Origin of the sequence: Psychrobacter sp. Choline-02u-9, assembly GCF_002836505.1 — a bacterium.
Classification (GTDB): domain Bacteria; phylum Pseudomonadota; class Gammaproteobacteria; order Pseudomonadales; family Moraxellaceae; genus Psychrobacter.
Window position 1 is genome coordinate 1 of the sequence record NZ_PJBF01000046.1, and the last position, 57,671, is coordinate 57,671.

56 protein-coding genes and 2 tRNA genes (1 of these 58 running past the window's edge) are annotated in these 57,671 nt (G+C 42.5%); 28 read left to right on the plus strand and 30 right to left on the minus strand.

Going from position 1 to position 57,671, the window contains the following annotated elements; translation table 11 throughout:
- Nucleotides 1-154: 154 nt before the first annotated feature.
- From CXF69_RS14310 to tpiA, 12 genes are all read right to left on the minus strand, one after another.
- On the minus strand, nt 155-331 hold the full coding sequence (locus tag CXF69_RS14310) for a hypothetical protein (protein WP_180952659.1): 177 nt from the start codon (nt 329-331) through the stop codon (nt 155-157).
- A 114-nt stretch (nt 332-445) separates the two neighbouring features.
- On the minus strand, nt 446-607 hold the full coding sequence (locus tag CXF69_RS14315; protein WP_180952660.1) for a hypothetical protein: 162 nt from the start codon (nt 605-607) through the stop codon (nt 446-448).
- Between the two features lie 93 nt (nt 608-700).
- On the minus strand, nt 701-1,225 hold the full coding sequence (locus tag CXF69_RS05705; RefSeq protein ID WP_102078737.1) for a type 1 glutamine amidotransferase domain-containing protein: 525 nt from the start codon (nt 1,223-1,225) through the stop codon (nt 701-703).
- Nucleotides 1,226-1,611: 386 nt separating this feature from the next.
- Nucleotides 1,612-2,706, minus strand: a complete 1,095-nt coding sequence (gene truB, locus CXF69_RS05710; RefSeq protein WP_102078738.1) for a tRNA pseudouridine(55) synthase TruB — start codon at nt 2,704-2,706, stop codon at nt 1,612-1,614.
- A gap of 9 nt (nt 2,707-2,715) precedes the next feature.
- Nucleotides 2,716-3,105 (minus strand): ribosome-binding factor A, encoded by a 390-nt coding sequence (locus tag CXF69_RS05715; RefSeq protein WP_102078739.1) that lies wholly within the window; start codon nt 3,103-3,105, stop codon nt 2,716-2,718.
- A gap of 200 nt (nt 3,106-3,305) precedes the next feature.
- Entirely contained in the window at nt 3,306-6,041 is a 2,736-nt protein-coding gene (infB, locus tag CXF69_RS05720) for a translation initiation factor IF-2 (RefSeq protein WP_102078740.1), read from the minus strand.
- Between the two features lie 148 nt (nt 6,042-6,189).
- The gene (nusA, locus tag CXF69_RS05725) at nt 6,190-7,674 is read right to left on the minus strand and encodes a transcription termination factor NusA (protein WP_057757751.1); all 1,485 of its coding nucleotides are present in this window, start codon (nt 7,672-7,674) and stop codon (nt 6,190-6,192) included.
- A gap of 131 nt (nt 7,675-7,805) precedes the next feature.
- Nucleotides 7,806-8,306 (minus strand): ribosome maturation factor RimP, encoded by a 501-nt coding sequence (rimP, locus tag CXF69_RS05730; protein WP_057757748.1) that lies wholly within the window; start codon nt 8,304-8,306, stop codon nt 7,806-7,808.
- 452 nt (nt 8,307-8,758) lie between these two features.
- A tRNA-Met gene (locus CXF69_RS05735) sits at nt 8,759-8,835 on the minus strand.
- A 123-nt stretch (nt 8,836-8,958) separates the two neighbouring features.
- A tRNA-Leu gene (locus CXF69_RS05740) sits at nt 8,959-9,042 on the minus strand.
- A 141-nt stretch (nt 9,043-9,183) separates the two neighbouring features.
- Nucleotides 9,184-9,492, minus strand: coding sequence for a preprotein translocase subunit SecG (gene secG / locus CXF69_RS05745; protein ID WP_021814138.1), 309 nt, complete (start codon nt 9,490-9,492; stop codon nt 9,184-9,186).
- Nucleotides 9,493-9,706: 214 nt separating this feature from the next.
- The gene (gene tpiA / locus CXF69_RS05750) at nt 9,707-10,519 is read right to left on the minus strand and encodes a triose-phosphate isomerase (protein ID WP_102078741.1); all 813 of its coding nucleotides are present in this window, start codon (nt 10,517-10,519) and stop codon (nt 9,707-9,709) included.
- 384 nt (nt 10,520-10,903) lie between these two features.
- Between tpiA and pilB the strand changes: the two genes are divergently transcribed.
- The 4 genes from pilB to coaE all read left to right on the plus strand — a co-directional run bounded on the left by pilB (nt 10,904) and on the right by coaE (nt 15,790).
- Complete coding sequence (gene pilB, locus CXF69_RS05755; RefSeq protein ID WP_102078742.1) at nt 10,904-12,619, plus strand: type IV-A pilus assembly ATPase PilB; 1,716 nt, start codon at nt 10,904-10,906, stop codon at nt 12,617-12,619.
- A gap of 212 nt (nt 12,620-12,831) precedes the next feature.
- A complete protein-coding gene (locus tag CXF69_RS05760; protein ID WP_102078743.1) occupies nt 12,832-14,055 on the plus strand; it encodes a type II secretion system F family protein in 1,224 nt (407 codons plus the stop codon).
- A 7-nt stretch (nt 14,056-14,062) separates the two neighbouring features.
- On the plus strand, nt 14,063-14,962 hold the full coding sequence (locus tag CXF69_RS05765) for a prepilin peptidase (RefSeq protein ID WP_102078744.1): 900 nt from the start codon (nt 14,063-14,065) through the stop codon (nt 14,960-14,962).
- Between the two features lie 141 nt (nt 14,963-15,103).
- Nucleotides 15,104-15,790 (plus strand): dephospho-CoA kinase, encoded by a 687-nt coding sequence (coaE, locus tag CXF69_RS05770; protein WP_102078745.1) that lies wholly within the window; start codon nt 15,104-15,106, stop codon nt 15,788-15,790.
- Here the strand turns inward: coaE and rlmB are convergent.
- The gene (rlmB, locus tag CXF69_RS05775) at nt 15,753-16,523 is read right to left on the minus strand and encodes a 23S rRNA (guanosine(2251)-2'-O)-methyltransferase RlmB (protein ID WP_102078746.1); all 771 of its coding nucleotides are present in this window, start codon (nt 16,521-16,523) and stop codon (nt 15,753-15,755) included. The genes coaE and rlmB overlap by 38 nt on opposite strands.
- 225 nt (nt 16,524-16,748) lie before the next feature.
- The gene (locus CXF69_RS05780) at nt 16,749-17,084 is read right to left on the minus strand and encodes a pyrimidine/purine nucleoside phosphorylase (protein WP_057757729.1); all 336 of its coding nucleotides are present in this window, start codon (nt 17,082-17,084) and stop codon (nt 16,749-16,751) included.
- A gap of 765 nt (nt 17,085-17,849) precedes the next feature.
- Between CXF69_RS05780 and recN the strand changes: the two genes are divergently transcribed.
- From recN to CXF69_RS05815, 7 genes are all read left to right on the plus strand, one after another.
- On the plus strand, nt 17,850-19,529 hold the full coding sequence (gene recN, locus CXF69_RS05785; RefSeq protein WP_102078809.1) for a DNA repair protein RecN: 1,680 nt from the start codon (nt 17,850-17,852) through the stop codon (nt 19,527-19,529).
- A gap of 167 nt (nt 19,530-19,696) precedes the next feature.
- Complete coding sequence (locus tag CXF69_RS05790; protein WP_101204671.1) at nt 19,697-20,260, plus strand: YqgE/AlgH family protein; 564 nt, start codon at nt 19,697-19,699, stop codon at nt 20,258-20,260.
- 50 nt (nt 20,261-20,310) lie between these two features.
- Nucleotides 20,311-20,886, plus strand: a complete 576-nt coding sequence (gene ruvX / locus CXF69_RS05795) for a Holliday junction resolvase RuvX (protein WP_228706744.1) — start codon at nt 20,311-20,313, stop codon at nt 20,884-20,886.
- Between the two features lie 86 nt (nt 20,887-20,972).
- Nucleotides 20,973-21,467: a hypothetical protein gene (locus CXF69_RS05800; RefSeq protein WP_102078808.1), complete on the plus strand. Its 495-nt coding sequence runs from the start codon at nt 20,973-20,975 to the stop codon at nt 21,465-21,467.
- 83 nt (nt 21,468-21,550) lie between these two features.
- Complete coding sequence (tusA, locus tag CXF69_RS05805) at nt 21,551-21,877, plus strand: sulfurtransferase TusA (RefSeq protein WP_102078807.1); 327 nt, start codon at nt 21,551-21,553, stop codon at nt 21,875-21,877.
- A 66-nt stretch (nt 21,878-21,943) separates the two neighbouring features.
- Nucleotides 21,944-22,882, plus strand: coding sequence for a site-specific tyrosine recombinase XerD (gene xerD, locus CXF69_RS05810; RefSeq protein WP_102078806.1), 939 nt, complete (start codon nt 21,944-21,946; stop codon nt 22,880-22,882).
- Nucleotides 22,883-22,950: 68 nt separating this feature from the next.
- The gene (locus CXF69_RS05815) at nt 22,951-23,280 is read left to right on the plus strand and encodes a DUF3817 domain-containing protein (protein ID WP_102078805.1); all 330 of its coding nucleotides are present in this window, start codon (nt 22,951-22,953) and stop codon (nt 23,278-23,280) included.
- Between the two features lie 63 nt (nt 23,281-23,343).
- On the opposite strand, the gene CXF69_RS05820 is transcribed toward CXF69_RS05815, so the two are convergent.
- A complete protein-coding gene (locus CXF69_RS05820) occupies nt 23,344-23,787 on the minus strand; it encodes a PH domain-containing protein (RefSeq protein WP_102078804.1) in 444 nt (147 codons plus the stop codon).
- A 240-nt stretch (nt 23,788-24,027) separates the two neighbouring features.
- On the opposite strand from CXF69_RS05820, the gene CXF69_RS05825 reads away from it, so the two are divergent.
- The gene (locus CXF69_RS05825; RefSeq protein WP_101204678.1) at nt 24,028-24,636 is read left to right on the plus strand and encodes a class I SAM-dependent methyltransferase; all 609 of its coding nucleotides are present in this window, start codon (nt 24,028-24,030) and stop codon (nt 24,634-24,636) included.
- A 120-nt stretch (nt 24,637-24,756) separates the two neighbouring features.
- Here CXF69_RS05825 and lptG read toward each other — a convergent pair whose 3' ends face one another.
- Both lptG and CXF69_RS05835 read right to left on the minus strand, forming a co-directional pair.
- A complete protein-coding gene (gene lptG, locus CXF69_RS05830; protein ID WP_102078803.1) occupies nt 24,757-25,965 on the minus strand; it encodes an LPS export ABC transporter permease LptG in 1,209 nt (402 codons plus the stop codon).
- Nucleotides 25,965-27,281, minus strand: a complete 1,317-nt coding sequence (locus CXF69_RS05835; RefSeq protein ID WP_102078811.1) for an LPS export ABC transporter permease LptF — start codon at nt 27,279-27,281, stop codon at nt 25,965-25,967. The genes lptG and CXF69_RS05835 overlap by 1 nt, the downstream gene beginning before the upstream one ends.
- Before the next feature lie 492 nt (nt 27,282-27,773).
- Between CXF69_RS05835 and CXF69_RS05840 the strand changes: the two genes are divergently transcribed.
- From CXF69_RS05840 to sstT, 4 genes are all read left to right on the plus strand, one after another.
- Nucleotides 27,774-28,391, plus strand: a complete 618-nt coding sequence (locus CXF69_RS05840) for a cysteine hydrolase family protein (protein WP_228706745.1) — start codon at nt 27,774-27,776, stop codon at nt 28,389-28,391.
- Between the two features lie 225 nt (nt 28,392-28,616).
- Entirely contained in the window at nt 28,617-30,272 is a 1,656-nt protein-coding gene (locus tag CXF69_RS05845) for a leucyl aminopeptidase (protein ID WP_102078802.1), read from the plus strand.
- 7 nt (nt 30,273-30,279) lie between these two features.
- Nucleotides 30,280-30,777, plus strand: coding sequence for a DNA polymerase III subunit chi (locus tag CXF69_RS05850; protein WP_102078801.1), 498 nt, complete (start codon nt 30,280-30,282; stop codon nt 30,775-30,777).
- A gap of 293 nt (nt 30,778-31,070) precedes the next feature.
- Nucleotides 31,071-32,273 (plus strand): serine/threonine transporter SstT, encoded by a 1,203-nt coding sequence (gene sstT / locus CXF69_RS05855; protein ID WP_102078800.1) that lies wholly within the window; start codon nt 31,071-31,073, stop codon nt 32,271-32,273.
- 81 nt (nt 32,274-32,354) lie between these two features.
- On the opposite strand, the gene CXF69_RS05860 is transcribed toward sstT, so the two are convergent.
- The 4 genes from CXF69_RS05860 to CXF69_RS05875 form a co-directional block, all read right to left on the minus strand.
- A complete protein-coding gene (locus CXF69_RS05860; protein ID WP_102083164.1) occupies nt 32,355-32,678 on the minus strand; it encodes a chaperone modulator CbpM in 324 nt (107 codons plus the stop codon).
- A gap of 100 nt (nt 32,679-32,778) precedes the next feature.
- The gene (locus CXF69_RS05865) at nt 32,779-33,804 is read right to left on the minus strand and encodes a DnaJ C-terminal domain-containing protein (RefSeq protein ID WP_102078200.1); all 1,026 of its coding nucleotides are present in this window, start codon (nt 33,802-33,804) and stop codon (nt 32,779-32,781) included.
- Between the two features lie 152 nt (nt 33,805-33,956).
- Nucleotides 33,957-35,945, minus strand: coding sequence for an Lnb N-terminal periplasmic domain-containing protein (locus tag CXF69_RS05870; RefSeq protein ID WP_180952621.1), 1,989 nt, complete (start codon nt 35,943-35,945; stop codon nt 33,957-33,959).
- A gap of 209 nt (nt 35,946-36,154) precedes the next feature.
- Nucleotides 36,155-36,646, minus strand: coding sequence for a DUF3015 family protein (locus CXF69_RS05875; protein ID WP_102078202.1), 492 nt, complete (start codon nt 36,644-36,646; stop codon nt 36,155-36,157).
- Nucleotides 36,647-37,145: 499 nt separating this feature from the next.
- On the opposite strand from CXF69_RS05875, the gene CXF69_RS05880 reads away from it, so the two are divergent.
- Nucleotides 37,146-37,508 carry a septal ring lytic transglycosylase RlpA family protein gene (locus CXF69_RS05880; protein ID WP_102078203.1) on the plus strand — a complete coding sequence of 121 codons (363 nt, stop codon included), beginning with the start codon at nt 37,146-37,148 and terminating at the stop codon, nt 37,506-37,508.
- 72 nt (nt 37,509-37,580) lie between these two features.
- On the opposite strand, the gene CXF69_RS05885 is transcribed toward CXF69_RS05880, so the two are convergent.
- Nucleotides 37,581-39,602 carry an ATP-binding cassette domain-containing protein gene (locus CXF69_RS05885; RefSeq protein WP_102078204.1) on the minus strand — a complete coding sequence of 674 codons (2,022 nt, stop codon included), beginning with the start codon at nt 39,600-39,602 and terminating at the stop codon, nt 37,581-37,583.
- Nucleotides 39,603-40,263: 661 nt separating this feature from the next.
- Between CXF69_RS05885 and erpA the strand changes: the two genes are divergently transcribed.
- The 9 genes from erpA to CXF69_RS05930 all read left to right on the plus strand — a co-directional run bounded on the left by erpA (nt 40,264) and on the right by CXF69_RS05930 (nt 49,531).
- Nucleotides 40,264-40,644: an iron-sulfur cluster insertion protein ErpA gene (erpA, locus tag CXF69_RS05890; protein WP_057757666.1), complete on the plus strand. Its 381-nt coding sequence runs from the start codon at nt 40,264-40,266 to the stop codon at nt 40,642-40,644.
- Between the two features lie 352 nt (nt 40,645-40,996).
- The gene (gene gshA, locus CXF69_RS05895) at nt 40,997-42,571 is read left to right on the plus strand and encodes a glutamate--cysteine ligase (protein ID WP_102078205.1); all 1,575 of its coding nucleotides are present in this window, start codon (nt 40,997-40,999) and stop codon (nt 42,569-42,571) included.
- Between the two features lie 105 nt (nt 42,572-42,676).
- Nucleotides 42,677-43,189: a disulfide bond formation protein B gene (locus CXF69_RS05900; protein ID WP_102078206.1), complete on the plus strand. Its 513-nt coding sequence runs from the start codon at nt 42,677-42,679 to the stop codon at nt 43,187-43,189.
- A 442-nt stretch (nt 43,190-43,631) separates the two neighbouring features.
- Nucleotides 43,632-44,270, plus strand: a complete 639-nt coding sequence (locus tag CXF69_RS05905; RefSeq protein WP_102078207.1) for a copper resistance protein NlpE N-terminal domain-containing protein — start codon at nt 43,632-43,634, stop codon at nt 44,268-44,270.
- 261 nt (nt 44,271-44,531) lie between these two features.
- Nucleotides 44,532-46,013: a UDP-N-acetylmuramate:L-alanyl-gamma-D-glutamyl-meso-diaminopimelate ligase gene (gene mpl / locus CXF69_RS05910; protein ID WP_102078208.1), complete on the plus strand. Its 1,482-nt coding sequence runs from the start codon at nt 44,532-44,534 to the stop codon at nt 46,011-46,013.
- Between the two features lie 169 nt (nt 46,014-46,182).
- A complete protein-coding gene (locus CXF69_RS05915) occupies nt 46,183-46,884 on the plus strand; it encodes an IS1 family transposase (RefSeq protein ID WP_102078209.1) in 702 nt (233 codons plus the stop codon).
- 281 nt (nt 46,885-47,165) lie between these two features.
- Nucleotides 47,166-47,420, plus strand: coding sequence for a GlsB/YeaQ/YmgE family stress response membrane protein (locus CXF69_RS05920; protein WP_102078210.1), 255 nt, complete (start codon nt 47,166-47,168; stop codon nt 47,418-47,420).
- A gap of 234 nt (nt 47,421-47,654) precedes the next feature.
- The gene (def, locus tag CXF69_RS05925; protein ID WP_102078211.1) at nt 47,655-48,209 is read left to right on the plus strand and encodes a peptide deformylase; all 555 of its coding nucleotides are present in this window, start codon (nt 47,655-47,657) and stop codon (nt 48,207-48,209) included.
- A gap of 146 nt (nt 48,210-48,355) precedes the next feature.
- A complete protein-coding gene (locus CXF69_RS05930; protein ID WP_102078237.1) occupies nt 48,356-49,531 on the plus strand; it encodes a type III PLP-dependent enzyme in 1,176 nt (391 codons plus the stop codon).
- A gap of 77 nt (nt 49,532-49,608) precedes the next feature.
- Here the strand turns inward: CXF69_RS05930 and CXF69_RS05935 are convergent, their stop codons facing one another.
- From CXF69_RS05935 to CXF69_RS14560, 4 genes are all read right to left on the minus strand, one after another.
- Complete coding sequence (locus CXF69_RS05935) at nt 49,609-50,535, minus strand: hypothetical protein (RefSeq protein WP_228706746.1); 927 nt, start codon at nt 50,533-50,535, stop codon at nt 49,609-49,611.
- 77 nt (nt 50,536-50,612) lie between these two features.
- Complete coding sequence (gene dapB, locus CXF69_RS05940) at nt 50,613-51,443, minus strand: 4-hydroxy-tetrahydrodipicolinate reductase (RefSeq protein WP_102078212.1); 831 nt, start codon at nt 51,441-51,443, stop codon at nt 50,613-50,615.
- 173 nt (nt 51,444-51,616) lie between these two features.
- Complete coding sequence (dnaJ, locus tag CXF69_RS05945; protein ID WP_057757637.1) at nt 51,617-52,753, minus strand: molecular chaperone DnaJ; 1,137 nt, start codon at nt 52,751-52,753, stop codon at nt 51,617-51,619.
- A 251-nt stretch (nt 52,754-53,004) separates the two neighbouring features.
- Complete coding sequence (locus tag CXF69_RS14560) at nt 53,005-53,133, minus strand: hypothetical protein (RefSeq protein ID WP_265089150.1); 129 nt, start codon at nt 53,131-53,133, stop codon at nt 53,005-53,007.
- 43 nt (nt 53,134-53,176) lie between these two features.
- Between CXF69_RS14560 and CXF69_RS05950 the strand changes: the two genes are divergently transcribed.
- Nucleotides 53,177-53,827 (plus strand): DUF2939 domain-containing protein, encoded by a 651-nt coding sequence (locus tag CXF69_RS05950; protein ID WP_102078213.1) that lies wholly within the window; start codon nt 53,177-53,179, stop codon nt 53,825-53,827.
- Nucleotides 53,828-53,980: 153 nt separating this feature from the next.
- Here the strand turns inward: CXF69_RS05950 and CXF69_RS05955 are convergent, their stop codons facing one another.
- The 4 genes from CXF69_RS05955 to CXF69_RS05970 form a co-directional block, all read right to left on the minus strand.
- Nucleotides 53,981-55,045, minus strand: a complete 1,065-nt coding sequence (locus tag CXF69_RS05955) for a disulfide isomerase DsbC N-terminal domain-containing protein (RefSeq protein ID WP_102078214.1) — start codon at nt 55,043-55,045, stop codon at nt 53,981-53,983.
- Between the two features lie 219 nt (nt 55,046-55,264).
- A complete protein-coding gene (locus CXF69_RS05960) occupies nt 55,265-55,822 on the minus strand; it encodes an IS630 family transposase (protein ID WP_145990076.1) in 558 nt (185 codons plus the stop codon).
- Nucleotides 55,758-56,105 (minus strand): IS630 transposase-related protein, encoded by a 348-nt coding sequence (locus CXF69_RS05965; RefSeq protein WP_101204407.1) that lies wholly within the window; start codon nt 56,103-56,105, stop codon nt 55,758-55,760. The genes CXF69_RS05960 and CXF69_RS05965 overlap by 65 nt, the downstream gene beginning before the upstream one ends.
- Nucleotides 56,106-56,329: 224 nt before the next feature.
- Nucleotides 56,330-57,034 (minus strand): pseudouridine synthase, encoded by a 705-nt coding sequence (locus tag CXF69_RS05970; RefSeq protein WP_057757631.1) that lies wholly within the window; start codon nt 57,032-57,034, stop codon nt 56,330-56,332.
- A 197-nt stretch (nt 57,035-57,231) separates the two neighbouring features.
- On the opposite strand from CXF69_RS05970, the gene CXF69_RS05975 reads away from it, so the two are divergent.
- Nucleotides 57,232-57,671, plus strand: the 5' portion of a protein-coding gene (locus tag CXF69_RS05975; RefSeq protein WP_102078215.1) for a YigZ family protein. Its footprint extends 163 nt past the window's final position; only the first 440 of its 603 coding nucleotides appear in the window; it begins with the start codon at nt 57,232-57,234; its stop codon lies off the right edge, out of view.

Here is a 57,671-nt window from a genome sequence, read left to right on the forward strand (position 1 = left end):
GAGCGTATCTGTTAATGCTTTTCTTGCCATAACTTGTATTTCTCGCATCGACTCAATAGATGCGGTATTGTAACTATTATTTAGGGCTTATCCAATTGAAGACACGCCCTAGTATTCTATAGATAACTAGCTATTAACATCCTACCTAAGTAGTCTATTTATTAACATCAGCTTCTTTCGCATTGCCGCCTAGTTCATCATCTTCAAGAGGCGCGGCAGTGGTTACTTCCGCTAAGCTGTCTGGGGCAGTATGCTCACTTGGGTTGATTTCTTCTGCAAGCTTTTCAATCTCTTTTTCCTGCTCGTCCATCTTGTTCAATGAATTACTCATACTAGCTCCTGAATTATTATTTTGTGGACTAACTGTCGTTGCACTCATCGATCATAAGACGTGCAAACTATAAACGTATTAATGCCACCCTATTACAGGCGGCATATTAAAAACTTACTTGTCTTCTTTCGCGCTTTCTAAATTAGCTGCGATACGTTCTGCTGCTGCTTCGCTATTTTCATTGTGATTGTCTTCAGTTTGACCTTTAAGTGCTGCTTCTGCTGAATCAGAACGTTGTTGCTCAAGTTTAGTATCGTTTGGGTTAGAGTTTGACATAATATTTTCCTTAGTTATGGTTATAAATATTAATTGTACAGAGTTAAGATTTAGTAGTACTTAATTAAATTTTTTTAGTTAGAAGCCAAAATTCTAAGATAATGCTTTATCTATGGCATCAACAAAATTAGGAATATCGTCTGGGTTACGCGAGGTAATAAGATTGCCATCTACTTGTACTGTCTTATCTACGTAGTTTGCTCCAGCATTTTCTAAATCTAGTTGCAAAGTAGGATAAGCGGTAAGGGTTTTGCCTTTAGCAATACCTGTATTGATGAGAGCCCAAGGAGCATGACAAATAACAGCTAGTGGCTTTCCTGCTTCATTTATAGCATTGATAATTTGATGAGCCTTTTCGTTACCACGAATAGTATCAGCGTTGACAGTACCACCTGGTAACACCAATGCATCATAGTCAGAAACGTTAGCATCTTCTACAAAGATATCAGCAGTAAAAGTATCACTCTTATCTACGTCTTGCTGCATGGCTTGCACTTCTTTTTTATCATTTGTTGTTATGAGAAGTGTTTTATAGCCTTTGTCTTTTAGCTGATTATTGACGTCTTCATACTCTGCTTGTTCAAAGTGGTTATGTAGTAAAAAAGCGATCGTTTTCATAACTTTCCTTCTTCTTATCTATTAGTTTTTGTGAGCCAGTATATTTTTATAAGTTAGTTTTATTATTGTTTGGCAGTACATTCTCCTTTGAACTATTTTATTTTTGTTCAAATGCGTCCTTTCTGCATTGGTTTTTACTTTTAATTGTTTATCGTTTTAGTTATTAACCTTATGGCAATTTTTTATTTTTATAATATTTGTCCGTTTTATTTTTTAACTCAGCATTCCCTATCTGATGAATCTAGAGTACAAAAAAAACAGGTTTCACCATAGGCGAAACCTGCAATAAAATGTGACGGTATGTGATTAGTGTAAACTATTAGTAAATCAAGCCAATATTAGGTGGTAGTTTCTCTATTTAAGTAGCATTGATGAAAACTTTACTATTAGCGCTGAATCAATTTCTTAGGTTGTAGACGTCCGTTTAAGCTCACAGACCCCAAACCGAGAAATTCTCCCTGCTCATTGAGTAGACGTATATCAATAGGTATTTCATGCTCTAGGAGCTGAGGCGCATCATCAAGTCCAGTATCAGCTTTACCATTGGTGCTAGCGTTACCATCAATACCGACAGAGCTATTCTTAGACAGCTGGTCAGAAACCATTCTAGCAACATAATCCTTGAGCTTACCTGTTAGCTCATCAAATACGTTTAAGCGTTGCCCCATATGTACGCGGGCGCATTGTTCCTCTGTCAGGGTTAGCTCAGCATCGATATCAATACAAGCATCGATGGGCAGTAGCCAAGACTGACGCTCCTCTAAACTATGCCCTTCTAACGATGATAAAGCGATCGCATCATCTATGCTGAAGTTACCTACCTGTGTACGGCGTAATGCCGTCAAATGTCCTAGCGTACCTAGCTGCTTTGCAATATCTTCCGCTAATACACGTACGTAAGTACCTTTAGTACAAGTAACCGTTAGACTCATCTGGGTATCATCTATCATCTGTAGGTTGATTGCTTTAATCGTGATATCTCTAGGCGGCCTATCAACCTCAATACCTGCACGAGCATATTCATACAGTTTTTTACCATCTTTTTTTAGCGCTGAATACATCGGTGGTATTTGCTGCTGAGCACCCAAAAACTGCTGTGCAATAGTCGCCAATGATGCTTCGTCAAATACGGGAATAGAAGCCTGCGTTACGATTTGGCCATCAGCATCACCAGTATCGGTTTGACTACCTAGCAAGATAGTCGCTTGATAAGATTTATCAGCATCCAGTTGATAATGGCTAAACTTGGTGGCTTCACCCAAGCAAATAGGCAGCAGGCCAGTTGCCATCGGATCAAGCGTCCCTGTATGCCCTGCCTTTTTACTATCGTGTATCGGTGATTTAAATAAATACTTCACTTTTGACACGACTTGCTGCGAGGTCATACCTTTGGGTTTATCCACCAATATGACACCTGAAACTTTTACTTTTTCAGGTGTCATATTGGCTTTTTTATCAACTTGCTTAGACGCTATAGACATAATAATAATTTACTCGTCATTCTCGTTTTGCTCAGTTTTAGTCACGGCCTTACTAATCAAGTCCATCATGTAGTTACCACGAGCAGTCACTTCATCATAATGAAAACGTAGGCGCGGCGTAGTACGTGTCTTTAAGCTATGGCTTAATTCTGTACGCAAGAATCCTGCCGCTTTATTTAGTACTTTGATGCTTTCTTCATGATTGGTCTTGTTCATAGCATCATTGAGCTCAGGCTCCATGATAGTGACATAGACGTCCGCATAGCCTAAATCTGGGCTAACTTTGACGCTAGAGATCGTGACAAAACCCGTTAGACGAGGGTCATTGACTTCATCGCGAATAAGAACAGCAAGCTCACGCTGAATCTGATCCGATAATCTTTGTAAACGTTGGTTCATGTTATTACCTTACTTTAATGGGCTTATTTTATTACTGTATAAGTCTGCTGATTAATAGATGTTGCACTGATATGTGCTAAAAAAGGCCTAGCAGGATGTACCTGTTAGGCCTAAGTACAGCTGGATATTAGCAAAGTATCTAAAAGCTCAGCGGATTACGCATATTGCATTAATACATACTCTGCTATCGAACAACAGCTTTAGATAGTACGTGCGAACTCTTGGATTTCAAAGACTTCGATCTTATCGCCAGCTTCAACATCATAGCCACGAACGGCCAAACCACATTCCATACCAGTACGTACTTCGTTAACGTCTTCTTTATAACGACGCAATGATTGCAATTGACCAGTAAAGATAACTTGATCATCACGCAATACGCGGATAGGTTTGTTGCGATAAATTGTACCTTCGACCACCATACAACCAGCAGCAGCACCAAACTTACTAGAACGGAATACTTCACGAACGTCTGCAACACCAAGGATTTTCTCGCGATGTTCAGGAGCAAGCATACCGCTCATTGCTGATTTAACATCATCGATCAAACCATAGATTACGCTGTAGTAGCGAATATCCATGTTAGCAGTGTCTGCTTTACGACGTGCGGTAGCATCTGCACGAACGTTGAATCCTAATAGTACCGCTTCACTAGATTCTGCAAGGGTTACGTCAGACTCAGAGATAGGACCAACGCCTGAACTAATCACTCTGACTTTTACTTCGTCAGTAGATAATTCGTTTAGGGCAGCTAGTAGTGCTTCAAGTGAACCACGTACATCTGTTTTCAGTACGATATTCAAGAATGACACATCGCCTTGGCCCATCTGATCAAACATGCTTTCCAAACGCATGGCATTTTGACGCTCAAGTTGACGCTCACGCTCACGGTTGGTTCTAAAGTCCGCAACTTCACGAGCTTTTTTCTCATCCGTCACAACTAGGAACTCGCTACCAGCAGCAGGTGTTTCAGGCAAGCCCAAAATCTCTACAGGGATAGACGGACCAGCCGACTTGATACGTTGGCCATGCTCGTCAGTTAGTGCACGAACTTTACCATAGTGCTCACCAGCTAGAACCAAGTCGCCTTGCTTCAATGTACCTTTCTTAACTAAGACACTAACAACAGGACCACGACCTTTTTCAAGTCTTGATTCAATGACCACGCCTTGTGCAGCACCGTCTAGTGGCGCTTCTAGCTCCATTAGCTCAGCTTGTAAGCTAATAAACTCTAGTAAGTCGTCAATACCTTCACCAGTTTTGGCAGAGATACGTGCCATTGGTGTGTCACCGCCCCACTCTTCTGAGATGACTTCTTTCGTTGTCAATTCATTGAGAACACGGTCAGGATCAGCACTTGGCTTATCCATTTTATTAATAGCGACAATAATCGGCGTACCAGCAGCACGTGCATGATCAATCGCTTCTGCCGTTTGTGGCATCATGCCATCATCAGCTGCGACGACAAGTACAACAATATCAGTCGCCTGAGCACCGCGTGAACGCATCGCACTAAAGGCCGCGTGACCCGGGGTGTCAAGGAAAGTAATAACACCGCGCTCGGTTTTTACGTGGTAAGCACCGATATGCTGAGTAATACCACCCGCTTCACCATTCGCAACTTTTGTTTCACGAATTTTATCAAGCAATGATGTCTTACCATGATCGACGTGACCCATGATGGTTACGACTGGTGGGCGTGTTTGAACGTTACTACTACGCTCATCAACGGCATCTTGTAGATCGTCTTCCACTTTGGTATCACTGACTGGTACTGGGTTATGACCCATCTCTTCAACCAGCAAACTTGCAGTTGCTTGATCAATCGTGTCTGATTCACGAGCCATTTCGCCCATTTTCATAAGTAGCTTAGTGACTTCGCGAGCTTTAACCGCCATACGCTGAGCAAGATCAGCAACTGAAATTTGCTCACTAATCTCAACATCATAGACGATTTTTTCGACAGGTTTTTCAAACTTATGCTGTGATGCTTGTGTTGAACGCAAACCGTTTTTACGGTTTTTGATCTCACGCTCATCTTGATTCTTACGACGACGACCGCGAGTACCCGTGCTATTTGCACCACGTTTGATTTCGCGACGCTCTTTTTCAAATGATTCTTCTAATGCATCACCGACCAGACCTTCAGCCAATGGTTCATCTTTACGCACTTCAGTAACAGGCTCACGGTCGGTATATTTACCAGCCATTTTACGCATTTGCTCAAGTGTACGCTTTTGTGCTTCTTCAGCTTGAGTACGGCGGGTCTCTAATTCGATTTCACGCAGACGCGCTTCTTCTTTCTCACGAGTTTCGCGAGCTTTACGCTCAGCAGCGGTTTCCACTTTAGGCTTAGTAGCAGCAACTTTTTTCTTTGGCTGTTCTTTAGGCTTAACTTCAACAGTGGCTTTGCTCGCTTTACCGCCTTTTTTAACGACAACTGACGTAGAAATATCATCGTTTTTGTCGTCTGATTTTTTGCTAGAGCCTAAACTTGCACGCATCGCTGCTAAGGTTGCCGCTTGACGCTCTTCCGCTTTTTTCTTAGTAGCGGCGCGTTCTTCAGCTTCTTTGGCTGCACGTTCTTGAGACTCAACCAGAGCCTGCTCACGAGCGGCTAGCTCTTCAGCCATTTTTTCTGGATCAGGCTTTTCAAATACTTTCTTTTTACGCACTTCTACATTGACGCTCTTAGATTTACCAGAAGAGCCGGTCACACGTGCAGTACTGGTCGTCTTAGATTTAAGACTAATACGACGCTTTTCTTGTTGACCATGACTTTGCTTTAAATACGTCACCAGCTTTTCTTGCTCAAGCTCGGTGACTAGGTCATCCTCTGCGCGAGCAGGCAGGCCAGCATCTACTAATTGCTGCTTTACAGCATCTGTAGTTTTGCCTACCATTTCTGCCAGTTCTTTGACGGTCTTATCTGCCATTTATTATCACCTACTGTCTATTATTTGCTATATGTTCAATTCAGTTGTTGGCTACAAATGATTGGGTTAAGGCTGATACTTATAAATAGATATCAGCGCTTTATTCTCAATAGCATATCACCAAAAGACAGCGATATGCAGTTACCGCTTATTCATCGAACCAAGATTCCCGAGCTTTCATGATGAGTTTTCCTGCAGTTTCAGAGTCTAATCCTTCGATATCTTCTAGATCGAAGACGGCTTGTTCTGCCAAGTCATCAACAGTAATGATGTCTTTTTGCGCCATTTTATAAGCCCAACTGACTGTCATACCTTCAAGCTCTTGAAGCTCTTGACTTGGCTCTTTCATGTTCTGTTGTTTGACCAGTTCATCAGCGATGACGACTTCTTTAGCACGCTCTTGAATCATATCAATCGCTTCATCGTCTAGACCTTCGATATCATAGAAAGTCTCAACTGGTACATAGGCCACTTCTTCGATACTGGTAAAACCAATATCAACCAATGCCTGTGCTAAATCTTTATCTACTTCTAGGCGCTCATAGAATAATTCAATAAACGCTTTCGATTCGTTTTGTTGACGTTGCTGATACTCTTCTTCGAGCATCATATTAAGCTTATAGCCCGTTAACTCAGACGCTAGACGTACGTTTTGACCTTGTGAGCCAATAGCACGTGCCAATTGATCATTGGTGCTAAAGATAATATCTGCTGTTTGCGTATCTTCATCTAAAATGATACTGCTTACGTCAGCAGGCTCTAGAGAGCTGATGATAAACTGGGCAGGATCATCTGACCATACCACCACATCAATACGCTCACCGTCTAACTCTTGCTGTACTGCTTGGATACGTGTACCACGCATACCGATACAGGCACCAACTGGATCGATACGATGATCGTTAGTCTTCACGGCTATTTTAGCACGAGTACCTGGTAGACGAGCGACATTACGAATTTCGATAATTTGTTCTGCAATCTCAGGCACTTCTTTTTGCATCAGTGCTGATAGCATTTCAGGATGTGTGCGAGATAACAGTAACTGGGCACCTCGGTTTTCACGGTTTACATGGTACAAGATAGCGTTAATACGCGATTTTGCACGTAGTTGTTCGCGTGGCAACATTTGATCACGTGACAAATAACCTTCGGCATTGTCACCCAAATCAATAATGTACCCATCACGAGTCTGTTTTTTGACTTCGCCATACATCATCTCACCAACACGTGGCTCGAAAGCATCTGCAACTAGTGCACGCTCAGCTTCACGAATTTTTTGGATGATGACCTGTTTGGCTTGAGTAGCAGCAATACGACCAAATTCGATTGATTCAATTTGCTCTTCTTTAATATCACCAATTGACCATTCTTCTTGATCAAGATCGGTGATAGCAAGCTGACAAGCTGGCATTTCATGGTCTTCATCTGCAACCACTGTCCAGTAACGATAAGTATCGTAATCGCCAGTTGCACGGTCGATTGCTACCCGTACAGCCACTTCTGGCTGCTCGGTATATACTTTTTTCTTAGTCGATACCACTAAAGCGTCTTCAATTGCTTCAAAGATATCTTCAGGATTTAAGCCCTTTTCATTACTGACAGTTTCTACTACCGTTAAGATTTCACGACTCATGCTATACCTGTCCTATCATTTTTTAATTGACTTAAATTTTATAATTTGGGTGCTGCTATTATATAGTTGCTATAAGCCACATAAGCTATTGGAAGATAAAACTGTCTATAAACAGTTACCCTAGTAAAAATCTAGGCATCTTCATAAATCAAATTGGCTTTATCAATATTACTTAGTGCAATCTCAAACTGCTCGCCATCACTTGACGTCAGTTTTAAAGAGTTTTCATCAATACTATCTAAAGTGCCTGTGGCTTTACGACGTTTTTGATCACCTGTACCGATAGCTTGAATCAGACGCAAGCTCACAGTTTGACCAACATACGCATGCATTTGCTCATCTGAGAAAAACGCACGATCAAAACCAGGCGAAGATACTTCTAAGATGTACTCACCAGCGATAGGATCATGAACTTCTAAGATACCGCTTACTTGGTGATTTACTGCCGCGCAGTCTTCAATCGTTACTTGTTTATCTTGGGCTTGCTCTTCTGGCAATGCCTCAATATAGATACGTAGTAAAGAGCGACGACCTTGTGGCGCAAACTCGATACCCCATAGTGATACATCACAAGCGGCCACAGCAGGGGCAATAATATTAGTCAGTTCTGCAACTTTAGTCGAAAGCTTCATAATCTCTTTGTATTTTCCTATTCACTTATCTATCGTACTTAATAAACCGTATTAAAGATTGACTCTTATCTATATATAGCAATCTTATAATGATCAGAATCACGGTCAGTATATAATTTTAAATCACAAATATATGATACATATTGTGCATTTATATAGGGACGAGCGTAAAAAACATCAAGCTCGGCCAAACAATGCTTTTATTATTTATAAAGCACTACTATCGATAAAAGTATGAGGAATAAAAGATAGTGTTGCTTAAGAAGCATCGTGCCGGTAGCGGCCGATGATGACCAGTGACGAGTAATATCGTACTCTATAGACTTAGAGCTTAGCATAAGTAGGATAGATACCGCGATAACACTGACCTTCAGATACAAAAAAACCCACAAACATAATGGTGGGCTAATCGGTACTGACAAATTTAGTGTACAAAACATCAGTATAAAAAGTGGTAGCGGGGGCTGGATTTGAACCAACGACCTTCGGGTTATGAGCCCGACGAGCTACCAGACTGCTCCACCCCGCATCAATCTAGAACGCATATTATAGGGAGGTTTTGTAGAAGTGTCAATACTTTTTTTAAATTAATTATAAAATAAGTATTATCTGCTAAAAATCCAACCTGACGCTATGCTACGTCTGTAAAACTTGGTGCGATTGGGGGGACTTGAACCCCCACAGCTTTCGCCACCACCCCCTCAAGATGGCGTGTCTACCATTCCACCACAATCGCATTGTACTGCTCTGTCTCTATCGTCCAGTCTATAATCAATGATGCTTAAGGTAGGCATCTATAGAATAGGAGTTGCGAAAACAGGAAAGCATTGTAAATCTAACCTACCAAAATAGCAAGCGCTGCCTACTTAAAAGAGGGTTACTCAGGATTTTGAGTCAATGGACGCGGCGTTTGCGGTGCTGAAACTGGCGCATCTAGACGAAACTGATCTTCTGCTTGCTTACGAGCATGAACAGCAAGTGTCATACTCGTAATAAAAAATATGACCGTTAGTACTGCCGTAGCACGCGTCAAAAAGTTAGCAGTACCTGCTGCGCCAAATACTGTACCTGATGAACCGGCACCAAAAGAAGCTCCAGCGTCTGCCCCTTTACCATGCTGTATCAGAATCAAGCCGATCATGGCAATGGCCACAATAATATGCAGGGCTAATATAAACGTAAACATGGTGGCCTCTTTTGCCGCGTAATGACGACTGATAACGGAAAATAAAACGTAAGGTTAATAGAATGACAATCGGCATGATCAAATGCCAGATCGACTATATAAATAAGGCGCATTGTACACGATTGCAAGGGCAGTGTTAAACCTACTTTTACTAACCGATAAAACCATACTGTCTATAAGCTATGATCTTGATATCTGAGCGTTATTTATTCATTTAAGCATTGGCTTGGTTAAAGGCATCGGCAATCGCTAGGAAGCTCTCTGCTTTTAATGAGGCGCCGCCCACTAATGCACCATCAATCATAGCGTCAGAAGCAAAGCTATTGGCATTATTAGTATTAACACTACCGCCATACAGCACGGTAATCGTATCTGTTATATCAGCAAAGCTTGCAACCGTCTGCTTGATATACTGATGAGTCTTACTCACTTCTGCCACAGTAGGCACTTTACCTGTACCAATGGCCCATACAGGTTCGTAAGCGATGAGCAGATTTTTAGATAACGATGATGCTAAATCTGGCTGCTGAGTCAGTAAGTCCTTAATAACCGAGAGTTGCTCATTGATAACGTCGAGTGTTTGACCATTGTCGTACTGCTCTTGCGTTTCGCCGATGCAAAACACCACACCTAATTTCTGAGAAAACGCATGAGACAATTTGCTTATCAGGCAATCATGAGACTCTTTGTGATATTGGCGACGCTCAGAGTGGCCAAGTAGCGTCCAAGTAGCACCTGCATCTGCTACCTGCTGTGCTGAACAGTCACCTGTATAGGCTCCTGTACTTGCACTATAGGTACTAACGTCCTGTGCGGCACAGAGTATTGAGCTATCTGCTAGACTCGTACTCACTGTATTTAAATGAACACAACTTGGCGCTACCATTAATTTACAGCGGTTTTTTGACACCTGCGAGTTGGCTTGTTCTTCAGTATTAACTTTAGTCAATAAGTCGTCCAATAGTGCATTGACAGCACTGTTAGTCGCAGGATTCTGTTTCCAATTGCCAATTACCCAAGCTTGCATACTTATTTACCTTGTCTCATGTATTCATGCCAATTCGGCTAATATGCGCGTCAGTATAACAAATAATTCGTAAGTGCTATAGTAGCGTGCCACCATGAGCAGAATCACTTCTGCAAACTTATCTACAGACAATACATCAATAGACCGTTATTTTTACGAGCTAGTCGTCTAATGGTATATATAATTTTTTCAAACTAAAGTAAAGTTCTATACTACAGAGTTTATAAAATCAAATATTGTTGCTGGTTCTATATATAGATATACAGGTAGATAAGATAAACAAAGCAAAACAGTTATAGTGAGTTATCAACTAGCAACGACAAGTATATAGCGTGCAATACCAAGCAAGTCTACAGAATATTTTGTATCAAAGGAGAGGTTATAATGTCTATCGCAACCAGTAAGTACGGCGGTCTAGCACAGCAACTGATTAGCGACGGTGTCGTTAGTGAAGCGAATATGAAGACGGCACAGATTGAGTCGCAGCAGCAGCAAATAGGACTGGTACCCTATCTAGTAGACAATAAACTGGCCGATGCTTATCAACTTGCCCAAATGCTATCCCAAGCTTTCGGCGACCCTCTATTCGATCTTGATGCATTAAATGTTGATGTTATTCCAAAAGACTTGGTTGATGAAAAAATCGTTCGCAAGTTTAATGCATTACCACTCTTTAAACGAGGACAACGCCTGTTTGTCGCACTAAGTGATCCCACACGCGTTGATGCTATTGATGCGATTGCCTTTAATTCTCGCCTGTCGATAGAAACCATTGTTGTCGAAGAAAATAAGCTTAAAAAGCGTATTGAAAGTGCATATGCAGATACGATGCAAAGCTTTGATAGCTTTTCTAATAGCGACCTAAATGTCGACTTTGAAGATGGTAATGAAGATAAAGAGGATGGTGAGACTCAGCTGAATGACGGCGTCGATGAAGCACCTGTTGTAAAGTTCGTCAATAAAATGTTGGTAGATGCTATCCGTATGGGTGCTTCTGATTTACATTTCGAGCCATATGAAAAGTCTTTCAGAGTACGATTTCGTGTCGATGGCGTCATGCAGAAAATGGCTAATCCACCAGTTCAACTTGCAAATAAAATTGCAGCACGTCTCAAAGTCATGTCTCAGATGGATATTTCAGAACGTCGGGTGCCGCAAGATGGGCGTATTAAACTAAAAATTTCTAAAAATAAAGCGATTGATTTCCGGGTAAACTCATTACCGACGTTATTCGGTGAAAAGCTTGTTTTGCGTATCCTTGATCCATCATCAGCCATGTTAGGTATTGATGCATTGGGCTATGAACCAGATCAGCAGGAAATGTTTCTAGAGGCATTACACAAACCGCAGGGCATGTTGCTTATCACTGGTCCTACTGGTTCTGGTAAGACCGTATCACTTTATACTGGTATCAATATCTTAAATACTGGCGCAACCAATATCTCAACGGCTGAAGATCCAGTCGAAATTAACCTTGAAGGAATTAACCAGGTCAATGTTAACGCCAAAGTTGGTCTCACGTTTGCCAATGCACTCAAGTCTTTTTTGCGTCAAGACCCTGATATTGTCATGGTTGGTGAGATTCGTGACCTTGAGACTGCTGAGATCGCTATTAAGGCAGCACAGACTGGACATATGGTTCTTTCTACTTTGCATACCAACTCAGCGCCTGAAACATTAACGCGTCTACGCAACATGGGCGTCGCTTCTTTTAATATTGCCACGTCAGTCAACCTAGTCATTGCTCAACGATTGGCACGACGTCTCTGTAAGAACTGTAAAAAACCTATTAACATCCCGCGTCAGAGCTTATTAGAGATTGGTTTTACCGATACTGATTTAGATAACACTGATAATATCATTTATGAACCAGTCGGCTGTAATGAATGCCGTGAAGGTTATAAAGGCCGTGTAGGTATCTATGAGGTGATGAAGGTCAGCCCTGATATTTCACGCATTATTATGGAAGATGGTAACGCAATAGATATCAAAGACGCTGCCATCAAGAATGGTTTCCGCGACTTGCGACGTTCTGGGATCTTAAAAGTTTTGCAAGGTGTCACGAGTATTCAAGAAATGATGCGGGTGACTTCTGAATAATAAATAAAATTTATATTATAAGTCTTAGTATTCTAACTATTAGTTGGTAACTGATTTATAAACCAGCAATGTCCTTTATCTTATATCTTTAAAAATAGAACAGATAAACACTGGTTTTTTACGCTAAAATAAAGTATGCCTGACTGGTATTTTAAGTCTGGTATTCTATTGTAAATTTACAATATATATTGGACAATTTTGAGGGTAGTAATATGGCAAAAGCTAAGACCGACATGTTATTAGATTTCGTTTACGACGGTGTGAACCGACGCGGGCAGAAAGTTAAGGGAGAAACCACCAGTCGTAACTTAGAGCTAGCGAAAGCAACCCTACGTAAACAAGGCATCACGGTTAAAGGGATTAAGAAAAAACCAAAACCTCTTTATACCTTCAAAAAAGCAATTAAAGCCATTGATATTGCTATTTTTGCTCGGCAGTTGGCAACAATGATGAAAGCAGGTGTACCGTTGACCCAGTCCTTTGAGATTGTCGCCGACTCGCTCGATAATCCAAGTATGAAAGACTTAGTATTGAAAATAAAAGCAGATATTGAAGCAGGTGGCACCTTTGCCTCTTCTTTGCGCAAACATCCTCGTTATTTTGATGATTTATTTTGTTCACTTGTTGAATCAGGCGAACAATCAGGTGCACTTGAGACGATGCTTGAGCGAGTCGCTACTTACAAAGAAAAGAGTGAGCTTCTGAAAGCAAAAATAAAAAAGGCAATGAAGTATCCTATTGCCGTTATCGTGGTTGCTATCATTGTTACTATGATTCTATTAATAAAAGTAGTACCTGTGTTCTCTGACTTATTTAGTTCATTTGGTGCAGAACTACCCGCCTTTACTCAAATGGTTGTTGGCATGTCCGAATGGATGCAGGCATGGTGGTTTATCCTTATCATTGCTATCGGCGGTACAATCATCGGCTTTTCAGAAGCTAAAAAAAGATCTAAAAAATTCCGTGACTTTTTAGATCGGGCTACGCTAAAAGCTCCGATATTTGGCAACATTGCTTATCAAGCGATTATTGCACGTTTTTCTCGTACACTATCTACAACTTTTGCTGCTGGTGTGCCGCTTATCGATGCCCTAGACTCCACTGCCGGTGCGACTAATAATGTTGTATTTTATAATGCCACTCAACAAATCAAGAATGATGTATCCACTGGTCAGCAATTACAGTTCTCCATACGCTCGACCAACTTGTTCCCAAGCTTAGTTATTCAGATGGTTGGCATTGGTGAAGAGTCTGGTAGTTTAGAAGAAATGCTAGATAAAGTTGCTGTCTACTACGAAAACGAAGTTGATAATGCGGTTGATGGTTTGACGAGCTTAATGGAACCGTTAATTATGGCAGTATTAGGTGTATTAGTTGGAGGTCTAGTCATCGCAATGTACTTACCAATCTTCCAGATGGGCTCAGTAGTAGGATAATGATTTGATGCAATTTATACAGTTACTACAAGAGAACAGTACCCTAGCTTTATTCGTATTTGGCCTATTAGGTCTTTGTGTTGGCAGTTTTTTAAATGTTGTGATTCATCGCATACCGCTGATGATGTTGCATGGTTGGAGACAAGAGTGTAGCCAGTTTATGTCTGAACAGGCAGATATGCCACGCGAGCATACGCTGCCTATAGCAGATATTGTCGCTACTGACCAACCGATTACTTTAAGTCGACCTGCCTCTCGCTGCCCTCATTGCGCACATAAAATTAAGTGGTATGAAAACATCCCTTTAATAAGTTGGCTGTTACTACGCGGACGCTGTTCAAGTTGCAAAGCATCTATTGGTCTGCGTTATCCTCTCGTTGAGCTAGTAACTGCCCTCTTATCTGTATTAGTAATATATAAGTTTGGGGTAAATACTACAGGCTTGTCCGCATTGGTTTTAGTATGGACACTGGTAGCTCTAACAGGTATCGACTTTGACACACAGTTACTACCCGATCGTCTTACCTTTCCTTTGGCAGGCTTAGGATTAGCGGTGAATTCACAAAGTTGGTTTGTCACACCAACACAGTCGATATGGGGATTACTACTTGGGTTTTTATCGCTATGGATAGTAGTCAAGGTGTTTTACTTAATAACTAAAAAACATGGAATGGGTCAAGGGGATTTTAAATTACTAGCAGTATTAGGTGCTTGGCTCGGACCTATGATGTTACCTTTGATTATTCTACTATCATCTTTACTCGGCTCTATCGTTGGGCTGATCTTGATGAAAAAACAGGGTGAAAGCCGACCTTTTGCTTTTGGGCCTTATATCGCTATTGCAGGTATTGCTGCCTTATTATACGGCTCAGATATCGTCAGCTGGTATCTCGGTATGTATGTCTAATAACTGACAGCGCACATTAGATTATTGTAGTAAATATCATTGTAGGAAATTTTCGGCAGCGACTCATAAGTAAAGCTTTACAAGGCCGATTGTGAGTTCAAAGCTGCATTCATTGTTCTATCTATCAGATAAGCCACTATTATGTCAAAAAATATATCGCACTCTTATTCACACCAACCACAAACCACGCAACCAAAAAATAAGAAGCTCGTGGTTGGTTTGACGGGTGGTATCGGTAGTGGCAAATCTGCCGCTAGTGCTTGGTTTGCTGAGCAAGGCATCGATATTATTGATGCAGACGTGATCGCCCATGAGACTGTCGCTAAAGGTAGCACCACTCTGCAGAAAATCCAGAAAAAGTTTGGTGATTGGATACTGACGGATGAGGGTGTCATGGATAGGGCTGCTGTACGTACACACGTATTTGCAAATCCTGAAGCGCTGATTGAGCTTGAGGCTATCACTCACCCAGCGATACGTGAGACAGCAAAGGCACAGCTAGATGCTAGTACTTCACCGTATATAGTCTTGTCTGCGCCCCTACTTATAGAGGCGGCAGAAGCAGGACTGGCTAATTTATGTCAACGTATTTTAGTCATGGATGCCACCGAAGACACGCAGCTTGCGCGTGCCAGTCAGCGTGATGATCAAAGCATACAAAAAATTAAGGCCATTATGACCAATCAGCTGAGTCGTGAAGAGCGTAATCGTCATGCAGACAATGTCATACTCAATGAGAGCGACCTTGCCTCTCTATATCTACAACTAGAACCCTTGCACCAAGAGTACCTTACGCTTGCCCAGCAGCTAAAGTTCGCTGGCGATTGACCTCATACAGTGCCATCCCAGTAGCAACACTCACGTTTAGGCTCTGTAGATTACCATGCTCGTTTCCTGACATTGGAATATAAACCAACTCATCACAGCTCTCCATTGTCAGGCGACGCATACCCTCTCCTTCTGAACCCATAATGATAGCGGTCTTGCCAGTTAGGTCAGCGGCATGTATTGGCTTAGCCTCTTCACTAAGTGCCGTACCAAATACAAAAACGCCTGCATTTTTGATTTGCGACAACGTGCGTGCCAAGTTCGTAACGCTGACAATCGGCATCATCTCTGCTGCGCCAACTGATACTTTAGCGACTGTTGGCGTTAGGCTCGCTGCATGGTGTTTTGGACAAACCACTGCATCCACACCCATAGCCACTGCGGTACGTAGGCAGGCGCCAAAGTTATGTGCATCAGTAATTTGATCTAGTACCAACAATAAGCATTGTTCACGGCCAATAATAGTATCAAGCAAACCTTCATCAGCGAAACCTAACGGACGAGCATTGAGCACCACGCCTTGATGCTGCGGACTACCACACAACTGCGTTAGCTTGTCTTTTTGGGTCGGTTGAATACTAATGCCGTTTGCTTCCGCTTCAGCCATGATAGCTTGTACATGGCTGTCACTCTCACGTCCTTGCTGCACAAATAAGCTAAGACCATCAAGAGGACGATGTTCAAGTAACGCATCAATTGCATGAATGCCGTAAAAATAAATGGGTTTTGCCATAATAGGCCTACTAAATATAAAGTGGATATCGCACTAGGCGATGGGATAAAAGAAGATAACGTAGATTTTACGTGTCATGACCCATTGATGTTGAGAGAACAGTAAACCAAACGTCAAAAAAAAGAGATAAACAATACCAATCCGATATTGTTTATTTTCTCGAAATACTAATGTGTGATAGAACAGGCGCTAGAATAATAAAGCTCAAGCGCCCTATTAATAATATCAGCCTTCTAGATGACAGACATATTGAACAATCTCTTCAGTACGTAGGTTAAAACCGCTATTGCCTTCAACGACAAATGATTGACCTGCACGGTAGTAGCTGAATTCATCGTCACCATTGATCTTCACTTCACACTCACCACTGGTGATTTCGATACGCTCAGAAGTGTTGGTGCTAAAATGATAATGCTCAACCAAGTTGTCACAAGGTAAGATAACGCCTAGCGTTTTATGACGACCATCCTCAAACATAATGGTATGGCTTGAGCAGCGACCATCATAAGATACTGTCGCTTGGGCATTAACTGTTACGTTAGTAAATTGCGCCGCTGTCATAGTGGCTTCCTTATCAAATAATTATGGCAAAACTAAAAAATAAGTAACGGGTTAAAGTACTGACAGAGTTGCACTGGGCTTCAAATACGCGACCAGTAAGCAAACATGCCTGCTTTAAATACTTTATCCCTCTATAGTAGATATCTGCGCGCTAAAGGTAGCCACAGGTTCTATGAAAACGCTTTTGAATAATGATCGAGTGGCATATTTTTCACCACTATACGCCTACAATTTTACAAAATTATGACTCGTTATTAGGTTGCATAGCGCATCAAACTCATAAGAAGAGTTTATCATTATGTGAGATTATGCTACCACATTATATCTATAAAGTTTGTTAAAGCGACGAGGAAAATTCTATTCGATGACAAGTATCTACCCGTTCGTTTAATATTCATTTGGTATTTTTCTAGGCGGATGCTAGACCATCATTTTAGGTATCTTTTTATCATTATCAGTCAAAATACTTCTTCTCATACTATGCTTATCTTTGGATATCCAATGACCCTAATGATTAATATCATAGGTATTATGTCGATGATTTATTGTCAGTTTTTAATAGTTTTATGGTAATCTCCCAATAATAAATTCTGTTATACCTCGTCTTAAAGTTTGTATTTACGCACATTTAACACCATACTATTTGCCTACAATATTTATCTAATTAGCAAGTTTAAATAGATATTTTCAATTCCTTATTTACCCTATTTATAGATGGCTTCCTAAGATTTATATGATGTCCATTGTCTGTCCTGAGAGGCGTTGATGCTAGTATCGTTAACTTTACATCAGTTTGCGTTGATTGCTCAGCATGAGCTGAGCGTGGCTGAAGGTTTTAATGTCATCACTGGTGAAACAGGTGCTGGCAAGTCGTTATTGCTAGATGCACTATCACTATGTGTCGGTGAGCGAGCAGACAGTGCGATGGTCAGGCATGGCGCTGCGCATGCGGATATCTACGCTCAATTCGATGTAGAAAATAACAGTATCGTCGCTGAGTGGTTTACCAAAAATGAGCGACCGCTAGAAGAGCCTGAAGTACTTATTCGTCGACAATTAAGCAATACTGGCCGCTCAAAAGCATGGCTAAATGGTTCACCGGTTAGCTTAGCGGAGCTAAAGAGTTTAGGCACTTTATTGGTCAATATACATAGCCAACATGCTCAGCAAGCATTGCTCAAGCCGCAATTTGTGGTGCAATGGCTTGATGAGATGGCCCAGATAACACCGCTAGCCATCCAAACTGCCAGTAGCTATCAAGCCTATCAGCAGCTAAAACGTCGCGCAGATGACATCGCGAGCCGCGAAGCCCAGCGTCAAGATCGTATTCAGTTGTTGCAGAGCCAATTAGCAGATATTGCGCCATTATTGGCTGTGGACTACGCCGAAGTTGAATCTGAACACGAAGAGCTCTCCAACATTGAAGCCTTAATGCAAGAGGCTAGTCATGGTCTGCATTTGCTCGACAATGATACTGATGAGCCAGACGTCATGACCTTGCTTGGGCAAGCGATCAAACTCTGTGACAATCAAGTAAGCGTCAGTCAAACGTTTGAACAAGCCTCTGAGCAGCTGCATCTAGCACAGCAGCAAATCACTGAGGTAACTGCCCTGCTATCAGATTATGCCGAACAGCAGCTCCCTGATCCTGAACGCTTGCAAACATTAGACAACCTAATCAGCTTAGGACATCGTTTGTCACGTAAGCATAGCTTGCCCGCCAGTGATTTAATTGATGAAGCAAAAGGCTGGGAGGCGCAATTAGAGCAGCTAGAGAACGAGCCAAGCAGTGATGCAATGGCAGCGCAAATTGATCAGGCTTGGCAAGACTATCTCGCTCTGGCCACACAGTTAAATAAAGAGCGCACAAAAGCTGCCCCGGTAATTAGTAAGCAACTCATCAAACAACTACAACCGCTTGCGCTACCCAATGCTCGCTGTGAATTTGTCTTTACCAAAAAATCTGAACCTAGTCATTACAATGCACAAGGTTGCTACGATATTGATTTATTATTCAGCGCCAATGTCGGTATGCCAATGCAGCCCCTACATAAAATTGCTTCAGGTGGTGAACTGTCACGTATGGCACTCGTGATGCAAGTACTACAAGCGACCAATGCTGATAACAATGCCGCCAAGCCTATGTTGGTATTTGATGAGGTTGATGTCGGTATCAGTGGCGGTACTGCGCAAGTGGTTGGCGAACTGCTACGCTCGCTTGGGCAAACACAGCAATTGCTAGCCATCACACACCAAGCACAAGTCGCAGCACAAGCGCATCAACATATCTTGGTACAAAAGCACCATCAAGAACAGACCGAAAGCGAGCTACTCATACTGACCAACAGTGCGCAAGTAGACGAGTTGGCGCGTATGTCTGGTGGTGTCATTATTACTGATGTCACGCGCGATCATGCCCGCAGCTTATTATCCGATGTTAAATAACGCTCTACCTGACCTATCTAACGTTAAATAACCGTTCGTTTTCATCAAAACGGATGGTTATCTGAGTCTGTATGATGGTCAGTAGCAATTAGTGCGAATCTTGCTTTTCTGTTGATTATCACCATATAGTAGTCTTTCACCCTTATTATTAGGTTGCATTTGTTTCTATGTCTAAAACCAATTTGACCCATCATTTTTTGATTGCAGCACCAGAGCTGTCAGACCCAAGGTTTGAGCAGGCACTTATATATATTTGCCGTCATGACAAGCATGGTGCACTAGGTCTGATGGTCAATCGTCCGCTCGAGCAATCTCGCGTAGGTAAGCTGCTAGAAGATTTAGATATTGAAGTGACCAATCCGCAGGTGATGGAAGATGTGGCATTAGAGGGCGGCCCTATGTATCCTGAGGTCGGCTTTGTGCTGCATACTGGTCAGCCAGAATGGGCTTCTTCTTTTGCTATTTCGGAGAACGTTTGCATCACAACTAGCCAAGATATTCTAAAACGTATCGCCGCAGGTCAAGGCGTCGGTCACTATCAGCTGTGTCTAGGTCATGCCAGCTGGGGTAAGAAACAGCTAGACCAAGAACTGAGTAATGGTGATTGGTTAGTCTGCCCTGCTGATCTGAATTTATTATTTGATACACCGTTTGAAGAACGCTGGCAAATCGCAGCCGACAAAATCGGAGTCAATTTCGACTATCTTAGTAGTGACATAGGTCATGCGTGATCTCATACGCTCTGCGAATTTAGATAAAGACATAAAGGACACCCATTACTATGGTAGATAGTACTTTTACAGCCAGTAGCACAGACGCTATAGATAATGACATTGATATTGATACTCTCGATAACGGTAGCAATAGCACTGCTGAAACTATTGAGCCAGAGGTAAAGCCGCATCTTATCTTGGCACTAGACTACGGTGTCAAAAAGATGGGAATGGCACTCGGTAATAACATCACACAGACGGCACGTGCCTTTGACATTTTGGCAATGAATAACGGGCAGCCAGATTGGGACAACTTAATTGGTATCATCAAAGTCTGGGGCGTGGCGCAAGTCGTGGTTGGCCTACCGCTTAATATGGATGGCACTAGCTCCATGCTTTCAAAACGAGCGCACAAATTCGCTCGTCGTCTGGCCCATAGAATAATGGAGCAGCATTTGCCAGTGACCGTATCACTGTGTGATGAGCGGCTGACTTCAATCGAAGCAAGAGAAATCGCATGGGACAATGGTTGGATCAAAAACGAACGCGACCCAATCGATGATATCTCCGCTTGTATCCTAATGTCGACCTATTTTGCTGATCCTAATAGCAGTATCGCTATCGATGCAATCAAAGCAGAATAAAGCAGCCAAATAGGTAAAAGACACGTGTGCGGCTATAATGTCACTTCGATACATCGTACCTCTTAACGGATAAATGACTGATTACTATGACCACTGTCTCAGACCAACCCTCGCAACATAAGTCACAGCATGGTTTTGCTCCACTTGCTATTGCCCGTATTAAAGGCGCCCAACGTGCCAACCAAATAGCGATTTATCTCATTTATGCGGCTATTTTTGCATTTGTGGTCTTTGGCACGATTGCTAGTATCAAAGCCTTCCATGATAACCAGTTGCTTTATCAATTATTTTATAATTTGCCATATGCCCTAGTAGCCCTCACGATACCCATTACTATTTACGATGCATTGGTCGTTTATCGTTATCGCTTAAACCAACCGTCGATGATTGCCATGAGTATTGGCGTATCTACCATTATATTGGTTGGTGGATTAATTTTTGCCGATACTGCATGGTTAGGACTATCTTGTTGGCTGGGCGTGGCATTTTTATTTAAAGTAAGTTTTAAGCGGTTTTTTAACTTTTTAGAAATAGCTGATACGCCTGATGCCGACGAAGAGGCTGAAAGTACTGAAGCGTAGACGACCTACAAAGTACGCCGCAATAAGCACTTAAGCAAACTACTCATCCTCAAATTCACTTATTTAGCTTTACGATAATGACTATGACCACTTCGATACCAGACACGCCTATCCACCATCACTTAGACACTCAAGGGCTGATTTGTCCTGAGCCGGTCATGATGCTACATCGCGTCATTCGCAAAGCAGATGGCGGTGAAGTGATTGAAATATTGGCGACAGATCCGGCTACCACGCGCGATATTCCAAATTTCTGTCGTCATTTAGGTCATGAACTAGTAGGCCAAGAAACACTGGCTGAGAACGTGAGCTTAGATGCTGACCCTGACGAAATCACCATCGATAGCGATGATGATACGCCTGCAAGCGTAACGCTATATCGCTATCTGGTTAAGAAAAAAACGGCATGATAGATTTGGCATTATTTTAATAACTGTCTGTCATTGCTAACTTAACCCTTATCTGAGTATTATCCTATGAGTCGTGATCGCGCCGTGCAACAACGACAGCCTAAAGCATTGGCGGTCGATGATGAGCCAGCTTACATGACTGAGTTTCGTCAAGCCATGCTAGCGCGCGGTCTAGCGACGCGTACTCGTAATGCTTATGTGCGAGACCTACGCTCTTGTGAGCTGACCAATTCTATTGCCCTGACACGCTGGCAGCCTGATGATGTGTTGCACTGTCTGTCACTCCTTGCTAAAGATGGCAAAACCCCACGTACACAAGCACGTATGCTCTCAAGCTTGCGTCAGTTTTATCTATGGATGATCGCTAATAATCTGCGTGAAGACAATCCTTGTGAACGTATCAAAAGCCCAAAACTCGGACGTCCGCTGCCAAAAGACTTAGCCGAGGCTGACGTCGATAATCTACTTGCTGCACCTGATACCAGTACGGCACTTGGACTGCGTGACAAAGCCATGTTAGAAGTTTTATACGCCTGCGGTCTGCGAGTGAGTGAGTTGATTAACCTCTCATTAGAGCAAGTGAATCTAAACTCTGGCTGGCTACAAATCACGGGTAAAGGCAATAAAACGCGACTGGTGCCCCTCGGCGAATATGCAGCGGATGCATTGGAAGATTATCTGTCTCATGGGCGTGGAGACTTGATTGCGCATTTAAAATCAGGCAATTGCCAAGCGGTATTTTTGACGGCGCAAGGTGGCTATATGACGCGGCAGAACTTTTGGTATCTACTTAAGAAGTACGCCAAAGTTGCCAGTATCGATAAAGAATTATCCCCGCATACGCTACGTCACGCATTTGCCACGCATTTGCTCAATCATGGTGCAGATTTAAGAAGTGTGCAGTTATTGCTAGGACATAGCGATTTATCCACCACGCAAATCTATACTCATGTTGCAACGGCAAGATTGCAGAAATTACATGCCGAGCATCATCCACGTGGGTAGCCTTACCATATTGTCATATGGGCAGCATTGAAATCTAATATTATTGATGATTGTAAAAGGAATATATCGTGTCGCAAGCTCAACCGTCTACCTTAACAAAGAGTCAAAACTCTGCACTTAGAAACCTCACTATCATGGGTTATTTAGAAGGTACGTCTTTTCTATTGTTACTTGGTATCGCGATGCCACTCAAATATATGTTCGATATTCCAGAAGCGGTAAGCTATATCGGTCCAGTGCACGGGGTATTATTCGTTGCTTATGTCATGGTATTAATCATCACCGCGAGCAGAATAAAAATGCCGCTTTGGGCGCTACCTGCTGGTGTGCTCGGCTCGTTTTTGCCATTTGGGCCATTTATATTTGATCATTTACTGAAGAAGAGTTTGGGGAAGTAGTTTCAAGAAACCTTCAATATCAAGAACGATGTATAGCTGAATGCGGCTAACGATAATGCCATTCTATTCGCCTGCTGTATCTATCACTATTTTAGGATTACGTGCCTGTATCTCGCGATAAAAACGTGACTGGTCTTTTGGTGAGATTAGTATTTCTTCATCTTGATATGATATTTTAATCCTATCCAATGATAGTGCTGGCGCAGAACTCATGCTTTGTGTTGGCATAATATAGATGATATCTGTAAGCTCAATTTTTTGAACAGAGAACCCACTATCTACTTGTAGTTGGTCATTCGTTAATGTGTACTCAGTACCGAAGAAAGGTATGAGCATTAGTGCTGCAAAAGGGAAGAGAATAACCGTCATTAATATAGTTTGTATGAGGGATTTGTGAGCACCTCGCCTCCACTGCCATAATGGAACAGACACAGTAAATAAGCTCAAACCCCAAAGTAGCAGTGCAAGCCAAAAGTCTATTTTGGATACGAATATAATGTCTGGCATAAATAATACTTAGAGACTATCAGGTTAAATTTGATTCTATCTTAAGCGATGCCTCTTATCTAATGTCTCTAACATTTTTCTTAAAATTTTTTGCGATATAGCAAAATGCAGTTCTAGAAATAGATAGCTGCAAACCCATCCTTTTCTCGTTACAATACCCTTATTAAAGTGCGTCATGATATACATGCTGCCTAAATGGGCTGCGCACTACCTTTTTCCTATCTATTATCCGAGAATCCCATGAGCCATAGACCACCTGCTGACCTATTAAAAAACGCCGAACACTGGCGCGAAGATATCAATTTTCGCCAAGAAGTGCTGGGTAAGCCGTTTGATTTTGCGACCACGTGGGGCATTTTTTCACCGCAAAAACTCGATGATGGTAGCTTGATGCTGCTTGATTATGTGGATTTTGAGCAAGATGATGATTCGATCGACTTGGGCTGTGGTTATGGCGTACTGGGTATGACGGCAGCACGTGAATGTCCGAATGGTCAGCATACGCTGATTGATAAAGACTTTATGGCGGTAGAATACGCACGTCGTAACTGTGAGAAAAATGGTCTAAACAATGTCGATGTACATTTATCAAATGGCTTTAATCATGTGGCAAAAGATAAAGACTTTAGCCTTGTGATGTCCAACTTGCCAGCCAAAGTCGGTAAGGAGCAGCATTATTTATACTTCCTCGATGCCTATGCACGCATGCGTAAAGGTGGCCGTTTTTATGTCGTGACCATCAATGGCCTACGCCAATTTGTTAAGCGCTCGTTTACCGAAGTGTTTGGCAATAGCGACAAAATCAAGCAAGGTAAAACCTATACGATTACGATGGCGACCAAAGACTAGTTTTAGCTCTACCTGATTGAGTTTCAGTCATTTAAACTGAAGCCTAAATTGAAATCGACATAAAAAAGCACGCTAAATCTGATTTAGCGTGCTTTTTATTTTGTATGACCAATTGTCTTTTTACATCTGGCGTTTTATTAAATATCCACCCAATAGCGCGCTGCCGATAATCGGTAATAGAACCATAAGCATTGGTGAAAAGCCTGTGGCTAGCGATACAAATCCGACTAAGTCCTGAATATAGCTAAATAGTAGACCAAACAACAATGCCACGACGATACGTAAGCCTAAACTGTGCGTCCGTAGCGAGCCAAAGACAAATGAGCAAGCGACAATCACTAGCGACAATATCGATAATGGCGATAGTAGCTTTTGCCAAAAGGCCACTTCATGATCTAAAGAGCGATTGCCCTGTTGGCGCATAAACGTGCGATGCTCATACAGCTGCGTCAATGACAAATCCTCTGCCTTACGCGTTAGCAGATACACAGACTCTGGGGCAAAAGGTAAGCTTAACGTATCTGATGGTGAAATAGCTTGGCTACTCTCAAATCCCTGATTGATAGAGAGCTTAACCATATCGTTTAACTGCCACTCGTAACGATACTGCTCGCTTGGCTTTTCACTGTTCACATCAATTGGTTCACGGCCAGTATACTTTCCACTTTCCGCATGGACAGCGGTTTGCAAATTTCCGTTGTTATCCAAATGCCAGCGTTTCACTTCGCCAATATTGCCTGCTACATCAGCATAATCAATATATAAAACGTCGCTACCATCAGGTGTAGCACTGCCATCTTCTGCGGTTTCGAATCGTGGTTGTGTCGTCCAGTAGCCGCGTACCGAAGTGACCAGTGAGGTACTGTCCTCATCATTAATCTGTTTTGCCAACTGATTAGAAGACGGTAGAACGAACTGATTAATAGCCAAGGCCAACAGTACAAATATCAAAGCGGGCTGCAATACCCAGCCGACGATGCGATAGATACTGACCCCAGCCGCGCGCATGACGACCAGCTCACTTTTATTAGCTAGCAAACCTAAGCCAATAACAGCACCCAATAGCGCACCCGTTGGGATAAATTGCTCTAAAAAGTATGGCGAACGATAAAAGATATATTTGAGCGCCTCGCCCATGGTGTAGTTATCATCTAACGAATCAAGCTCTGATAAGTAAGAAAAAATCAGCTGCAACGCCCACAAACCAATAACGGCAGCGATAATAGCCAATAGAGCGTTGAGTTTAACATAACGACTGAGGACTTTTAGATTGGCAGGTTTTTTAGCCAATTGATTAGACTTGGCTGACTTAGCAAATAAAGAGCGCATTAAGACTGCCCTCCTTGTGAGCTGTTGTTCTGATTATCGATGTCGCTAACTGAACTAGTTGCGGCAGCGGCTAGCCTATTTTCTTGTTTGCGAAAGCGCAATCGATGTTGCACACGGCTACCCCAATTCATATAAAGCGCCAAAGCCATAAATCCTAAGATAAGCCATGCATATGCCCATACGCTGATGCTGTCTTTGCTTACTGCGTTTTTGAGCGAGATGATACCTAATGCACAGCTGACAAATAATAAGATAGAAGGAAACAAGCGCAGCCAACGCCCTTGACGCGGACGCACTTGCGCCAGTGGCACAGCCAACATAGGCGCGATAATCATCAGCCATGGTAGCGCCAAACGATAGCCAAGCTCACCTTGTGCAGCACGCATTGCACTATTCGTGCCTGATGGTGAGCTACTCGTAGCGGCTTGCCATAATGGTCCAATCTTTTGCGTTTCAATATTGTCTTCGGTGATCACTTCCTGTGAAGACTCATTCAAGGTAATGCGATAACGATCAAAAGCGACTTGATTATATTTGAGACTGCCTGCGCCAACTTCGTAACGACGTCCCTGAAACAGATCTAACTGGGTCACGCCGCTATTGCCGGTATCCACTTGCTCAGCACGCTTAGCCAGCGTGATAGTGTCTTTGCTAATGTCTTTTGCACCACTATTTATAATATCTTTAGGGATATCTGAGATGCCAATCTGTTCGGCTGTTTCACTGTCAATCGTATTATTCATATCAGTAGCAGTGGCAGTAGCATTAACACTTTCAGCAGCACTACCTTTTTTCGCAGGTTCAGATTGGATTAATATCACATCTTGCAATTTTTTCTTATCATCGCTGAGACTACCCACATATAAATGATAATTACCGCTACTGATAAACTCGTTCGGACGGATCAAATCAAACGCACTGGTCAATGCTTGCTGCTGCCACACAGCCTCAGACGAGCGGACACCCCAAGGTTTACCAACGACAGATAGTGCCGCCTCGCCGACGAACAATGCCAATATTAATGGTGTCATCAATCGAGCAAGCTTACCTCGAGACACGCCACTAGCATTAATCACTGCCATTTCTTGATCGACATATAAGCGACCAAATACCAGCATCAAAGCGATAAAAAACGCTAACGGTAAAATGAGCTCTAAAAAATACGGCAGGTTATACCCAATGATCGTAAACAGTAGGCTGACGTCCAAACGACCTTCAGCAGCGATGCCAAAGTAGCGTATCAAACGACCGCCGAGCATCATCACTACCAAAAACCCCAACACTAAGGCAGTGGTCGAGGCAACTTGTTGTGTCATGTAGCGGCGTAATATCACAATGGGTACTCTTAAACGGTTGGTATGCGCGCGATTGATGATGAGCTTATTGACTGTTTAGGTCGTAGACGTCATATCATCAGCATGATATGGGTCATCTAAATACTCAAATAACGGTAAACGTTACTAAGCGACTGGTTAGTCATACTCAATAAACACAAGCGACAGATATAACCGCTAATGCTAGCATGTTTTGCCCAAAAATGGCTGTGAAATGTGTTTGAAAACATTACCTACACCTTGCTGAGAGCGCATTATTGACAGTAAGTAACAAACATAGCAAATATTGGATAAATAATTGATAAAACCTCAAATTACATCGAATTGATAGTATTTCTAGCGCTAAGTTTTTGCTTTATTTATTTTAGAAAGGTTTGTTTGTCATTCGTATCATCGAACATTTATCTCTGTTATTAATTGCTAGACTGACTGATAGAAAAATATACTTATATTGTTAAACGGAGAATAATACTAATGAATAAAACGATCTCTACACCCTCTACCCTACTTGAGCTCGCTGGCGGCACATTCGATGCGCTTGATTGGTCAAATTGCGCACTCGTTCTTATCGATTATCAAAACGAATACGTCGATGGCGCTATGCCATTAGGGGACGCTGGGGCAAAAGCCATCGCCAATGCGCGCCTACTACTCGATAGAGCGCGTCAGCAAGATTTACCTATCTTCCACATTACCCATCATGGCGCCAAGAATGGCAATGTCTTTGATCCTTTATCAGCTAATGTTGAGATAGTCGAGCAATTGCAGCCGCAAGATGGCGAAACAGTGATTGCCAAAAAGCATCCGAATGCCTTTTATGATACGCAATTACAATCATTGATCTCAGCAACAGAAAAAAAGCAGATTATTTTTGCAGGTTTTATGAGTCATATGTGCGTCAGCTCAAGCGTCCGCGCTGCATTTGATTTAGGTTTTGATAGTTTTGTCTGCCATGATGCCTGTGCCACTCGCGACCTACCGAGTGCTACAAGAAAGCCGATAAGCGCTGAAATCATGCATGATACTGCCATGGCAGCACTACAAGATAGATTTGCCGCGATGGTAACAACCGATGAATTGGTCAATGACTAGTATGTTGTCATCATCGAAAAATGATAATGTAACCGTTAAACCATAGCGTAAGTTAGTACAGCATAATAATTCAAACGTATTACCCAAGACTTGCTAACTGCGCACGATTATCGCAATATGCTACACTACTGTGATTGCTCAACAGACCAAATAATTTAATAATCTGACAGGTATAAGCAGTCATTTAAATCCTGCAATTTTCATAACTCTAATAAGGATAACTATATGAATATCAAATTATCTCAGCATTTACCAAAGACCCATACGCAAAAAATCCTGAAAAAAGAAGCCAAAAGTAAAGACGATGCTTGTCTGGTTGTTTTAGTCGATGACAAGAAAAACATTCTGGCTGAATCTGTGCTGACCGAATATACCACTCGTATTGAGCAGCTGATTGAAGTATCACATTTCAAGGGCACTACCTGTGAGACTGTTGCTGACTATGCGCTGGCAGGTGATAAAAAAACCACTAAGCAAAACCCTGTTCAACTGCTGTTGGTCGGTGTAGGTAACACTGATAAGTTTAACAACACAATACTGCAAAAAATCGCCAACACTATCTATAGCAGCACTCAAAAGCGTGTGTCTTCTATCACTGTCGCCTTGGGTGATGCACTGGAAGAAAACCATTTTGGTCAATTTGCCCTTAATCTGTTGGCAGCGAGCTACCGCTTTGACAAGTATAAGTCTGAGCAAGCGACTCCTGTATTGACTGATGTCTATCTGTTAGCTGATGAGTCACTACAGCCTGCACTTGCCTTTGCTCAGTCAGTATTTGCTGGTCAGAGCCTCACTCGTGATGTGGCCAATGAACCTGGCAATATCTGCTTCCCAGCTTACATGGCTGAACAAGCTCAAGAACTTGCAAAAACGTATCCTGATCTATTAACCGTGAAAGTACTAGGTGAAGACGAGATGTCAGCGCTAGGTATGCATTGCTTCTTAGCCGTTGCACAAGGCTCTACCAAAGAAGGTAAACTGGTACTCATGGAGTACCGTGGTAAATCAGAATTTAGTTCAGATGCAGGCTTTACCGAGCAAACCACTAGCAACGCAAAAGTAAGTGGTCTAAAGGCATTAGCCGATAAACTACCAACCAAAAAGTCAGCTAAAAATGCGAGCAAAAATAGCAATGACAATGCACAAGCGACCAATGACGACGCACCTATCGTATTAGTCGGTAAAGGCGTAACCTTTGACTCAGGCGGTATCTCAATCAAGCCAGGTGCGGCGATGGATGAGATGAAGTTTGACATGGGTGGTTCGGCGTCAGTACTTGGTACAATCAAAGCATTATGTGAAGCACGTCTACCAATCAACGTCGTTGGTGCGCTAGCCTGTGCTGAAAACATGCCATCAGGTGATGCCACGCGTCCAGGCGATATCGTCAAAGCGATGAATGGTAAATCAGTTGAAATCTTGAACACTGATGCTGAAGGTCGCTTAGTACTAGCAGATACTTTGTGCTACGTGCAGCGTTATCAGCCAAAAGCCATCATCGATGTTGCCACCTTGACTGGTGCTTGTGTGGTTGCGCTAGGCCATGTTCGTTCAGCCGTATTTAGTAATGATGAAGACATCCTGTTTGATTTAGAAAATGCTAGCAACCTATCAGGTGACCTAATTTGGCATATGCCTTTAGATGATGAGTATCAAGCTCAGCTTGATTCACCAATCGCCGATATGCAAAACATTGGTGGTAAAGGTGCTGGTGCGGTAACTGCCGCCTGCTTCTTATCGCGTTTCATTGAAGAAGGTCAAGCATGGGCGCATTTGGACATCGCTGGTACTGCATGGAATTCAGGCAAAGACAAAGCAGCCACTGGACGTCCTGTGCCATTGTTTATGCAGTATCTAAAAAACAGCGCAGAGATGGCTTAATCCATTTATGAAAATTAGTTTTTATGTATTAAGTGAAAGTAAGGCCCAAGATTTCTTGGGCTTTATTTGTCAGCTGACTCAGACGGCGCTTAACAAAAGCGCTCAGTCTTTGCTGATTTTAATTGAAGATGAGACATTACTAGCAAATCTAGATACGGCGCTTTGGGCACAAGAGTCCACGAGTTTTATACCGCATCAATGTCTTTCTGATACTGACAATAAAAGTACCGATGATAGAGGTACTGATGATAGCAACATCAACATTGCTACTTCTGAAGTATCAGCCCCTGTACTGCTAGGCAATCATATGCCAGCAGATTTTAATGGTATCGTGCTCAATACGACGACACGACCCGTCAACGATTTTATGGCTGCTACCAATAATTCAAAACCCTCCCGAGTCCTTGAGCTGATCCGACCTGATGCCACAAGTACACAAGAAGGTCGCAATAAATATAAAGCCTACCAGCAATTAGGTTACGATTTGACCCACTTTAAAGTATAGCTTTGCCGTTTATTTCCCTCTTACCTTTTACAACGAAATCTCTTCCTACCTTATATATTACTGCCTATATCGCTACTTTTGCCTCCTATAAATGAGGTATTCTGAGTAGCTAGCCCTTGCCTATAAGTGCTGCATTCTTTTTGTACTAGTTGTATAACTCTACTATTCCTCTATTTGCATGCAACAGCTACTGCTATGAGCGGTATGCGAATATGTCAAAAAATGCTACCATCCTTCGATAAATTTTCTGTTGTGACAATTCACTTACTTTTAACGGACTTGAGGGTGTACAGATGCGTTCATTAATTGCGATGTATCAGCGTATAGGGCTGGTGCCGCTTATTATTATTGGCTTGGTATTAGGGGTATTGATTGGTTGGCTGGCGCCAAGTATCGGCACCGCCATAGGGTTGCTTGGTACACTCTTTGTCGGCGCACTAAAAGCAGTCGCTCCCATCCTAGTATTTATTCTGGTTATGGCAGCAATTAGTCAACATCGCAGTGGCAATGAAGTCTACGTAAAGCCGGTGCTTATTATGTACATGTTCGGCACTTTTTTGGCAGCGCTAACAGCAGTCGGTGCCAGCTTTTTATTCCCGACTGAGCTGGTCTTGATCAACGCCGATATCGCACAAGTACCACCTGCTGACCTAAAAGAAGTCTTGACGAACTTGCTCATGAACTTGGTCGCTAACCCGATCAATGCAATCGCTGAAGCCAACTATATTGGTATCTTAGCATGGGCAATTATTATTGGTTTTGCATTGCGCCAAGCCAGTGATACTGCTCGTAATGTTGTCGGTGATTTCGCTGATGCCATCTCACAAGTGGTTAAATGGATTATTGCTTTAGCCCCATTTGGTATCTTAGGCCTAGTCGCTAGCACGGTTGCTGAAACAGGATTTGCTTCTTTGGCAGGCTACGCACGTATCTTGATTGTGTTAATTAGCTGCATGTTATTCATTGCGTTGGTCGCCAATCCGCTTATCGTCCTTATCAAAACTGGCAAAAATCCTTATCCACTCGTGTTCAGATGTCTACGTGAATCAGGAATTACTGCCTTCTTTACGCGTAGTTCAGCGGCCAATATTCCAGTCAACATGAACCTTGCCCGTAAACTTGGATTGCATGAAGACACTTATTCAGTGACCATTCCACTAGGTGCCACTATTAATATGGCAGGTGCTGCGATTACGATTAATGTCTTAACGCTTGCTGCTGCTCATACGTTGGGTATCGAAGTGACGTTTGCATCAGCGCTGCTACTCAGTCTGGTTGCTACGATTAGTGCTTGCGGTGCTTCTGGTGTTGCTGGTGGTTCATTGCTATTGATTCCGCTCGCTGCTAGCTTATTTAGCATTCCAAATGATATCGCGATGCAAGTAGTTGCGATTGGCTTTATCATCGGTGTGATTCAGGATTCAGCTGAGACTGCCTTGAACTCTTCAACTGATGTGTTGTTTACAGCAGCGGCGGATCCTACTTATTCGCGTTAATTTCTGCTGACGTGTTTTATATAGATATAAAAAAAGGGCCTTTAAAGGGCCCTTTTTTTATGCGGTATTTTGATTATTTGATTACTTTAGGTTGTCTATATCAACTTCGATGACTGGTGTTTGCTGCTCTATTTGACGTTTAAGTTGGCGCAGTTGCTCAACCTCATCTAACAGCTCAAGTATCAAACCAATTGCTGGTACGCTGGCTTCAAAGTCACGACTCAGTCGCGATGCACGGCGCACTGTCGTCAGCTGATAACCAGTAAATTTTTCATGCTCTGGCACATCATATTCAATGATATTTTCTTCGATTAATTCGATGACCCATTGGCGCTCTTGGCCACAGGCAGAGACCAGTTCATCTAAGCTCATGATGATGTCTGTAAATTCAGTCGAGTGGTTCATAGCTATTATCCTCGTTTTCTCTTTATTTCATCGGTATCGTGTTCATCTCTGCTATTCGTCTATTACTTCAGTAATAAATGACAGTTATTTATAACCTTGTTTAACGACTAATATTGATATCCGCAAAGGCTTGTTTTAGCTGCTCATAAGCCTGTATCGACGCATCGTTACTGACATCAGGATTGACAATATTTAGAGTTAGATACAAGTCACCTGCTTGCTTGGCAGGAATACCTTTGCCTTTAAGACGTAAATTGCTACCGGACTTGCTGTTCTTAGGAATGGTCACACCAAGCGTACCCGCTGGCGTACTGACGTTGATTTTCTCACCCAGTGCCGCTTCCCACGGTGCAATATTCACAGTTTGATAAACATCTGCACCTTCTATACGAATATTGGCATCATGACGAATTTTAACCTTCAAAAACAAATCGCCATTTTTTCCATTACTGCTACCAGCAGCACCTTGCCCTGCTAAACGAATTTGCTTACCGTCAGTGATACCTTTAGGGATTTTTATCTTAAGGGTTTTATTGTCGTAGTCGACATTGCCATTGGGCTGACGAACAGGGACGTTTAACTTAATACTATAGTCGTCGCCACTATAGACTGAAGATAAATCAACGGTAATCTCGGCATGTTGATCTTGACCTTTGCTATCTTGCGTCCCAAAGCCACCACCAAATTGATCAAATCCGCTGCTTTGAGAGCGACTGCCCGTTTGTCCACCAGTTGACCCACGTGCGCCGCGACCAAATGCTGAAAAAATGTCATCGAAGCGAAAACCACCATCACCAAAGGCCTCACCGTCACCAAACTGGTCTTTGATATCTTCCCAGCGAAAACCACCTTGACCCGCATCAGTTTGCCCACTACCACCAAACCCACTTGATCTACTTTGACCAGCAAATGGATTATTGAGCATAGCGTCATATTCGGCGCGCTTTTCTTTATCTCTGATCGTTTCGTAAGCGTTGTTTATTTCTGCAATTTTATTATCAGCGTCTGGATGATCACTGACATCGGGATGATACTGACGAACGAGCTTACGGTATTTTTTTTTGATATCAGCGTCTGAGGCGTCTTTTTTGACCCCTAAAATGTCATAGTAGTTTTTCTCTGCCATGTTATTTTCCCCAAAATAAAAACATATTAGTGGTATCAGTCTGCCAATTTCAAACGATACGGTATAAATGGCTACTAAATTTTGCTATAGCAACTTTTTGTAGCCTACTTATCATCATAACAATAATTACAACAAACACCGTTATATAAATATTACCAGTAATGATGCCAAGCGATAGCAGCATCTATCGTATTTGAATCACCTAACACTACGCTATTATCGGCCATCACAGTGTCTGAATACGTCACTATAAGTCTGGCGTCGTTATTCTTTGATAGCTGCTGGCGTAATATCAATTTGGCAACATCAATAGCAGTGCGCCCTTCTCGCTTTGAAGTGACGTAAGATAATTCAGCACTTTGGTTATTACGTTTCATACGTAAGCCAAGCTCAATACCGATATCTGCGTGTCTATCTTGATCATGGACCGTCGCATTGACCATACTATAGCCAAGTATATGTTTACCAAACTTAGCGCCTGCGCCAATGCCAACTTGTGCGTAAGGGCTATGTCGATTGCCAGTAAACATGTCTGTACGAGCGCCTGTTTTCAGTTGCCAAGACAGTTTAGGTTCGCCCGATAACGGTTGTCTAAGATCTTCAATCTGCTGCATATCCAAAAATACGAAATCCGTCAATGTCCATTGATACTCATCAAAGTTATAACCCAGTGACACTTTTACGGCTTCAAAATGCTTATCAATATCTGTATGAGCGTTAAGTGGGTCTTTTACAAATAACGATAAACCAACTTCTGCCCTCTCGTCAGATAAAACGACGGTAGTCTGCGTGGTTTTGTTACTCAATGCTGGAGAGGGTTTGTTCGGTACAGTCAGCTGAGCCAAACCATTGCTAGCTGGTAGCGCAAAACGCTGACTGAGCAATTCGCTTTTGAAAGCTCGCTGCTTCAGTGTATTGTCTTGGGTGATTTTATAAGTACGATGTAAGATCAGAAAATCAAGCGCAACCGCCCTATCGTCCGCGTTTAAAGTAGCAAGCGGGGCAGTGCTTTCTGTACGAATGACAGAGTTTATGACGGCTTGTATTGGCTTAGATAATTGTACAAACTTCTCGCGCAGTTGCGTTTGTTCAGAGGGCAAATAGCGTACTGAAGACACTAAGGAATCAGCGCCGTTGTCGTGTTCTAATAGCTGATCGAATACATAGTCTGGCGCATACCAAGGACCTACTCGCTCAGTCGTTTTTATGTCGCTTATCAGCTCAAGTATCTCTCCTGAGCGATAACCACAATTTTGTTTGATAAAATAATAGTCAAATCGAGCAGACTTTGCTTCGTACAAATGATAGTTCAATAATTGTGTTTCAAAGGCATCTAGATTGAGCACGTACTCCCACATATCACGTTGCTCGTTCTTGGAGTATACCGCGTCTTGTTTAAAAAATTCCGTCTCTGAAAACCCAGCATCATAAAACCCAAATAGTCCTTTTAGCGCGTACATTGCACCGTTCTCATTTTCTGGAATACGAGCGCCGAAGTTGTATGAATTATTAAGTAAGTCCTCGCTAGATAGCTCTCTAACATCACTGTTCGTATTATTTATATTATCTATAGACGTGTTGGTTTTGACCAGTACATGACCAAATGAAGAAGCTGGGTTTTTTAAATAGCTGCTTACTAGGATCAGGCTTATTTCTTGATTCGCATCGGGTAATTTTGAGCAGTTTTTGAGATCGACGTTCAGTTCTGGTAAATGATGATTAAGCCATAAATATCTGGCTGGATACTTACAAACTACGCCCTCATTATTCATTTGCTCTATCGTTGCCATCAGCTCTGCATAAGGATCAAAATTGCGTTTTGAACGTGGTTTTGGATTGGTTAAATAAAAATCTGGTGAAATAACTTCAGCTTTGCCATTTTTGTAAAATAGTAAATGTTGCCATTGAGAGTGCTTAGATAATGCTTTTAGCTTGGCAGAAGTGGTAGCTGTCTTTTTACTGGGTTGTCGTTTTTTTTCAATGATAGTTTTATCACTAGGCAGTCGCATGCCTTGCATTTGCGCTAATGAAACATCCAGTCCGTTAGCAAGCACGCGTGGTTCAGAAGTCTCATTATTATCAGCATTCCCATCGTGAGTAAAAACATTATTGTCTTTTTCTTCAACTACTATCGAATCCATTGCCGAATTCATTACGTAGGGTTCAGCAGCACAGACAGTAGATACAGCAAAACAAGCTACGCACAAAAATATTTTTTGCATTTTTTATTAGCACCATAAACACATAAGCAATAAAAAACACGTAAGCACTAGGTTTACGTGTTTTTATCATTAAACAGTCAAAAGCTTAATAATTAAACCGATGACTCAAAACTTAAAACTGACAAGCTTTAGATAGCACAGCTTGTTTTAACGATGCTAAATAGCGTCTCAGCATTTTGATCTTGCGTAGCAGTACGATAGGCAGAAGTCTGAGTATATTGACCATACTGTGCGCGTACGCTAGCGGCTGAATCACAGTTAGCAACACTTTGTAGGGCAGATAAATGAGCACCTTGGCCTGAAGCTAGATCTTTTTCAACACTTGGGAAGGCTTCTTTAATCAAAACCGCAGCTCTAACGTTACCACCTTGGCAAGTTTCAGGAGACATAGAGTCAGAAGTAGCAGCCGTAGTACCTAAATCCCAAGTCACGTTAGAGATAATAGCTAAGATAGGGCTAGAATTACCAAACAAAGCACCACCAATACCACACTGCTTATAAATCTGCTCGATAGTGCGACCAGTTTCTGCCGTTTTAAAGCTAGAACCAAGATCGGCATTAGCTGCGCTAAATGGAATCATAGCAGCAACAACTGAAGCAATCGCAATTTTTTTCAACATAAAACTTCCTCGAAAGACGATAAAAAATAGATTATTTGATAAAAGATCAAACTTATCATGAGTACATTTGATAGATACTCTAGAATAATGTTTAACCTTATGCATTCTACAAAATAGTAAGAATATAGCAAGGTTTTTTTACATTATATTATCTATTTCTATTTGAGCTTTCATAACGATAATTATGCTATATCGATAGATTTGGTCTTTATATATTACCTATTTATATTGCGTTGTTGGCTTTACAGTATTTTGTCGGCTTCTTTATGAGAATCACTCTTTATAAGTCTAATTTTAGTACCTACGCCATCGTTATTCCTTCTAAAAAATAGGTATTTTTCCTTAAAAAACAGCTATTTGACCTCATGAGTTTTTTACACGGCAGTAATAATATGACAAGCTAGCTCTTGTAGAATCCCCTATTATTCATACTCATAGGGAGTATAGATAACGTAGGCAAGAGCATCTGTCTATTTTATTAATTGCTTAAAGGTATTAAATGTCTTATTTAATCAAGTCTTTGGTTGTCACTTTATCGCTACTAATTAGCACCACAGTTTTCGCTGCCAATACCAGTTATTACGGTAGTAAGTTTCATGGCAAGCGCACAGCGAGTGGCAGTATTTTCAATATGAACTCATTAACCGCTGCACATCGCACGTTACCGTTCGGTACGAAGGTACAAGTAACCAATCAAAAGACAAAGCAGAGCGTCGTTGTAAAAATCACGGACAGAGGACCTTTTATTAGAGGTCGTATCCTTGATTTATCAAAAGCCGCTGCTGGTGAAATAAACTGTCAGCTTTGTACGACCACGATGGAAATACTGTCGTACGGCGATGGCAAATATCGTAAGGAATAATGTAATAAAAAAGGGATGGCTTATGCCATCCCTTTTTTATGTCTGCTTATATAACTAACTATCTAGAACGCTTTATGCGAACTTAGCTTCCATCTCTTCTAAAGTCGTCATTGATAGTAGTAACTTTTCTTCATTATCACTATGTTGCTGCTGTAGCGCCGTTTGCTCATTGAGCAATACAAGCAAGTCAGACTTACGGCTCTCTTCGTACAGCTCCGTATCAGCCAGTTTTTCTTCTAGCGTCACGAGCTGCTTATCAATCTTAGCCAGTGTCTTTTCCGTTTCCTCTATCTCACGGCGGATAGGTGCTGTCATTTTACGTTGTTCAGCCGCTAGCTTACGCTGCTCTTCTTTACTAAGTGCAGGTGTAACAGCTTTACTATTTGATGAGTTATCAGATGCTTTGTTGCTTACTTTGCTATTATCTGTTTCACGTGAAACGAACTTCTTACTCTCTTTTTTACTTTTTTTCTTACCGGTATTCTTATCTGATGCGTTCTCTTGCTTGCGCTTCTCTGCTAGCCACTTACCATAGTCACCAATGTCGCCATCGAACTCTTCGATGATGCCATCATGTACCAGATACAGCTCATCACAGACATTGGCAATTAGTTCTCGATCATGCGATACCAGTACCACTGCACCTTTAAAGCCTTGTAAGGCGATAGTCAATGCTTGACGCATTTGCAAGTCTAAATGGTTGGTTGGCTCATCGAGTACAAGGACATTTGGACGTTGCCAAACAATTAACGCCAAGGTCAAACGCGCACGCTCACCACCTGAGAATAGCTCACTTGGTGTATCAATGCGCTCACCGCGGAAGTCAAAGCTACCCAAAAACGAGCGTAGCATTGCATCAGAGGTTTTGCCCGCTAGGCGACGTAACATCTCTATAGGCGTTGCTTTGGCATCTAAGATGTCCATTTGATGCTGATTGAAATAGCCTAGCTTTAGGGTATCCGAAACACGATATTTCCCTGTTAGTACGCCAAGTTCACCGACTAATGCTTTAATCAACGTTGATTTACCAGCGCCGTTCATACCCAATAAACCAAGACGGGTATCGGGTGTTACCTGTACATTGGCATTGTGTAGAAGCGGTGTATCGCTATAGCCAATATCTGCGTTGGTCAGCTCAATCAGCGGTGAGCTCATGTTTGCAGGCTCATAAAATTGGAACGAGAATGGGTTGTCAGCCATCATTGGTGATAGCTCTGCCATACGCTCCAACTGCTTAATACGGCTCTGTGCTTGCTTGGCTTTACTGGCTTTAGCACGGAAACGACGAATAAAGTCATCCAAGTGCGCTTTAGTCGCTTCTTGCTTTTCAAACGCTTGCTGCTGCTGAGCCATACGCTCGTGACGGGTACGAATAAATTGCTGATAGTTACCAGTATAAAGGGTGATTTTTTGTTGCTCTACATGCAGGATATGACCGACGGTTGCATCTAGAAACGCCTGATCATGCGAGATGACAATGACCAGACCCATATAGGCATTGATCCATGTTTCAAGCCACAAGATAGCGTCCAAGTCCAAATGGTTGGTTGGCTCATCGAGTAACATCAGATCAGCACGGCTCATCAAGGTCTTGGCGAGGTTTAAGCGCATACGCCAACCACCAGAAAACCCTTCTACTGGCAGTTCATGCTGGCTAGTCTTAAAACCAAGACCTGCCATAATTTGCGCCGCTTTGGTCGGCGTACGATATCCGTCGATTTCATCGAACTGCTGGTGTAGCACACCAATTTGCTCATCACTCACGCTGCTCAAATCATTTAGCGCAGCATTAATTTCATACCACTGCTCATCACCGCTCAATACATAATCGATTGCAGACTGCGTCGTAGCACCAACTTCCTGTGCCATGTGCGCCACATGCCAGCTATCAGGAATACTGACTTCACCTTTATCAAGGGTGACTTCTGTATCGCCTGTACCCATCTGCGTCAGTAACAGCGCAAATAAAGTAGATTTGCCTGTGCCGTTGTTGCCCGTCAGTCCAACTTTGTGACCTGGATGGAGCTGAAAGCTTGCACCTGCAAACAATTCACGACCATCACGGCGAACACCAACGTCTTTAAATTCGATCATATAATTTCTTCATCTCAACAATAATATAGATATAGGGCAATAAGAAACACACATAGGGTATGCCAACTGGCGGCTATTATTTCAAACGCTTGCCACATAGGCAAACAATTAAATAACTATTTCAAAACTAAGTATTTATTACGCCAAACACCTTATGTTGTACAAGCGACTCTTGAGCTCATACATGGTTGTTACTATTATAAAGGTTATGGCCGTAAAATACCGTAATATGACTAATAAGCTTTAAGACTGCCTAATATTATTAAGTAGTGTTTTATACAGTCACACGCTATTATTTTTTAGTCTGGTTATTGGTTTAGCCCATTGACGCAGTTATTTTAAAAAACACAATATCAAAATTGGGACACTGCTATTCATTAGTAAAACTCAGTAGTTGCATCACTCTTGACAAACGTAACAGCACCCCCATTATGATATACTGCTAAAAGATAAGTGCCCACTATCAATAGAGCCAATAAAATATTGTGGTGGCACAAATACTATTTTGAAATTGTACAAGCAGCTTATAATGCACCAATAGCTTTGCCATAATGACAGCACCCAATTGAATCAAACGCCGTGCGTATCTTTATTTGCAAGTACCCTATTGCAAACCCAAACAGGACGACGACCGCATTTGATCCTAGCAACTGAGGTAGATATGAACGAATCAGCCAACCAATTTAGTCCAAGCTCAAGCCAGCCAGTAGACCCAACCGTATTAAGCCTAACTGATAGTGCGGCGCAAAAAGTACGCCGTCTACGCGAAGAAGAAGGTGATAGCGATCTTATGTTACGTGTTTATGTGACAGGTGGCGGTTGTTCTGGTTTCTCTTACGGGTTTAACTTTGCCAACGATCTAAACGAAGACGATGCCAATTTTGATAATGGGGATGTGACGTTAGTCGTCGATTCGCTAAGCTATCAATACTTGCAAGGCTCGACCGTTGACTATACTGAAGGACTGGAAGGGGCACGCTTTGTGGTGACCAATCCAAATGCCACGACCACTTGCGGCTGCGGTTCGTCATTCTCTATATAAGCTAAATAGACGCGGTCGCGCTATGATTATCAAGATAATGCGATAGTGTGCGAACACCATGTCAAATGGCTGGTAGGCATAATGAACAAAGCATCTATCTCTCAGGTAGATGCTTTTTTATCAAACTATCTGGCCAGAATAACGCTATATTCGAGATGAATTTGTATTAAAAACAGGGTCAAAATCCTCACAAATCGCGTTGCCTAAAGCTTATCGTATTTGTAATTGTTCGTGGTTTTAACCACGGCTTTGAGCTAAACTGACGGGATTATTGACCGAACATTTACCTATTTTATGGACAAACGCCCATCGTGCTTTGATCCGCCATAATAAATAACAATAGATGACTATTATGAGTAATTTTGCGAGTAGCTTTGTTAATTTTGACATTCCCAATTGGTTTGACAGCCAGCATTTAACGGGTATGCTCCGCGGTATTGAAAAAGAGGGCCTGCGCGTAAAACCTGATGGTTTTTTGGCACAGACGCCGCATCCAGCCAAACTCGGATCAAAATTGACCCATCCTTTTATTACTACCGATTATTCAGAAAGCCTGCTTGAGCTTATCACCGAACCAAAAGCTTCGCCAAAAGAGACACTCAATATGCTGCGTCAATTGCATGTATTGGTGTATCAAGGCATGCCTGACGGCGAGCTGATGTGGCCACTATCTATGCCCTGTATGTTGTCTTCTAAAGATGAAGATATTCCACTGGCTGATTATGGTAGCTCTAATACAGGTAAGCTAAAAACCCTTTATCGCAGCGGTCTTGGTATCCGCTATGGTCGCCGTATGCAGACGATTGCTGGTCTGCATTACAATCTATCTTTTGGTGATACGCTCTTTGAGACGTGGCAAGCGCATAGCCCAGCTGCACAAGAGCAGACATTGACAGAGTTCAAAAACGAAAAATACCTAGGGCTTATTCGCAACTTTAAGCGACTGACCAGCATTGTGTTGTATTTACTGGGTGCAAGTCCAAGCGTATGTCCTTGCTTTGTTGCTGGGCGTGAGCACGATTTAGAATTGCTCAATGATTCGACTTATTACAAACCTGCTGCGACTAGCCTGCGTATGGGCAAGCTTGGCTATACAAATAGCGTGCAAGAGCAGCTTGATATCCGTTACAACTATCTGCCAGAGTATGTCGATGGTCTACGCCGTGCCATTCAAACGCCGCACGAGAGCTTTGCTAAGCTTGGCTTAGAAGACGAAGATGGTAACCCGATCCAAATTAACAATCATATTCTACAAATAGAAAACGAGTACTACAGCCCTATTCGTCCTAAACAAATCGCAATGAGCGGTGAAACACCAACCGAAGCGCTTGAGCGTCGCGGTATCGCCTATGTTGAGTTCCGCGCTATCGATCTTGATCCATATAGTGATGTTGGTATTCGCCTCTCTAGCGCTTGTTTCTTGGAAGTGATGGCGCTGTACTGTCTGTTCAGTGACTCACCAGACCTGCTACCTGAAGAAGAAGATACGCTCGCTATCAATCTTGAGCGTGTGGTCAATGAAGGTCGCCGTGATGACTTGCATATTATCAATAATGGCCAAGAGCAGTCACTTGAAAGCTGGATGCTAACGCATTTAGAGCGTATGCAGCCGCTTGCTGCATTGCTTGATGCTCACTACGGTGGTAACGATTACCGCGCGGCTGTAGCATTGATGCAAGGCAAAGCAGGACACTCTGAGTCGACTATCTCTGCACAAGTAAATTCCGATAGCAAACGCTTAGGCAGCTTATGGCAGCTTGGATTTACGTTGGCTCAGCAGCATCGCGAGTCTTTATTACAGCAGACACTTAGTCCAAATACTCAAGCTAAATACGAAGTATTGGCAGAAAAATCTATCTTACAGCAAGCTGAGATTGAGCAGTCTGAAACAGAAGACTTTGCGGAATTTTTACAGCAGTATCGCTAAGTTGCTAGTTATTAATTACTAAGTCCTGACTGTGCAATTTTGACTGTTTAATCTGGATTGCTACGCCACATCTATTATAGATAAACCCATAAGAGTAACCGCACAATGCGACAGCTAACCACTTACCGTAACCTGCAAGTATTTTTGGTGATAATGGCCATCATAGGCATGAGTTTTGCGCTGTTCTATTTACAGCGTCATCTAGGGCTTTCGCCTTGCCCGCTCTGTATTTTTCAGCGTGTGGGTCTAATCGTCATGGGCGGTTTTGCCCTGATATCAGCGTTGTTTAATCCTAAGTCTAAAGTGATAAGACTATTGCTATGGCTTGGGAGTCTAGTAGGTATCGGCTGGGCAACTGCGGTAGCAGCACGCCATGTATGGCTGCAACATTTACCTGCTGACCAAGTACCTTCTTGTGGTCCAGGACTGAACTATTGGCTTGATACCCTCCCTATCCTACAAGTATTCAAAGAAGTATTTGCAGGATCTGGCGAATGCGCCTCTGTTGATTGGACGCTTATGGGATTAAGTATCCCTGAGCAGTCGTTGATTCTATTTAGTGTGCTGCTGATCGTACATGTCTTAATATTAATGCGTATCGTAAAATCTTCCAAGTAGTATCTTATGACTCAATAAGACGTTAGGTTTCTTTCCTAGTTCCGCTTTTAAAATAGACATTGCTATCTTCGATACAATGTCTATTTTTTTGTCTACTATTAACCCGCCCTTACAACCCATATTAGCGTTACCAACAGGTATCGCTAATATCAACTTATGCCTTTTAGATATAAGGCCAACAACAAAAAGCCCACAGAGATATTTTCAAGCCTTTGATATCTTTAGTCAGCTTACCTTATAAACGGATAAGCATTAGATATTTGTCGCTTTCTACTCATAAGCTATCTGTATTTTGAATATAAGATAATGCTATCAAGTTCTTAATTTATATTATTACTACGCGCCCATGCCTTATTATCCTTATCTTTGACAATGGCTTTACGTTGTCGATAGTATAGATGAGCTTGAAAAATACTTGTTAAAAACTGTTTTTGGTATGACCATGATATATTTTGCTCCCGTTCGCTCTACTACGCTTGCTATCGTAAAACGGTGGCGTCCTTCGTTACTGGTAGCATCACTATGCGTGCTACTCGTAGGCTGTGATAGTGCCTCGTCCAATACCGATAAAGACATGGTATCGACGTTCGCGTCGACTGGTTCTGAATCGCAGGAGGCTTCACAATCATTGCAAGATGACAATGCTAGAAATGCTGAGCTAGCGAATGATGATGAAACAGGCGAAATGGTGGAAGGGCAATCATTAATTGCTGCTGCTCAGTCAAATAAAGATACCTATGCAGACAGCTCTATGGAGCGATCAGAAGCGAAAAGCAGTATGCTGCAAGCAACATTGATGGGCGATTATGGCGGCATGGTCTCTTGTACAGATTGCGACAGTATCGATGTCACATTGAACTTATTCGCTGATGGTTCCGTACTAAAAACAAGTTATTATCATAATCCTGAAAAACCAAAAACACCTCTACTCGAATCGGGCATCTACCGACAAGACAATGATAAAATCACCATTGTCTATGAAGGGAAAAATATCGAGACCTACCATATCCAAGACAATCATTTGATACGGATCGATGAGCACGATAATTTAGAGGATGACTATACGTTATCTCGCAAATAAAAACGTCATCATGCTGACTGTTAGCTGGCGTATCTCTACATACTAAAACAGCCAAATTACATTAGCTACATAGCGCCTACTTGTTAGGCGTTTTTTATTGGTCATCGAACAGGGTTTACTTTACAATGATTGCTTGTTTGCCCAGCTGATGTGTTGGTCATTGTTTATCAAAGCGTTTATTTTTACTGATGACAGCTAGGCACCTCATACTTTATTTTATCCGCTTTCTATTCTTTTCATTCAAGCGCGTACGGAACGTCTATGCATATTCATATCCTTGGTATTTGTGGTACTTTTATGGGCTCACTGGCATTGCTAGCACGTGCGCTTGGACATACGGTCACGGGTTCAGATGCCAATGTCTATCCTCCTATGTCCACTCAGCTCGAAAATGCTGGCGTGACTATCGAAGAGGGCTACCTAGTAGAGCACTTGCAACCAACGCCAGACTTAGTCGTCGTTGGGAACGCGATGAAGCGCGGCATGGATGTGATTGAGTATATGCTAGATAATGGCTTGCGCTATACCTCAGGTCCGCAGTTTTTATCTGAGCAAGTATTGCAGTCACGCCACGTAATCGCTGTTGCAGGGACGCATGGTAAGACCACAACCACGACTATGCTTGCGTGGATATTACATTATGCTGGTATCGATGCAGGGTTTTTGATTGGCGGTGTACCATTGGTTGATACGACTGACGAGCACTTACAGCAAGTGTTTGCACACAGCAGCTACTTGGGAGTTGATAAAAGCTCTGATGATAAATCCGGTTACTTTGTGATTGAAGCAGATGAGTACGACTCTGCGTTTTTTGATAAGCGTTCGAAGTTCGTTCACTATCGTCCGCGTACTGCTATTTTGAATAACCTTGAGTTTGATCATGCGGATATCTTTGCAGATCTTAATGCGATACAAACTCAGTTCCACCATATGGTGCGTATGATTCCAAGCACTGGCAAAATCATCATGCCAGCCGCGACCATTAGTTTAGAAGATACGCTAGCGAAAGGGGTTTGGACACCTATCTGGCGTACTGCTGTCATCGACTCTACTTTAGCTGATATTAGCGAAAATGCGCGTGCTCTAAAAGATAGTAGCGATTGGCAGGCTGAGCTAATTCAAGAAGACGGTAGCCATTTCAAAGTCAGTTTTGCCGCTAATGAAGAGGCAACTGCTATCGTAAACTGGTCAATGAGCGGTATCCATAACGTCAATAACGCTTTAGTTGCTGTGGCTGCGGCCTATGATGTTGGCGTCAGTGTTGAGACTGCTTGTGCTGCCTTATCAGATTTCGCTGGTATCAAGCGCCGGATGGAGCTGATCGGCGACGTCAATGATATCTTAGTCTTTGATGATTTTGCCCATCATCCAACGGCTATTACGACCACATTGGATGGTGCCAAAAAGAAGCTGTCTGATAGACTCATTTGGGCTATCATTGAGCCGCGTAGCAACACCATGAAAATGGGTATTCATCAAGACAGCTTGGCTCAATCAGCGGCACTTGCTGACTACACATTATGGTACGAGCCTACTGGTCTAGAATGGGGCTTAAAAGAGGTCATCGAACAAGCTAAGTCTACTAGCGACTCTATCGGCAACCAACAAGTGCTATCAAGCATTGATGCTATCATTGAGCATATCAGCGGTCATGCAAAAGCAGGTGATGCGATTGTGGTTATGTCAAATGGCGGTTTTGAAGGGATTCATCAGCGTTTATTAACCGCATTGCATAATGGCTAACGCTTTTAGCTAGAATCAAGAAATAGCTTTTCTTATTTTTCTCTATACAAACGCAGCTCATCTAATAGATGGCTGCGTTTTTTATTTCTAATATTGGTGGTGTATCAAAAAGTATGCTGGGGTAATAAAGGAAGGGTGACAGTCAAAGCAAGATGATATATTTGAGGTTATGAAGACACAAATACAGATCAATTGCCCCGACTGTCACAGTCTTAGTCTAAAGAAAAATGGCATAAAAAGCTATGGCAAGCAGAACTACCAATGTAAGGACTGCAAACGTCAGTTTATTGGCGATCATGCAGTAACCTATAACGGCTGTCACTCTAGAATAGAAGATCTCATACGACTGATGACTGTCCGAGGTTGTGGTGTTAGAGACATAGCCGTTATAGCCAAGGTTAGCATTGGTAAAGTACTTGGCACCATAGGCTCATCTGTTTATAAGATCGCGCCTAAGAAGCGCTATTATGAACGCTTAGAGGTTGATGAGTTCTGGACTTACGTGTATCGCAAGAAGCGTAAAGTCTGGCTCATCTACGCTTATGACCGTGCTACTAATGAGATTGTCGCTTATGTCTGGGGCAAACGTGACCTAAAAACGGCTAAGAAGTTAAGAGCACGTTTAAAGCAGCTTACAGTCAGCTATGGCTCTATCAGTATGGACAACTGGGACAGTTTTATAACCGCCTTTAAAAGTGATAACAAACGAATTGGCAAACAGCATACGGTAGGCATAGAAGGCAATAACTGCCGTCTTAGACACCGACTAAAACGAGCCGTTAGAAGAACCTGTTGTTTCTCTAAGAAGCTCGATAATCACTTAAAAGTGTTTGATCTGGTGTTCTTTTATGTCAATTATGGCTACGTCTGATGCCAGCATACTTTTTAGAACACCACCCTAATATTTACATATCTTAATTATATGGATTCAGCCTTACAAGTACCACGTTGATAAACGCTGTTAGCACCACTGCTACCTTTGTAACCTTTCGTTTACTTATTGCTCTTACTCAATAGCAAATCGGACTTTTTCCTCACATAGCCCCTACAGTAGTAACATTTTATGCTTACTTTTGCGTCCGAGGAGTGTTTACAATAGATTTATCAAAATTTGTAACACATTATAAATATTAATAATATTAGGAGAATAACATGAGCTTTATTTGGATGATTATTGTAGGTTTAGTCGCAGGTTTATTAGCACGTGCTATCAAACCAGGTAATGACCCTATGGGTTGGGTTATGACTATCGTATTGGGTATCGTTGGTGCAATGCTAGGTGGTTTCCTAGCTGGCCTAATCGGTATTAACGCTGATGGCGGTTTCACTGGTCTTATATTCTCAGTAATTGGTGCAATTATCCTACTGTTCTTATATGAAATGATTGTAAACAAACGCCGTGCATAATTAGTTATAAGCTGTGCATAGCTTGGTCATAAATTAATTACTAGCTAATTAAAATACTATATAAACAAAGCCTTGCGTTAAGCAGGGCTTTTTTATGCCATTTATCATCGAAATTTAGTCTTTCTATATACATATAGCATCATATGACTGCGAAAGTATTGATAAGCATTACTTTTGTCCCCATTTATCTTATAATATCAACCCTATTTTGTCCTTATCATTGAGGTGAGCGTTATGGCACTACTCCCTATCTTAAGTTACCCAGATCCTCGCTTGCGTACTATCGCCAAGCCTGTCAAGGAAGTGACTGCTGAAATCAAAACCTTAATCGCAGACATGATCGAGACGATGTATGATGCTCAAGGCATTGGGCTTGCAGCCAGTCAAGTGGATCATCATATTCAGCTTATCGTTATGGATTTGTCTGAAGACAAAAGCTCTCCTAGAGTTTTTATCAATCCAAAAGTCACGCCACTGGTAGAAGAAAAGCAACCGTATGAAGAAGGCTGCTTATCTGTACCTAATGTCTATGACAAAGTCGAGCGTCCTAATAAAGTCCGTATCGAAGCGTTAGACGGTAACGGTGAGGTCATCGATGAGGTAGTTGAAGGATTGCTTGCTGTTTGTATCCAACATGAAATGGATCACCTAAATGGCGTAATCTTCGTTGACTACTTGTCTCGTCTTAAACAGACTCGTGCTCGTGATAAAGTCCGCAAAGTTCTTAAAATACGTGAAAAGCAAGAATCTCAATCAGCAGAAAAACAGACACAAGCCGTCAATTCTTAAAGCCCTACTCTTTATTCTTATCTTTTTATTTCGTCTTTATCCTTCACATAGTTACGTCTACAGTGGGTGTTAATATTTAGCATTCACTGTTTGGCGATAATTTTTCTAACCGATACAGTTTCCACAAAAGGTTTACTACTATGACAATGATCAAAATTGACCAATATTTTGAACCTGCCAGCTGGCAGAAATTTACCAAGGCTGCTGAAGGTCGCGAGACGCCTTTCTTAGTAGTTGACCTTAGTCGTATCGAAACCAAATACCACGAAATGGTAAGCCTGTTTCCTAATGCAAAACTGCATTATGCAATGAAAGCTAGCCCGGCGGTGGAAGTAATCGATCTACTAGCAAACCTTGGTTCAAACTTTGACTGTGCCTCTATTTATGAGCTTGATCGCGTGCTTGGTTGCGGCGTTGAGCCATCTCGTATTTCGTATGGCAACACCATCAAAAAAGCTGAACATGTTAAATATGCTTTTGAGAAAGGCATCGATCTATATGCGACTGACTCAGAAGCGGATCTAAAAAACATTGCCAAACACGCTCCAGGTTCTAAAGTATTTGTGCGTATCTTGGTGCAAGGATCAGAGACAGCAGAATGGCCATTATCACGTAAGTTTGGTTGCCATCCTAATATGGCAATCGACCTACTGGTTCAAGCACGCGAGCTTGGCTTGGTTCCTTATGGTATCTCGTTCCACGTCGGTAGCCAGCAAAAAGACGTCGCTGCATGGGATGATGCATTATCTAAAGTTAAATATATGTTTGACTGGATGAAGAACGAAGAAGGTATCAAGCTGCAAATGATTAATTTGGGTGGTGGCTTCCCGACCAATTACATCAGCGAAGTTAACCCTATTAAAGTCTATGCAGAAGAGATTACCAGCTATCTGACTGACGACTATAATGATGACGAAATGCCGGAGATTATTTTAGAGCCGGGTCGTTCGTTGGTTGGTGGTTCGGGCGTGTTGGTCAGTGATGTGGTACTGATCTCTCGTAAGTCTGATACCGATTTGACTCGTTGGGTATATACCGATGTTGGTCTATTCCAAGGCTTAATCGAGACGCTAGGTGAAGCTATCAAGTACCCTGTCTATACGCCCAAGATGGAAACGTCTACCAGCGAAGGTACAGTAGTACTGGCAGGCCCAACCTGTGATTCAACTGATATTATGTATGAAGAAGCAGGCTATCAGCTACCAGAAGAGCTTGAGATTGGTGATAAAATCTACTGGCTCACTACTGGTGCTTATACCAACTCTTACTCATCGGTAGAGTTCAATGGTTTTCCACCGCTCGAAGTGGTTTATATTGACTAGTATTTGTAATGTTTCACAAAAAAGCGCGGCACGGTTAATACCCGTGTCGCGCTTTTTTGTGCGTAATGAATTAATAACTAGTCAACTCTTAAAGAAATAGGCACGCTATTATTGTTATTAATAGTTCGGCTACCGTTACTGGCGCTACTGCTTGAGTTTTGTGAAACTTGGCCAATCGTCACCCACTGCCCACGTGGCACGATAATCGTACTGTTCAATCTTTGACCCCGAATAGCATTGCTAGCACTGTTAGTAGAATTGTTAGTAGAACTCATTTGATTATAAGGTGAATTCGGCTGCACTAACCTTTCTTCCACTTGGGATAGTTGTACTTCCACCTGTCCATTAGGCAGCAGTCTTGGTGTGACGGCAATACCTTGTGTCGTTGGCAGTAGTATTTGCTGCTGAATCACGATCTGTGGTTTGAAGTTATCGTTAGCTGAACGATGATAAGTTGAATGATTATTAGGATTATAGGTTTGGGTGAGCGAGTAGAGCGTACCTGTGCTGATGCTCGCCGCACTGCCAGACAACGTTTGTACTTGATATAGATTACTACTCTGCTGCTGGCTGCTACGTTGACTAATAATCCCTGCACCTTGAATACCACGATTGGTAATAATAACCTGACCCTGCTGAATACTACCTTGCCTGCTACTACTATTGCCAACACGTACGGCGACCGTCAATGCCTGTGGCTGACGGTCAATCTGAGACAACAATTGCTGTACCGCCTGATAATTGCGTGCCGTCGTTCGCAGTACCAATTTATCTTGATAGGTAGTCACTGTACCACCGTCTGCGCTACTATTTAATTGCTGCCTAACTGCAGGTAACAAATTAGCCCCGCTATAAGTATGGATAACATAGGTTTGAGAAGTACTGGCTTGTACGGTAATTGGTAGAACCGTTAGACTCAATGCAAAGGCTGATAGGCTTGCAAGGTTGATGGTACAAACAGCACCAATCAGTCTATGACTAATATAACGTTTAATGCTATTCATACCTACTCCCTTGCTGCTATTAAGTCATCGAGCCATCAGTTATAACGCTAAACTTGACCGTCAACCATAAATAGTCGTTAGTCACTTAATCCAAGTACATCTTGCATGTTGTACTGACCTACTTCCTGCTCAACAACCCAAGTTGCGGCACGTACTGCACCAGCGGCAAATGTCATGCGCGCGCGTGCACGATGGGTAATCTCGACCACTTCGCCATCTGCGATAAACATCACAGTATGATCACCTACGATTTCGCCACCACGTACTGCGTGAATACCAATTGTCCCAGATTCGCGCTCGCCAGTTTGTCCTTCGCGGCCATAGATAGCAACGTCTTTTAGGTTCTGTCCACGCGCTTCCGCGACGGCTTCGGCCATCATATACGCCGTACCAGAAGGCGCATCAATTTTATGCTTATGATGTGCCTCAATGATTTCTACATCAGCATCATTACCAAACGCTTTGGCAGCCATACCGAGTAGCTTCAATGATAAATTGACGCCTGTCGAATAGTTGCCCGCATATACGATAGTGATTTTCTCACTTGCTTTTGCCAGCACTTGTTCTTGCTGTTCATTGAATCCTGTGGTACCGATGACCATAGCAACATTATGCTCAGCACAAACTTGCATGTTTTCTTCAGTGGCATCAGGCAAGCTAAAATCAATCAGTACATCGATATCGTTAATCACAGCGGCTAAGTCATCAACGATTTGCACGTTTAAATGACCGATAGCAGCAACTTCGCCGGCATCTGCTCCAACTAGGCTAGACCCTTGACGCTCAATTGCTGCTTTTAATGTAGTTTGCGGGTTATTCTGTACTGCCTCGATAAGCATACGACCCATACGGCCGCCTGCACCAATTACCCCAACATTGATAGATTTATTATTTACTTGTTCGCTCATGTTTTTACCTTAGATGTTTTATATTTAGTGAAACTATTTTTGACTATCATTTATCGTAAGTTTAGCAAATATCATCACATGAATGGCTTTTTATACCATCAATAAAAAGCCCAAAGGTTTCATGTGAAACCTTTGGGCTTAGTTTAATACTAGCTACTTAGTTAGATTATTTCTTAATCGAATAAGTCGCCGATTTTTTTGAAGAATGACTTCTTATGCGGCGACTGTTGATGCTTGCTATCGTCATCCAACGTGTCTTGGAATTGGCGTAGCAAGTCTTTTTGCTCACGAGTCAGATTCACTGGCGTTTCAATAACCACACGGCAAATCAAATCACCTTTCATGGTAGTACGGACTGGCGTTACGCCTTTGCCGCGTACACGCAGTAACTTACCGCTTTGCGTACCTTCTGCCACTTTGATTTTTACTTTGCCATCTAAGGTTGGGATTTCGACTTCTTTGCCCAATGCTGCATCAGTAATGCTTACTGGTACATCCATATATAGGTCAGCGCCTTGACGGGTAAAGACATTGTGCTGTTTGACGCGTACTTCGACATATAGATCGCCGTTTTGTACGCCAGCGCCGCCTGCCTCGCCTTCGCCTGCTAGACGAACGCGATCACCATCATCGACGCCTGCAGGGATAGAGACTTCTAACGTGCGTGATTTGTCTTTTACGCCGTTACCATGACAGTCCGAACAAGGGTTTTTGATCTGTTTACCAGTACCGCCGCAATGAGGACAAGCTTGCTGTACCGCAAAGAAACCTTGCTGCATACGTACTTGACCTTGGCCATGACAAGTCTGACAGGTGACCACATCAGACGCATTTTTTGCCCCTTTACCATCACAGGTATCACAAGGCGCAGGAGCCGTGAAACTGATTTCTTTTTTGCAGCCACGTACGGCTTCTTCTAATGTCAGCTCAATCACATAACGCAAGTCAGAGCCGCGACGCGAACGCCCACCGCCGCCGCCACGCTGCTGACCGAAGATATCACCGAAGTTACCAAAGATATCGCCAAAGATATCTTGGAAGTTGCCACCACCTGCGCCGCCGAAGCCGCCGCCACCCATGCCGTTTTCAAAGGCTGCATGGCCCATACGGTCGTAGGCTGAACGTTTCTCTTCGTCGCTTAATACTTCATAAGCCATTGAAGCTTCTTTGAATTTGTCTTCCGAATCAGGATCATCAGAGTTGCGATCTGGATGGTATTTCATGGCAAGCTTACGGTAGGCTCGCTTAATTTCTTTGCTGTCAGCGGTCTTGCTGACACCTAATATTTCATAAAAATCGCGCTTACTCATGCTCTCTCCTATCGTCTTTACAGCCACACCGGCTTGTCAAATCATCAGCTCAATTGATAACTGTCTTAATCTTATTCGTGATTCTTAGCTAGTGGATATGTATAATGTTTCACATGAAACATAACAACTCACTAGGCCATAGAACCATAATGCTTAGACTTAACCAACAAATACGGTGAAGGCTGCTTAGCCAAATCAATTATAAAAAGTTTGCGCTATTTATGGAGATGGTCTGCTGATTTATCAAGCTCTTAAATGATGAAATTAGCAGTTGGCATCGCTGCGGCAAAAGCCAAACGATTCATTAAGGTTACTGCAAAGCTTTTCGTACCTGAGCGATGCCCAGTCGTGCTAATATTTACCGCCACATCTACGGTCATTTATACTCATAGTGATGACGATTGCGACAAGGTATCAAGTCTTATGAAAAAGCTGGTTATTCTATTAATCATCATTGCGGTAGCAGTGTATGCAGGTTCGCCTTATTACAGTGCTTATCAGCTCAAAAACGCTTATGACGATAAAGACGGTGCCACTATCGCAGCGGCTATTGATTATGAGCAAGTGCGACCAAGCGTCCAAAATCAGCTAACCAGCCAATTTGCGACGACAATGACTAAGTACCCACTAATTTCTGAGTTGGGCGGTGAGCCGTTGACCGAAGCCGCGAATGGTTTTATCGCGCAGGCAGTTGAAGGGGCTATCACTCCGCAAAATATCGAAAAAGTGATTAATACCCAAGGTCAAGCCAATACAGCAACCAAAGAGCTAGCCGCAGCATGGGCCATCGCTAGCGATCAAGTTGACTTGAAAAACCTAATTCAGAGCTTAATCATTCAGCGTGGTGATGTCGATGCCGTGGTCAAAAGCCAAATGCAGCAAGTCATGAAAAAACAAGCTGCCGAACTTGAACAGCATGTCGCCCAAGGCAATGACAGTGAAAAGCCAACGCTTAGCTACTGCGGTATCAACTGCTTTAGTATTAGTGGTCAGGTAAAAGGCTACCCTCTCACTATCGAGATGCAGCGTGAAGGGCTTATCAATTGGAAAATTATTGATATTGTCTTACCATAAATTATTTAAGACAGCTTTTGAGATGCAAAAATGTCTGAATAGAACCAAAAAAACCGCCCTATGAACTGATTCATAAGGCGGTTTTTTTACATTGTTTAGCAGTCCAATATCTTAAAGTTTTGAATTGCTAGAACACCCAACCATACCAGTCGATTATTCAACACCCAAGAATTCTAGAAATTCTGGGCTTTCAAAACTCGCCTGATATAGCACGCCATCTTCACGATAGATTGCAGGCGTCGCCATTACCGCGAGTCCAGCTGCTTTTTCACGATTGGGTGTCACATGGTCAACTGTACAACTTGCTGATGCAGGCGTCATTTCACCCTGTAGCATCGCTTTGTCAAATGCCTGACGACGACTGTCTTCATCCGCTTGGCACCAGATACCACGCATCTGCTTCGGTGACGCATCATATATCGGATAGCCGATGACATTGACCGTCACGCCTTTTGCATTGAGTGATGGCACTTGGTGATGCAGGCGGCGGCAGTAAGGGCAGTTCACATCATCTGCCACATAGATAACGGCTCTCTCAGTAGTGGTCGCTGGATAAGTAATCAGCTGGCTTTTGTCCAATGACGCAAACACCGACTGGTTTTTATGTTTTTCAAAGTTCTCATCGAGGCCGATAAATTGACCGTTTTCGATGACTGATATTTCACCATCGGTAATATACTGCGCATCATCTGATAGTAAAAACGGCACGCCTTCTAGGGTTGCGCCCCAGATGACCCCCGGTACTGCGGTATAAAAGAATGGTGTTTTCGCGCTCATGCTCTTAAGCGCCGCCATATTTGCTAGCATAGACGATTTGACTGAGGCACTGACAGGTTTGCCTACTTGCGTACTCGTGCTACGTACTGGTGTTTTGGTGACAACTTGCTTACTTGGGTTTTTCTGTAGCTCACCCTGAATGACGTAACGACCATCTTCGGTGATGTGCAGCGGCAACTGGCCAGCCAAATTCACTTGATACATATTGGGCAGTTTGGATGGCACAATAGAAGTAATCTTTGTTTTGATGCCTGCTTGGGTCAGTACTTGGCGCAATCGCTTATCAACAGTCGCACTCACTGCTTGAGCTAATTGCGAATTTGTAGTGCTTTGCGTTACGTTATTGCTATTAGCATCCGCTGAACTTGGCTGAGCGCAAGCAGTGGTTGCTAATAGCATGACGCTGATTAGGCTAGCGGACTTACATACAGGTAGTGTCACAGAGAGATTCCTATCTGGTTTTTAATAATGGCAGTTTTCAATATTAAGACCAATTCCAAAGCTACCACTCACTGAAAGGTAGCAATACATTTTCTGATTAGTCAGCTTTTTGGAATTGGTTTAAACATTGTCTATCATAAAAATATAGATAAAAAAGACTGTAGCATATGGGATAGTTTTGCAAAGCACTAAATGGCTAATGTCGCAAAACTGCTATAGTCAATCCAAAATAAAAGAAGTACAACCCATATTATGAAATAGTTTAGGTAGATTATTCTCCATCCAACCTTGTCGTAGAAACTTAGCTTGTGCCCATTTCTTTTCAATAGGATTTAAGTCAGGACTATAGGATGGTAGAAATAAAAGCCTGTGACCATGCCTATTCAGAAGACTTTTCACTCGTTTATGAAAGCTGGCATTATCCATGACGATTACGCATTTAGTTTTAAGGCTTGGAATGAGCGTGTATTTGCACCAGTCATAGAATATATCGCCATTGATGTTTTTCTCAAAGTAATCAAGCGCAAAAAGCATCTTTTCATACAGAGCACCGATGACATTGGTACGTTTTTTAGCTTGCCAATTGTAGCTATCAATACAAGGTTTACCTATCGGTGCATAGCCATAAGGACGAATAGTTTCAGCCTCAAAGCCACTCTCATCCATATAGACAACGGGATAGCCTTGCTGCTTAAAATGATCAAGCTTATTCTTATATACCGCTCTTTTTATTGAACACGCTTTTGGATGTGCTAAGGTCTTTTTTTTGGCTGATATTTAATCTTTTTAAGGCATAGCCAATACCTGATTTACTACAGTTTAAACGACGAGCTCGCTCATACAGGTAGTCATCTGGGTATTGATTAACGTCTTGTAGAAGGGCTTCATTGGGTATACTGCTTGGCGTTTTGACTCTGGTCGTTTGGATGCTTGGGTCTATAAGCCAGCGCTGTAGTGTACTCTTGCTGATATTATAAAAAATACAGGCCTGACGGATGCTCATGTCTTTTTGCTCAATGTTTTTGATAACTTGTGCTCGAAAATCTGCTGAGTAGGTCATCTTTTATATTTCTCTTTGCTTGGTTTAAAAGCATTGTACCTTTTCTATTTTGGACTGACTATACTTAGTTTTAAGAGGTAGGCAACACAGCTAGATAATAGACATAAATACAATATAGCAGACCGCAAAAAGCAGCACACTAAGTAGCGGCTGCTAATGGGTTTAGAATGATAATTTCAAGACAAGTATTAATGCCAAAGCTTAATAATTTCAGTGCTCATTTCTTAAAACTTAGCAACTTCTTCTGGCGTTAAGAAACGACTGTCGCCTTTTTCTAGGCCTTCTAGATTGATATGACCGATACTAGCGCGGTGCAGCTCAGTGACTCGATTACCGAAGTAACCCATCATACGTTTGACCTGATGGTATTTGCCCTGCTCTAATGTTAGACGTGCATGTTTTTCATCGATGAACTCAAGAACAGCAGGTTTGGTTGGCTCGTAATCCCCTTCAAGCAAGATGCCTTCAGCCACTTTCTTAACGGCTTTTTCTTGTGCATCACTATCCATTGCATCTGCCAAAGTCAGCTCGTACACCTTTGCATGCTCGTGCTTAGGACTGGTGACACGGTGCAGCCAGCCGCCATCATCACTCATCAGTAACGCACCAGTAGTATCAACATCGAGACGTCCAGCGATACGCAGACTACCCAATTCTGGTACAGCAATCAGTTCGGTGACAATTGGATACTCTTTAACTTTTAGCGTGCACTCAAAGCCTTCAGGTTTGTACAACAAGATATAGCGATTACCAGCAGCAACTGACAACGGCTCGCCCGCCCACATCACGTCATCATTGACCACATCGACATGTAGGCCAGGATCTTTAACTACTTGATCATTTACGGTAATCTCGCCGGCGTGCATGATCTTTTTTGACTCTTTGCGCGACAGCTCAGTGGCTTTACTAATAAATTTATCTAAACGCATACTATTTACTACCATCGGTTTTATTATACCAGCCCTAAATCAGAAACTAACGACGCCAGCACTCAGCCGTGAGCGGCTCGTTATCTTCGATGGTTAGAAATGGTACTATAATGAAAAATTAAATAAACACTGTGCTCAATACAAAAGCCAGTGAAAGTCAGACCAGTTTAACATATCCAACCTAAGCCTGATGAAATATGAGCTATCAAACGCTAAAACGTGCCGTTACCACGCGCCTCGAAATTAAAAAATCTGAGTTTATTGCTTACGCCTATCCTGTGACCTCCCGTGAGCAAGCAATGTTTCACGTGGAACAGCTACGTGGTGAGTACACAGATGCGCGTCACTTCTGCTGGGCCTACATCGTGGGCGACCCTGATAATACCACCAGTGCAGGGTTTGATGATGATGGCGAGCCTAGCGGTACAGCGGGTCGACCGATATTGAATGTACTGCAGCATAAGTCGATCGGCAACGTGATTATCATCGTGGTGCGTTACTTCGGTGGTATCAAATTGGGTGCTGGCGGTCTCACCCGTGCTTATGCGGGCTCTGCTCAAGCGGCCGTCGACGAGATGATACTAAACCCTTATGTACCGATGACCCAGATTCAGATACTGGCAGAGTTTGCCACCGA

Coding starts and splice junctions, on each gene's coding strand:
- CXF69_RS14310 (WP_180952659.1), bottom strand. CDS start 331: ATGAGTAATTCATTGAACAAGATGGACGAGCAGGAAAAAGAGATTGAA.
- CXF69_RS14315 (WP_180952660.1), bottom strand. CDS start 607: ATGTCAAACTCTAACCCAAACGATACTAAACTTGAGCAACAACGTTCT.
- CXF69_RS05705 (WP_102078737.1), bottom strand. CDS start 1,225: ATGAAAACGATCGCTTTTTTACTACATAACCACTTTGAACAAGCAGAG.
- truB (WP_102078738.1), bottom strand. CDS start 2,706: ATGTCTATAGCGTCTAAGCAAGTTGATAAAAAAGCCAATATGACACCT.
- CXF69_RS05715 (WP_102078739.1), bottom strand. CDS start 3,105: ATGAACCAACGTTTACAAAGATTATCGGATCAGATTCAGCGTGAGCTT.
- infB (WP_102078740.1), bottom strand. CDS start 6,041: ATGGCAGATAAGACCGTCAAAGAACTGGCAGAAATGGTAGGCAAAACT.
- nusA (WP_057757751.1), bottom strand. CDS start 7,674: ATGAGTCGTGAAATCTTAACGGTAGTAGAAACTGTCAGTAATGAAAAG.
- rimP (WP_057757748.1), bottom strand. CDS start 8,306: ATGAAGCTTTCGACTAAAGTTGCAGAACTGACTAATATTATTGCCCCT.
- secG (WP_021814138.1), bottom strand. CDS start 9,492: ATGTTTACGTTTATATTAGCCCTGCATATTATTGTGGCCATTGCCATG.
- tpiA (WP_102078741.1), bottom strand. CDS start 10,519: ATGCAAGCTTGGGTAATTGGCAATTGGAAACAGAATCCTGCGACTAAC.
- pilB (WP_102078742.1), top strand. CDS start 10,904: ATGTCTATCGCAACCAGTAAGTACGGCGGTCTAGCACAGCAACTGATT.
- CXF69_RS05760 (WP_102078743.1), top strand. CDS start 12,832: ATGGCAAAAGCTAAGACCGACATGTTATTAGATTTCGTTTACGACGGT.
- CXF69_RS05765 (WP_102078744.1), top strand. CDS start 14,063: ATGCAATTTATACAGTTACTACAAGAGAACAGTACCCTAGCTTTATTC.
- coaE (WP_102078745.1), top strand. CDS start 15,104: ATGTCAAAAAATATATCGCACTCTTATTCACACCAACCACAAACCACG.
- rlmB (WP_102078746.1), bottom strand. CDS start 16,523: ATGGCAAAACCCATTTATTTTTACGGCATTCATGCAATTGATGCGTTA.
- CXF69_RS05780 (WP_057757729.1), bottom strand. CDS start 17,084: ATGACAGCGGCGCAATTTACTAACGTAACAGTTAATGCCCAAGCGACA.
- recN (WP_102078809.1), top strand. CDS start 17,850: ATGCTAGTATCGTTAACTTTACATCAGTTTGCGTTGATTGCTCAGCAT.
- CXF69_RS05790 (WP_101204671.1), top strand. CDS start 19,697: ATGTCTAAAACCAATTTGACCCATCATTTTTTGATTGCAGCACCAGAG.
- ruvX (WP_228706744.1), top strand. CDS start 20,311: ATGGTAGATAGTACTTTTACAGCCAGTAGCACAGACGCTATAGATAAT.
- CXF69_RS05800 (WP_102078808.1), top strand. CDS start 20,973: ATGACCACTGTCTCAGACCAACCCTCGCAACATAAGTCACAGCATGGT.
- tusA (WP_102078807.1), top strand. CDS start 21,551: ATGACCACTTCGATACCAGACACGCCTATCCACCATCACTTAGACACT.
- xerD (WP_102078806.1), top strand. CDS start 21,944: ATGAGTCGTGATCGCGCCGTGCAACAACGACAGCCTAAAGCATTGGCG.
- CXF69_RS05820 (WP_102078804.1), bottom strand. CDS start 23,787: ATGCCAGACATTATATTCGTATCCAAAATAGACTTTTGGCTTGCACTG.
- CXF69_RS05825 (WP_101204678.1), top strand. CDS start 24,028: ATGAGCCATAGACCACCTGCTGACCTATTAAAAAACGCCGAACACTGG.
- lptG (WP_102078803.1), bottom strand. CDS start 25,965: ATGCGCTCTTTATTTGCTAAGTCAGCCAAGTCTAATCAATTGGCTAAA.
- CXF69_RS05835 (WP_102078811.1), bottom strand. CDS start 27,281: ATGACACAACAAGTTGCCTCGACCACTGCCTTAGTGTTGGGGTTTTTG.
- CXF69_RS05840 (WP_228706745.1), top strand. CDS start 27,774: ATGAATAAAACGATCTCTACACCCTCTACCCTACTTGAGCTCGCTGGC.
- CXF69_RS05845 (WP_102078802.1), top strand. CDS start 28,617: ATGAATATCAAATTATCTCAGCATTTACCAAAGACCCATACGCAAAAA.
- CXF69_RS05850 (WP_102078801.1), top strand. CDS start 30,280: ATGAAAATTAGTTTTTATGTATTAAGTGAAAGTAAGGCCCAAGATTTC.
- sstT (WP_102078800.1), top strand. CDS start 31,071: ATGCGTTCATTAATTGCGATGTATCAGCGTATAGGGCTGGTGCCGCTT.
- CXF69_RS05860 (WP_102083164.1), bottom strand. CDS start 32,678: ATGAACCACTCGACTGAATTTACAGACATCATCATGAGCTTAGATGAA.
- CXF69_RS05865 (WP_102078200.1), bottom strand. CDS start 33,804: ATGGCAGAGAAAAACTACTATGACATTTTAGGGGTCAAAAAAGACGCC.
- CXF69_RS05870 (WP_180952621.1), bottom strand. CDS start 35,945: ATGGATTCGATAGTAGTTGAAGAAAAAGACAATAATGTTTTTACTCAC.
- CXF69_RS05875 (WP_102078202.1), bottom strand. CDS start 36,646: ATGTTGAAAAAAATTGCGATTGCTTCAGTTGTTGCTGCTATGATTCCA.
- CXF69_RS05880 (WP_102078203.1), top strand. CDS start 37,146: ATGTCTTATTTAATCAAGTCTTTGGTTGTCACTTTATCGCTACTAATT.
- CXF69_RS05885 (WP_102078204.1), bottom strand. CDS start 39,602: ATGATCGAATTTAAAGACGTTGGTGTTCGCCGTGATGGTCGTGAATTG.
- erpA (WP_057757666.1), top strand. CDS start 40,264: ATGAACGAATCAGCCAACCAATTTAGTCCAAGCTCAAGCCAGCCAGTA.
- gshA (WP_102078205.1), top strand. CDS start 40,997: ATGAGTAATTTTGCGAGTAGCTTTGTTAATTTTGACATTCCCAATTGG.
- CXF69_RS05900 (WP_102078206.1), top strand. CDS start 42,677: ATGCGACAGCTAACCACTTACCGTAACCTGCAAGTATTTTTGGTGATA.
- CXF69_RS05905 (WP_102078207.1), top strand. CDS start 43,632: ATGATATATTTTGCTCCCGTTCGCTCTACTACGCTTGCTATCGTAAAA.
- mpl (WP_102078208.1), top strand. CDS start 44,532: ATGCATATTCATATCCTTGGTATTTGTGGTACTTTTATGGGCTCACTG.
- CXF69_RS05915 (WP_102078209.1), top strand. CDS start 46,183: ATGAAGACACAAATACAGATCAATTGCCCCGACTGTCACAGTCTTAGT.
- CXF69_RS05920 (WP_102078210.1), top strand. CDS start 47,166: ATGAGCTTTATTTGGATGATTATTGTAGGTTTAGTCGCAGGTTTATTA.
- def (WP_102078211.1), top strand. CDS start 47,655: ATGGCACTACTCCCTATCTTAAGTTACCCAGATCCTCGCTTGCGTACT.
- CXF69_RS05930 (WP_102078237.1), top strand. CDS start 48,356: ATGATCAAAATTGACCAATATTTTGAACCTGCCAGCTGGCAGAAATTT.
- CXF69_RS05935 (WP_228706746.1), bottom strand. CDS start 50,535: ATGAATAGCATTAAACGTTATATTAGTCATAGACTGATTGGTGCTGTT.
- dapB (WP_102078212.1), bottom strand. CDS start 51,443: ATGAGCGAACAAGTAAATAATAAATCTATCAATGTTGGGGTAATTGGT.
- dnaJ (WP_057757637.1), bottom strand. CDS start 52,753: ATGAGTAAGCGCGATTTTTATGAAATATTAGGTGTCAGCAAGACCGCT.
- CXF69_RS14560 (WP_265089150.1), bottom strand. CDS start 53,133: ATGACCGTAGATGTGGCGGTAAATATTAGCACGACTGGGCATCGCTCA.
- CXF69_RS05950 (WP_102078213.1), top strand. CDS start 53,177: ATGAAAAAGCTGGTTATTCTATTAATCATCATTGCGGTAGCAGTGTAT.
- CXF69_RS05965 (WP_101204407.1), bottom strand. CDS start 56,105: ATGACCTACTCAGCAGATTTTCGAGCACAAGTTATCAAAAACATTGAG.
- CXF69_RS05970 (WP_057757631.1), bottom strand. CDS start 57,034: ATGCGTTTAGATAAATTTATTAGTAAAGCCACTGAGCTGTCGCGCAAA.